The 57,671-nt window shown below is 62.3% G+C and carries 46 protein-coding genes and 1 tRNA gene (1 of these 47 running past the window's edge); 40 read left to right on the forward strand and 7 right to left on the reverse strand.

Annotated features, from left to right (window positions below; genetic code table 11):
• The coding region (locus BMZ46_RS12080) for a retention module-containing protein (protein WP_134334013.1) at positions 1–5,549 on the reverse strand (5,549 nt) is incomplete at its 3' end.
• A 359-nt stretch (positions 5,550–5,908) separates the two neighbouring features.
• Between BMZ46_RS12080 and BMZ46_RS12085 the strand changes: the two genes are divergently transcribed.
• The 12 genes from BMZ46_RS12085 (at position 5,909) to BMZ46_RS12140 (ending at position 21,715) form a co-directional block, all read left to right on the forward strand.
• Complete coding sequence (locus BMZ46_RS12085; RefSeq protein WP_011331849.1) at positions 5,909–7,261, forward strand: TolC family outer membrane protein; 1,353 nt, start codon at positions 5,909–5,911, stop codon at positions 7,259–7,261.
• A gap of 34 nt (positions 7,262–7,295) precedes the next feature.
• Entirely contained in the window at positions 7,296–9,452 is a 2,157-nt protein-coding gene (locus tag BMZ46_RS12090; protein WP_074689339.1) for a type I secretion system permease/ATPase, read from the forward strand.
• Positions 9,442–10,809 (forward strand): HlyD family type I secretion periplasmic adaptor subunit, encoded by a 1,368-nt coding sequence (locus BMZ46_RS12095; RefSeq protein WP_011331851.1) that lies wholly within the window; start codon positions 9,442–9,444, stop codon positions 10,807–10,809. Before BMZ46_RS12090 ends, BMZ46_RS12095 begins: the two co-directional genes overlap by 11 nt.
• Positions 10,810–11,174: 365 nt before the next feature.
• Positions 11,175–12,071 (forward strand): TauD/TfdA dioxygenase family protein, encoded by an 897-nt coding sequence (locus BMZ46_RS12100; protein ID WP_039773033.1) that lies wholly within the window; start codon positions 11,175–11,177, stop codon positions 12,069–12,071.
• 18 nt (positions 12,072–12,089) lie between these two features.
• A complete protein-coding gene (locus BMZ46_RS12105) occupies positions 12,090–13,115 on the forward strand; it encodes an ABC transporter substrate-binding protein (RefSeq protein ID WP_074689341.1) in 1,026 nt (341 codons plus the stop codon).
• A 5-nt stretch (positions 13,116–13,120) separates the two neighbouring features.
• Positions 13,121–13,981: an ABC transporter ATP-binding protein gene (locus tag BMZ46_RS12110; protein WP_007957720.1), complete on the forward strand. Its 861-nt coding sequence runs from the start codon at positions 13,121–13,123 to the stop codon at positions 13,979–13,981.
• A 20-nt stretch (positions 13,982–14,001) separates the two neighbouring features.
• Positions 14,002–14,868: an ABC transporter permease gene (locus BMZ46_RS12115; protein ID WP_011331855.1), complete on the forward strand. Its 867-nt coding sequence runs from the start codon at positions 14,002–14,004 to the stop codon at positions 14,866–14,868.
• A 58-nt stretch (positions 14,869–14,926) separates the two neighbouring features.
• Positions 14,927–15,844 (forward strand): LysR family transcriptional regulator, encoded by a 918-nt coding sequence (locus BMZ46_RS12120; protein WP_074689343.1) that lies wholly within the window; start codon positions 14,927–14,929, stop codon positions 15,842–15,844.
• A gap of 102 nt (positions 15,845–15,946) precedes the next feature.
• Positions 15,947–17,482: an MFS transporter gene (locus BMZ46_RS12125; RefSeq protein WP_039773028.1), complete on the forward strand. Its 1,536-nt coding sequence runs from the start codon at positions 15,947–15,949 to the stop codon at positions 17,480–17,482.
• An 18-nt stretch (positions 17,483–17,500) separates the two neighbouring features.
• Positions 17,501–18,571 (forward strand): HlyD family secretion protein, encoded by a 1,071-nt coding sequence (locus tag BMZ46_RS12130; RefSeq protein ID WP_074689345.1) that lies wholly within the window; start codon positions 17,501–17,503, stop codon positions 18,569–18,571.
• Positions 18,568–20,079 (forward strand): efflux transporter outer membrane subunit, encoded by a 1,512-nt coding sequence (locus tag BMZ46_RS12135; protein ID WP_254778413.1) that lies wholly within the window; start codon positions 18,568–18,570, stop codon positions 20,077–20,079. Before BMZ46_RS12130 ends, BMZ46_RS12135 begins: the two co-directional genes overlap by 4 nt.
• 55 nt (positions 20,080–20,134) lie before the next feature.
• Complete coding sequence (locus tag BMZ46_RS12140; protein WP_074689347.1) at positions 20,135–21,715, forward strand: glycosyltransferase family 39 protein; 1,581 nt, start codon at positions 20,135–20,137, stop codon at positions 21,713–21,715.
• 44 nt (positions 21,716–21,759) lie between these two features.
• Here BMZ46_RS12140 and BMZ46_RS12145 read toward each other — a convergent pair whose 3' ends face one another.
• Positions 21,760–22,518 carry a slipin family protein gene (locus BMZ46_RS12145; RefSeq protein WP_039773021.1) on the reverse strand — a complete coding sequence of 253 codons (759 nt, stop codon included), beginning with the start codon at positions 22,516–22,518 and terminating at the stop codon, positions 21,760–21,762.
• 2 nt (positions 22,519–22,520) lie between these two features.
• Positions 22,521–23,048 carry an NfeD family protein gene (locus BMZ46_RS12150; RefSeq protein ID WP_039773018.1) on the reverse strand — a complete coding sequence of 176 codons (528 nt, stop codon included), beginning with the start codon at positions 23,046–23,048 and terminating at the stop codon, positions 22,521–22,523.
• 197 nt (positions 23,049–23,245) lie between these two features.
• Between BMZ46_RS12150 and BMZ46_RS12155 the strand changes: the two genes are divergently transcribed.
• From BMZ46_RS12155 to pgaD, 14 genes are all read left to right on the forward strand, one after another.
• Entirely contained in the window at positions 23,246–23,707 is a 462-nt protein-coding gene (locus tag BMZ46_RS12155; protein WP_007957669.1) for an aminoacyl-tRNA deacylase, read from the forward strand.
• A 127-nt stretch (positions 23,708–23,834) separates the two neighbouring features.
• Positions 23,835–24,080: a DUF2789 domain-containing protein gene (locus BMZ46_RS12160; protein ID WP_074689349.1), complete on the forward strand. Its 246-nt coding sequence runs from the start codon at positions 23,835–23,837 to the stop codon at positions 24,078–24,080.
• An 88-nt stretch (positions 24,081–24,168) separates the two neighbouring features.
• Positions 24,169–24,414, forward strand: coding sequence for a type II toxin-antitoxin system Phd/YefM family antitoxin (locus tag BMZ46_RS12165; RefSeq protein ID WP_081353107.1), 246 nt, complete (start codon positions 24,169–24,171; stop codon positions 24,412–24,414).
• A gap of 121 nt (positions 24,415–24,535) precedes the next feature.
• Complete coding sequence (locus BMZ46_RS12170) at positions 24,536–24,964, forward strand: MarR family winged helix-turn-helix transcriptional regulator (protein ID WP_039773010.1); 429 nt, start codon at positions 24,536–24,538, stop codon at positions 24,962–24,964.
• A complete protein-coding gene (locus tag BMZ46_RS12175; RefSeq protein WP_074689351.1) occupies positions 24,961–27,024 on the forward strand; it encodes an FUSC family protein in 2,064 nt (687 codons plus the stop codon). The genes BMZ46_RS12170 and BMZ46_RS12175 overlap by 4 nt, the downstream gene beginning before the upstream one ends.
• Positions 27,021–27,230: a DUF1656 domain-containing protein gene (locus BMZ46_RS12180; protein WP_007957657.1), complete on the forward strand. Its 210-nt coding sequence runs from the start codon at positions 27,021–27,023 to the stop codon at positions 27,228–27,230. Before BMZ46_RS12175 ends, BMZ46_RS12180 begins: the two co-directional genes overlap by 4 nt.
• Entirely contained in the window at positions 27,227–28,114 is an 888-nt protein-coding gene (locus BMZ46_RS12185) for an efflux RND transporter periplasmic adaptor subunit (protein ID WP_074689353.1), read from the forward strand. The genes BMZ46_RS12180 and BMZ46_RS12185 overlap by 4 nt, the downstream gene beginning before the upstream one ends.
• Entirely contained in the window at positions 28,111–29,553 is a 1,443-nt protein-coding gene (locus tag BMZ46_RS12190; protein WP_074689355.1) for an efflux transporter outer membrane subunit, read from the forward strand. Before BMZ46_RS12185 ends, BMZ46_RS12190 begins: the two co-directional genes overlap by 4 nt.
• 93 nt (positions 29,554–29,646) lie before the next feature.
• Positions 29,647–30,282 (forward strand): hypothetical protein, encoded by a 636-nt coding sequence (locus BMZ46_RS12195; RefSeq protein ID WP_011331886.1) that lies wholly within the window; start codon positions 29,647–29,649, stop codon positions 30,280–30,282.
• 199 nt (positions 30,283–30,481) lie between these two features.
• On the forward strand, positions 30,482–31,987 hold the full coding sequence (locus BMZ46_RS12200) for a YdgA family protein (RefSeq protein WP_039773001.1): 1,506 nt from the start codon (positions 30,482–30,484) through the stop codon (positions 31,985–31,987).
• A gap of 256 nt (positions 31,988–32,243) precedes the next feature.
• The gene (pgaA, locus tag BMZ46_RS12205) at positions 32,244–34,724 is read left to right on the forward strand and encodes a poly-beta-1,6 N-acetyl-D-glucosamine export porin PgaA (RefSeq protein WP_074689357.1); all 2,481 of its coding nucleotides are present in this window, start codon (positions 32,244–32,246) and stop codon (positions 34,722–34,724) included.
• Between the two features lie 12 nt (positions 34,725–34,736).
• A complete protein-coding gene (pgaB, locus tag BMZ46_RS12210) occupies positions 34,737–36,734 on the forward strand; it encodes a poly-beta-1,6-N-acetyl-D-glucosamine N-deacetylase PgaB (RefSeq protein ID WP_074689359.1) in 1,998 nt (665 codons plus the stop codon).
• Position 36,735: 1 nt separating this feature from the next.
• On the forward strand, positions 36,736–38,091 hold the full coding sequence (gene pgaC / locus BMZ46_RS12215) for a poly-beta-1,6-N-acetyl-D-glucosamine synthase (RefSeq protein ID WP_039772995.1): 1,356 nt from the start codon (positions 36,736–36,738) through the stop codon (positions 38,089–38,091).
• Positions 38,088–38,621, forward strand: coding sequence for a poly-beta-1,6-N-acetyl-D-glucosamine biosynthesis protein PgaD (gene pgaD / locus BMZ46_RS12220; protein WP_074689361.1), 534 nt, complete (start codon positions 38,088–38,090; stop codon positions 38,619–38,621). The genes pgaC and pgaD overlap by 4 nt, the downstream gene beginning before the upstream one ends.
• Here the strand turns inward: pgaD and BMZ46_RS12225 are convergent.
• Positions 38,614–40,143: an FAD-dependent oxidoreductase gene (locus BMZ46_RS12225; RefSeq protein WP_074689363.1), complete on the reverse strand. Its 1,530-nt coding sequence runs from the start codon at positions 40,141–40,143 to the stop codon at positions 38,614–38,616. The genes pgaD and BMZ46_RS12225 overlap by 8 nt on opposite strands.
• Before the next feature lie 139 nt (positions 40,144–40,282).
• Here BMZ46_RS12225 and BMZ46_RS12230 point away from each other — a divergent pair, with 139 nt between their 5' ends.
• From BMZ46_RS12230 to BMZ46_RS12250, 5 genes are all read left to right on the forward strand, one after another.
• Complete coding sequence (locus tag BMZ46_RS12230; RefSeq protein ID WP_074689365.1) at positions 40,283–40,843, forward strand: YbhB/YbcL family Raf kinase inhibitor-like protein; 561 nt, start codon at positions 40,283–40,285, stop codon at positions 40,841–40,843.
• Between the two features lie 88 nt (positions 40,844–40,931).
• On the forward strand, positions 40,932–42,620 hold the full coding sequence (locus tag BMZ46_RS12235) for a vWA domain-containing protein (RefSeq protein ID WP_074689367.1): 1,689 nt from the start codon (positions 40,932–40,934) through the stop codon (positions 42,618–42,620).
• A gap of 29 nt (positions 42,621–42,649) precedes the next feature.
• A complete protein-coding gene (locus BMZ46_RS12240; RefSeq protein ID WP_371855319.1) occupies positions 42,650–43,231 on the forward strand; it encodes an RNA polymerase sigma factor in 582 nt (193 codons plus the stop codon).
• Complete coding sequence (locus BMZ46_RS12245) at positions 43,228–43,830, forward strand: hypothetical protein (protein ID WP_074689372.1); 603 nt, start codon at positions 43,228–43,230, stop codon at positions 43,828–43,830. The genes BMZ46_RS12240 and BMZ46_RS12245 overlap by 4 nt, the downstream gene beginning before the upstream one ends.
• A gap of 20 nt (positions 43,831–43,850) precedes the next feature.
• Complete coding sequence (locus BMZ46_RS12250) at positions 43,851–44,120, forward strand: hypothetical protein (RefSeq protein WP_219736870.1); 270 nt, start codon at positions 43,851–43,853, stop codon at positions 44,118–44,120.
• Between the two features lie 65 nt (positions 44,121–44,185).
• Here the strand turns inward: BMZ46_RS12250 and BMZ46_RS12255 are convergent.
• Positions 44,186–44,262: transfer RNA gene (locus tag BMZ46_RS12255), tRNA-Arg, on the reverse strand.
• A gap of 443 nt (positions 44,263–44,705) precedes the next feature.
• On the opposite strand from BMZ46_RS12255, the gene gabD reads away from it, so the two are divergent.
• The 3 genes from gabD (at position 44,706) to BMZ46_RS12270 (ending at position 48,965) form a co-directional block, all read left to right on the forward strand.
• Positions 44,706–46,148, forward strand: a complete 1,443-nt coding sequence (gabD, locus tag BMZ46_RS12260) for an NADP-dependent succinate-semialdehyde dehydrogenase (RefSeq protein ID WP_039772984.1) — start codon at positions 44,706–44,708, stop codon at positions 46,146–46,148.
• A 186-nt stretch (positions 46,149–46,334) separates the two neighbouring features.
• On the forward strand, positions 46,335–47,612 hold the full coding sequence (gabT, locus tag BMZ46_RS12265) for a 4-aminobutyrate--2-oxoglutarate transaminase (protein ID WP_007957613.1): 1,278 nt from the start codon (positions 46,335–46,337) through the stop codon (positions 47,610–47,612).
• Positions 47,613–47,753: 141 nt separating this feature from the next.
• Positions 47,754–48,965 carry a response regulator gene (locus BMZ46_RS12270; protein ID WP_039772982.1) on the forward strand — a complete coding sequence of 404 codons (1,212 nt, stop codon included), beginning with the start codon at positions 47,754–47,756 and terminating at the stop codon, positions 48,963–48,965.
• Positions 48,966–48,992: 27 nt separating this feature from the next.
• Here BMZ46_RS12270 and BMZ46_RS12275 read toward each other — a convergent pair whose 3' ends face one another.
• On the reverse strand, positions 48,993–49,982 hold the full coding sequence (locus tag BMZ46_RS12275; protein ID WP_064592624.1) for a GGDEF domain-containing protein: 990 nt from the start codon (positions 49,980–49,982) through the stop codon (positions 48,993–48,995).
• A gap of 146 nt (positions 49,983–50,128) precedes the next feature.
• Positions 50,129–51,313 (reverse strand): delta-9 fatty acid desaturase DesA, encoded by a 1,185-nt coding sequence (gene desA, locus BMZ46_RS12280; RefSeq protein ID WP_039772978.1) that lies wholly within the window; start codon positions 51,311–51,313, stop codon positions 50,129–50,131.
• Positions 51,314–51,460: 147 nt separating this feature from the next.
• On the opposite strand from desA, the gene dibA reads away from it, so the two are divergent.
• From dibA to BMZ46_RS12310, 6 genes are all read left to right on the forward strand, one after another.
• Positions 51,461–53,380 carry a phosphodiesterase DibA gene (gene dibA / locus BMZ46_RS12285; RefSeq protein WP_074689374.1) on the forward strand — a complete coding sequence of 640 codons (1,920 nt, stop codon included), beginning with the start codon at positions 51,461–51,463 and terminating at the stop codon, positions 53,378–53,380.
• A gap of 190 nt (positions 53,381–53,570) precedes the next feature.
• Positions 53,571–53,753 carry a sulfur starvation response protein OscA gene (oscA, locus tag BMZ46_RS12290; RefSeq protein ID WP_039772974.1) on the forward strand — a complete coding sequence of 61 codons (183 nt, stop codon included), beginning with the start codon at positions 53,571–53,573 and terminating at the stop codon, positions 53,751–53,753.
• A gap of 139 nt (positions 53,754–53,892) precedes the next feature.
• On the forward strand, positions 53,893–54,906 hold the full coding sequence (locus BMZ46_RS12295) for a sulfate ABC transporter substrate-binding protein (protein ID WP_011331904.1): 1,014 nt from the start codon (positions 53,893–53,895) through the stop codon (positions 54,904–54,906).
• A gap of 71 nt (positions 54,907–54,977) precedes the next feature.
• Positions 54,978–55,796 (forward strand): sulfate ABC transporter permease subunit CysT, encoded by an 819-nt coding sequence (cysT, locus tag BMZ46_RS12300; RefSeq protein ID WP_007952818.1) that lies wholly within the window; start codon positions 54,978–54,980, stop codon positions 55,794–55,796.
• A gap of 13 nt (positions 55,797–55,809) precedes the next feature.
• A complete protein-coding gene (gene cysW, locus BMZ46_RS12305) occupies positions 55,810–56,682 on the forward strand; it encodes a sulfate ABC transporter permease subunit CysW (RefSeq protein ID WP_074689376.1) in 873 nt (290 codons plus the stop codon).
• A 3-nt stretch (positions 56,683–56,685) separates the two neighbouring features.
• Positions 56,686–57,671, forward strand: the 5' portion of a protein-coding gene (locus BMZ46_RS12310; RefSeq protein WP_074689378.1) for a sulfate/molybdate ABC transporter ATP-binding protein. 4 nt of this gene lie beyond the right edge of the window; only the first 986 of its 990 coding nucleotides appear in the window; its start codon is at positions 56,686–56,688; the stop codon falls past the right edge of the window.

Here is a 57,671-nt window from a genome sequence, read left to right on the forward strand (position 1 = left end):
GTTGCATCCTTGATGGTGACTTCGACCTTGCCGGCGTCTTTGTAGACATCGTCTTTCGGTGCATCGACAGTCACGGTGCCGGTGGTTTTACCGGCCTCGATGGTGATGACGGAGCCGTTGCTCAACGTCACGGTGACCGGAGTACCGGCCGGATTGGTCAGGGTGGCGGTGTAGGTGATCGAGCCACCTTCGGCCACGGTGCCGGTCGCGGTCAGTGTCAGGTCGGTGGTGTCGACGGTGTCGGTTACCGTGGTGCTGACGGGAGTCTTGTCGGCCACCAGGTTTTCGTAGTTGCCGCCGCTCACGCCAGTGATCGAGTTGCTCAGCGGTGTGTGACCGTTGAGTGCATCGTTCGGCGCGGTGGTAGTGATGGTACCGGAGGTTTTGCCCACTTCGATGGTGATCGACTGACCGTTGGCCAGAGTCACGGTGACCGGCGAGCCAGTCACCGGAGCGCCAACAGTGGCGGTGTAGGTGACGGTGCCACCCTCGGCCACCGACGTATCGGCGCTCAGTTTCACGGTCGACGTATCGATGGTGTCAGTCACTTCAGTGACGGCCGGAACGGTGCTCGGAACCAGATTCTCGAAGTTGCCGCCGGACGCATCCTTGATGGTCACTTCGACTTTGCCGGCGTCTTTGTAAACGTCATCGGCCGGAGCCGGAACGGTCACGGTGCCAGTGGTTTTACCCGCTTCGATGGTGATCACCGAGCCGTTGCTCAGGGTCACGGTCACTGGCGTGCCAGCCGGATTGGTCAGCGTGGCGGTGTAAACGATCGAACCGCCTTCGGCCACGGAACCTGTAGCGCTCAAGGTCAGGTTGGTGGTGTCGACGGTGTCGGTGACTGACGTCACGGCCGGCGTCTTGTCGGCGACCAGGTTTTCGTAATTGCCGCCGCTGGTGCCGTCGATTTTCACGCTCAGCGTGTTGCCGCCGGCCAGTGCATCGTTCGGCGCGGTGTAGTTGACGCTGGCGCTGCTGGCGCCGACCGGGATGGTGATGGTCTGGCCGTTGGACAGGGTCACGACCACTGGCGAGCCGGTCACCGGTGCGGTGACGGAGGCGGTGTAAACCACCACGCCGCCTTCAACGGTGCTGGCCGTGGCGCTCAGGGAAACGGTACTGGTATCGATGGTGTCGGTGACGTCGGTCACCGCCGGGGTCTTGTCGACCACCAGGTTTTCAAAGTTGCCGCCGGTGGTCTTGGTGATGCTGGCGTCGACTTTGCCGGCGTCCTTGTACACGTCGTCGCTCGGTGCGGCGACGGTGATGGTGCCGGTGCTCGCGCCTTTGGCGATGTTGATCACCGCGCCGTTGCTCAGGGTCACGGTCATGGCCGTGCCGGCCGGGTTGGTCAGGGTCGCGGTGTAGACGATCGAACCGCCCTCGGCGATCGAACCGGTGGCGCTCAGGCTGATGTTGGTGGTGTCGACGGTGTCGGTGACTTTGGTCACCACAGCCGTACGGTTGGCATCGACCTGTTCGAAGTTGCCGCCGCTGTGGCTGGCAATCGCGGTCTGCACCTTGCCGCCATCAATGTAAGGCGTATTGGCCGGCGCAGGGAAATTCACCGAACCGCTGGTGGCACCGGCAGCGATGTTGATCACCGCGCCGTTGGCCAGGGTCACGGTCATGGCAGTGCCGGCCGGGTTGCTCAGGGTCGCGGTGTAGGTGATCTGGCCACCTTCGCTGACGGTGTCGCTGGCGCTCAGGGTCAGCGTGGTCTTGTCGATGGTGTCGTTGACCGTGGTGCTGACCGGCGTCTTGCTGACGTCGAGCTTCTCGAAGTTGCCGCCGCTGGCATCGGTCATGGTCACGGTGAGCTTGCTGACATCCTTGTAGACGTCATCGCTCGGCGCCGGGATGGTCACCGAACCGCTGGTCTTGCCGGCCTCGATAACGATGGTCTGGCCGTTGCTCAGGTTGACGGTCACCGGCGTCTGCGCGGCGTTGGTCAGCGTTGCGGTGTAAGTGATCGACGTGCCTTCGAGCACATAGCTTTCGGCGCTGAGGGTCAGGTGCGTGGTGTTGATGGTGTCGGCGACGTTGGTCACCGCTGGCGTCGGGTTGGCCACCAGGTTTTCGAAGTTGCCGCCGGAAGTGTCCTTGATGGTCACTTCGACTTTGCCGGCGTCTTTGTAGACGTCATCGGCTGGTGCGGGAACGGTCACGGTGCCAGTGGTTTTGCCGGCTTCGATGGTGATGACGGAGCCGTTGCTCAACGTCACGGTCACCGGGGTGCCGGCCGGATTGGTCAGGGTCGCGGTGTAGACGATCTGCCCGCCCTCGTTGACGTTGCCGGTGGCGGTCAGCGATACGGTGGTGGTGTCGACGGTGTCGGTGATGGTGGTGCTGACCGGCGTTTTGTCGGCCACGAGGTTTTCGTAGTTACCGCCGCTCACACCGGTGATCGAGTTGGTCAGCGGTTCATGGCCGGCCAGTACGTCGTTCGGCGCCGTGGTAGTCACGGTGCCGGTGGTTTTGCCGACTTCGATGGTGATCGCCTGACCGTTGGCCAGGGTCACAACCACAGGCGAGCCGGTTACCGGGGCGCCCACCGTCGCGGTGTAAGTAACGGTACCGCCTTCCGCCGCCGACTCGGTCGCGGTCAGTTTGACGGTCGACGTGTCGATGGTATCGGTGACCTGGGTCACGGCCGGCACAGTGCTTGGCACCAGGTTTTCGAAGTTGCCACCGGTTGCGCCGGTGATGGTCGCTTCGACTTTGCCGGCATCCTTGTAGACGTCATCGGCAGGCGCTGGAACGGTCACGGTGCCGGTGGTCTTGCCGGCTTCGATGGTGATGACCGCGCCGTTGCTCAAGGTCACGGTCACCGGCGTGCCGGCCGGATTTGTCAGCGTCGCGGTGTAGATGATCGAGCCGCCCTCGGCCACGGAATCGGTGGCGCTCAGGGTCAGGTTGGTGGTGTCGACGGTGTCGGTCACGGTGGTGCTGACCGGGGTTTTGTCGGCGACCAGATTCTCGTAGTTGCCGCCGCTCACGCCGGTGATCGCGTTGGTCAGCGGTGCGTTGCCGGCCAATGCGTCGTTCGGTGCTGTGGTGGTCACGGTGCCGGTGGTCTTGCCCACTTCAATCGTGATGCTTTGGCCGTTAGCCAGGGTTACGGTGACCGGCGAGCCAGTTACGGGCGCTCCAACTGTCGCGGTATAAGTGACGGTGCCGCCCTCGGCCGCTGACTCTGTCGCGGTCAGTTTGACCGTGGTGGTGTCGATGGTGTCGGTGACTTCAGTGACAGCCGGAACAGTGCTTGGCACCAGGTTCTCGAAGTTGCCGCCGGTGGCGTCCTTGATGGTCACTTCGACTTTGCCGGCGTCTTTATAGACGTCATCGGCAGGCGCCGGAACGGTCACGGTGCCAGTGGTTTTACCCGCTTCGATGGTGATGACGGAGCCGTTGCTCAACGTCACGGTCACCGGGGTGCCCGCAGGATTGGTCAGCGTCGCGGTGTAAACAATCGAACCGCCCTCGGCGACAGTGCCGGTGGCGCTCAGGGTCAGGTTGGTGGTGTCGGCAACGTCGGTAACCGTGGTCGAGACCGGGGTCTTGTCGGCCACCAGATTTTCGTAATTGCCGCCGGAAACGCCGGTGATCGAGTTGGTCAGCGGTGCGTTGCCAGCCAATGCGTCGTTCGGCGCGGTGGTGGTCACGGTGCCGGTGGTTTTACCCACTTCGATGGTGATGGTCTGACCGTTGGACAAAGTGACAGTCACCGGCGAACCGGTGACTGGTGCGCCAACCGTAGCGGTATAAGTAACGGTGCCGCCTTCTGCAACCGAAGTATCAGCCGTCAGTTTGACCGTCGACGTGTCGATGGTGTCAGTCACTTCGGTGACAGCGGGAACAGTGCTTGGCACCAGATTCTCGAAGTTGCCGCCGGTGGCGTCCTTGATGGTGACTTCGACCTTGCCCGCGTCTTTGTAGACGTCATCGGCAGGCGCCGGAACGGTCACGGTGCCGATGGTTTTACCGGCGTCAATGGTGATGACGGCGCCGTTGCTCAACGTCACGGTCACCGGCGTACCCGCAGGATTGCTCAGCGTCGCGGTGTAGACGATCGAACCGCCTTCCGCCACGGAACCGGTGGCGCTCAGCGACAGGTTGGTGGTGTCGATGGAGTCGGTGACGGTAGTAGTCGCTGGCGTCGTGTTTGGCACCAGATTCTCGAAATTGCCGCCGGTAGCGCCGGTAATCGTGGTGCTGACGGTGCCGCCGTTGTTGTAGACGTCATTCGGTGCGGTCGGCACGTTGACGCTGCCGGTGGTCTGGCCGGCGCCGATGGTGATGGTCGAACCGTTCGACAGGGTGACGGTCACCGGCGTCTGCGCCGGGTTGGTCAGGGTCGCGGTGTAGGTGATCTGGCCACCTTCGACCACAGTGCCGGTAGCGGTCAGGGTCAGGCCGGTATTGTCGATCGAGTCGGTGATGGTGGTCACCACCGGTGTCGGGTTCGGCACCAGGTTTTCGAAGTTGCCGCCCGTGGCACCGGTGATGGTGGTGGTGACGGTGCTGCCGTTGTTATAGACGTCATTCGGTGCGGTCGGCACGTTGACGGTGCCGGTGGTCTGGCCGGCGCCGATGGTGATGGTCGAGCCGTTGGACAACGTGACGGTCACCGGCGTCTGCGCCGGGTTGGTCAGGGTCGCGGTGTAGGTGATCTGACCGCCTTCGGTCACGCTTGGGCCGGCCGTCAGGGTGACGGTGGTGGTGTCGATGGTGTCGGTGACCTGGGTCGTGGCCGGGGTGGTCGGCGGGGTCACGGTGATGCCGTTGCCGCCGGTGGTACCGGTGACGGTCACGTCGATCTGGGTCGGGTCGTTATAAACAGTGTCGTTCGGCGCCAGGGGCACGTTGACGGTGCCGGTGGTGGAACCGGCCGGAATCACGATCACCGCACCGTTGGACAGGGTGATGGTCAGGTCGGTCAGCGGCGCCTGGGTCAGCGTTGCGGTGTACACCAGCACGCCGCCGGCTTCGGTGATGCTCGGCGTGGCGCTGAGGTTCAGGGTCGATTCGCGCAGGGCATTGGCGTTGGTGTCGGTGGTCTGGCCGCCGGGGATGTTCTGCGCGGCCTGGCCTGCAGCGTTGATGCCCGCAGTCGGGAAACCGATGGTTGGGTCGACGCGGCCGGCGGTCGCATCGAGCATCACGAAGCTGTGACCACCGCCGGCGGCACCGCCAGTCCCCGCGGCACTCGGGCCGGCAGCGGTGGCATCAAGAGCGGTGGTCGGGTCGACACCGGCGGCGATGGCTTGTTGCAGCTCTTCTACCGACGGCGCGGCTTGCGCGGTGGCTTCGGCCAGGTCGGTGCTGGAATCCGGGGTATCGGCGCTCCACTGAGTGTCACGGCCCAGATCGATCGTGCGGCCATCGGCCAGTTCCAGGGACACGGCGCCGGAAACGCCGGTGTCGACCTGATCGCCGGCAAACAGCCGGTCGCCTTCAACGAGTACGCGACGGACGCCCTCTGGGGACACCACGAAAACCTGACCGACAATGCTTTTGACGATGGCAACAACACTGCTCATTGAAGACTCTCCGGGTGTCACGTTCAGTTGACTTCCATAGACCTGATGGCTGTCTGCGCCGATTCAGTCTGGACGTACTTTTAAAAAAAGATAAAGCAAAGTTGACGCTGCTGTTCGTCAATATTTTGGCTAGATTCTTTCGCTATTAACTTTATGCCAAACTATTGACCTTCTGGGTGCCATCCTAAACAATCGTCCCAGTAATGTCACATTGATATTTATGCGGCGACCTGCCCTTCAGCGTGTGATCCAGTTCCGGTTTTAAACTTTCCGACATACGGTCATTCCGGTTGCCATCTTCCGACGCAGCTCACCAATTTGCTGTGATTCAAGACAAGAAGTTCTGGGAAATCTTTACCATGCGTTCGCACCTGTTCAAGGCTCTACCCTTCGCTCTCGCCGCCTCTTTCGTACAAGCACAATCCTTACCAGAAGCCATGCAGCAGGCGCTGGATGTCCATCCGGAAATCCAGGCAGGGGTCAACAGTCGGCTGGCCGCGGATTATCAATTAAAGGCTGCAAAAGGTGGATACCTGCCCAAGGTCGATCTGCTGGGCGGTTATGGTCGTGAAGGCACCGACAGCGTAACCACCCGCGCCAATGGTGGCGGCAATCACTGGGAAACCCTGAACCGCAGCGAGTCAAGTTTACGTCTGTCGCAAATGGTTTTTGACGGTTTTGCGACGTCCAGTGAAGTCGGGCGTCAACAAGCCACCGTCAACTCCCGCGCGTATTCCCTGCTCGGCACTTCCGAACGCACCGCGCTGACCGTGGCCCAGGTTTATCTGGATGTGCTGACCCGTCGCGAATTCGTGCGTCTGGCCGAAGAAAACCTCAAAAGTCACCAACGCATCTACGACCAGATCCAGCTGCGCACCCAGCGCGGCGTCGGCAGCGGTGCCGACCTCGATCAGGCCGAAGCGCGGATGGCCCAGGCCCGCAACAACCTGATCACCGAGCAGACCAACCTCGCCGACTCGGAAACCAATTTCCTCAGCGCCGTCGGCCAGATGCCCGATCAGCTGGAGCGTCCGGCGCCGTTCATGGCGATGATGCCGGCCAACCTGAATGAAGCGCGCCAGCAGATGCTGGAAAACAGCCCGATCCTGCGTTCGGCCGAGTCCGATATCGCCGCGGCTGAAAAGCAATACGAGACTGCCAAGTCGACCTTCTACCCGCGCTTCGACGCCGAGCTGGGCCGCACTGCCGACAACGATCTCGACGGCCAGAACGGTCACAACAACGAATGGCAGGCCATGTTGCGCATGCGCTTCAACCTGTATTCGGGCGGCAGCAACAAGGCGGATCTGGAATCCAAGTCCTACCTGTCGAACCAGGCGCTGGATATCCGCAACAACGCCTTGCGCCAATTGAATGAAGAACTGGGCCTGGCCTGGAACGCCCTGAACAACGCCAACGCCCAGGTGCCGATCGCTCAGCAGTACGTTGATCACAGCACCTCGGTGCGCACTGCTTACCAGCGCCAGTTCAGCCTCGGCGAACGGACCCTGCTGGATTTGCTCGACAGCGAAAACGAGCTGTTCACCGCTTCGCGGCGTCTGGCTGAAATCAAAAACATTCAGTTATTTACTCAGTATCGAATCAAGGCGACCATGGGCGAATTGCTCAAGAGCCAGGGAGTGGTCGCACCCTTGGCATCCGTTGTGCAGAACGACGTGAAGCCCAAGGTTCAGCTGCCTGGGATGAATTGAGTTGTCCCTTTTCAACTGCTAAAGAGTGTCGAGCGTGGAATCAGAAGTCAGTCGAGTTCATCTCAGTCATGATCCACGCGCGTTGCACGACGATCCTTTACTGGATGGTCTGCTCGCTCTTTGCATGCTCCACCAGAAACCTGCCAGCGCGGCGATGCTGACCACCGGCCTGCCGCTGCCCAAACAACGCCTGAGTGTCGAGCTGCTGCCCCGTGCAGCGGCGCGCGCCGGGCTGCAAGGGCGGGTGCTGCAGCGCAAGCTCGAAGAAATTCCGGCGATTGCCATGCCGGCGCTGTTGCTGCTCAAGGATGGCCGCAGTGCCGTCCTGCTCGGCTGGCAGGGTGAGAACGAAGCACGGGTGCTGCTCAGCGAAAGCGACGGCGGCGAATCCCTGGTCAGCCGCGAGCTGCTGGCCGACGACTACATCGGCAAAGTGTTCTTCGCCCAGCCCCAGCACAAATTCGACGTCAACCACGGCACGCTGATCCCGCGTGCGCGCTCGTGGTTTCGCGACACCCTCAAGCGTTCGCGCTGGCTGTACGCCGACGCCATCGCCGCCAGTTTCCTGATCAACATCATCGCCATGGCCGCGCCGCTGTTCGTGATGAATGTCTACGACCGCGTGGTGCCGAACCAGGCCGAAGCGACCCTGTGGGTGCTCGCGCTGGGCATCACCGGCGCCTATCTGTTCGACCTGATCCTCAAGAGCCTGCGCAGCCTGTGCCTGGATCTGGCCGGCAAGAAAACCGACCTGATCATCTCCGCCACGCTGTTTGAACGCATCGTCGGCATGGCCATGAAATACCGCCCGGCGCGGGTCGGCAGCTTTGCCCAGAACATTCATGAGTTCCAGAGTCTGCGCGACTTCCTCGCCTCGCTGACCCTGACCAGCCTGATCGACCTGCCGTTCACCATCCTGATCTTCATTGTCATCGCGATTCTCGGCGGGCATCTGGTGTGGATTCCGGTGCTGGCCTTCCCGATTGCGCTGCTGATCGGCTATGCCTTGCAGAAACCGCTGGTGGCAACCATGGAACGCACCATGGCCCTCGGCGCCGAGCGTCAGTCGAGCCTGATCGAAACCCTCGCCGGCCTCGACGCGGTGAAGGTCAACAACGCCGAAAGCGAACGCCAGTACCAGTGGGAACAGACCATCGGCACCCTCAGCCGTCTCGAGCTGCGGGTGAAAATGCTCTCCGGTCTGGCGATGAACATCACCCTGCTGATCCAGCAATTGGCCGGGGTGATCATGATCGTCTTCGGCGTGTACCAGATCATCGCCGGCAACCTGAGCATGGGCGGCCTGATCGCCTGCTACATGCTCAGTGGCCGTGCCCTCAGCCCGCTGGCGTCGCTGTCCGGTCTGCTGACCCGCTACCAGCAGGCGCGGGTGACAATGACTTCGGTCGACCAGATGATGGAGTTGCCTCAAGAGCGCAATTTCGAAGAGCGCCCGCTGAGCCGCAAGGTGCTGCAAGGCGCGATCGAATGCCGCCAGCTCAGCTTCACCTACCCGGAACAACAGAACCCGGCCCTGAAGAACATCAACCTGGTGATCCGTCCCGGCGAGAAGATCGGCATCATCGGCCGCAGCGGCTCGGGCAAAAGTTCGTTGGCGAAATTGCTGGTCGGCCTCTATCAGCCGGACGATGGTGCGTTGCTGGTGGATGGCGTCGACATCCGCCAGATCGACGTCAGCGAGCTGCGCTACAACATCGGCTACGTGCCGCAGGACATCCAGCTGCTGGCCGGCACCCTGCGCGACAACCTGATTTCCGGCGCTCGTTACGTCGAAGACGAACTTGTCTTGCAGGCCGCTGAACTGGCCGGCGTCCACGAATTCGCCCGATTGCACCCGCAGGGTTATGAGCTGCAAGTCGGCGAGCGCGGGCAGAACCTGTCCGGTGGCCAGCGCCAGAACGTCGCCCTGGCCCGGGCGCTGTTGCTCAATCCGCCGATTCTGTTGCTCGACGAACCGACCAGCGCCATGGACAACACCGGCGAAGAACGCCTCAAGCAACGCCTCGCGGCGGTGGTGGAAAACAAGACCGTGGTGCTGGTGACGCACCGGGCATCGCTGCTGTCGCTGGTCGATCGCCTGCTGGTGGTCGACCGTGGGCAGATTCTCGCCGACGGCCCGAAAGCGGCCGTCATGGAAGCGTTGAAGAAGGGGCAGATCAGTGTTGCTTAAGTCGGGTTTCAAGGATTCGATCCGCCGCTACTTCAAGGGCTCGGCATCGCTGCAGGGCCAGCCGCTGCCAGAGGTCAACAAGGCCTTGATCGAGGACGCGCCGCGCGTGGTGCGGCTGACGATCTGGGCGATCATCGGTTTCTTCGTGTTCCTGATGCTGTGGGCCAACTTCGCCGTCATCGACGAAGTGACCAAGGGCGACGGCAAGGCGATTCCCTCGTCGAAGATCCAGAAAATCCAGAACCTCGAGGGCGGTATCGTCTCCGAGCTGTTCGTCAAGGAAGGCCAGATCGTCGAAGCCGGCGCACCGTTGGTACGCCTGGATGACACGCGTTTCGCCTCCAACGTCGGTGAAACCGAGGCTGATCGCCTGTCGATGCTGCTGCGGGTCGAGCGCCTGAGCGCCGAGGTCGATGACCGGCCGCTGAACTTCCCCGAGGACGTGCTCAAAGCCGTGCCGGGTCAGGCCAAGAGCGAAGAGTCGTTGTACATCAGCCGTCGCCAGCAACTGCACGACGAGGTCGGTGGCCTGCAGGAACAGTTGATTCAGCGCCAGCAGGAGCTGCGCGAATTCACCTCGAAGCAGGCGCAATACCGTCAGCAACTGGGTCTGCAACGCCAGGAAATCAACATGTCCGAGCCGCTGGTGGCTCAGGGCGCGGTATCGCCGGTGGAAGTGCTGCGACTCAAGCGTGCCGAAGTGGAAACCCGTGGTCAGCTCGACGCCACCACCCTGGCGATCCCGCGCGCCGAATCGGCGATCAAGGAAGTACAGCGCAAGATCGACGAGACCCGCGGCAAATTCCGCAGCGAAGCCCTGACTCAGTTGAACGAGGCGCGCACCGACCTGAACAAGGCCCAGGCCACCGGCAAGGCGCTGGAAGACCGGGTCAGCCGTACGCTCGTCACCTCGCCGGTGCGGGGTATCGTTAACAAGATGCTGGTCAACACCATCGGCGGCGTGATCCAGCCGGGCAGCGACCTGTTGGAAATCGTGCCGTTGGACGACACGCTGCTGGTCGAAGCGAAGATCCGCCCGCAGGACATCGCGTTCCTCCATCCGGGCCAGGAAGCCACGGTGAAATTCACCGCGTATGACTACACCATCTACGGCGGTTTGAAGGCGAAGCTTGAGCAGATCGGCGCCGACACCATCACCGACGAAGACAAGAAAACCACCTACTACGTCATCAAACTGCGCACCGAACGCAGCCATCTCGGCACCGACGAGAAGCCGTTGCTGATCATTCCGGGGATGGTAGCGTCGGTGGACATCATCACCGGCAAGAAGACCGTGCTGAGCTATCTGCTCAAGCCGATCATCCGGGCGCGGGCCGAGGCGTTGCACGAACGCTGATTCGAGGCTGATGGCCTCATCGCGAGCAGGCTCGCTCCCACATTCGATCTGAGTCGAACACAAATTTTGCGTTCACTGGAGATCAAGTGTGGGAGCGAGCCTGCTCGCGAGGCGTCTGTCGGAACAACACATTCCGTCCAGAAGTGACACAAACGGTCACTCACCAACCAGTCCATTCCTAAGCATTCGCCATATCGTTATTCGTTAACAGTATTTAAATTCCGCTTCTTATAGCTATAAAGTCAGCCTCCTGCGTACCTGCCGACCAATCGGCGCGCCGCACGACACGAACCAACACGCAATCCAGCGTGAGTTTCTGATCGACGCGCGCGCCATCGAGCGCGCCGTGCGTGGGAGATTGATTGATGTCCGCAGCTACTGCTACCCCAAGCGCCGCGACTGCCGCGCCGCAAACCTTCGAAGTCCGCCCGTTCAGCGGTGCCGTCGGCGCCGAGATCATCGGCCTCGACCTGACCCGTCCGGTCAACGACGAAGACTTCGCCCGCATCCACCGCGCGCACCTCGATCACCACGTCGTGGTGTTCCGCGACCAGCGCATCACCCCGCAACAGCAGATCGACTTCAGCCGCCGCTTCGGCGTGTTGCAGATCCACGTGCTCAAGCAGTTCCTGCTGGCCAATCACCCGGAAATCCTCATCGTTTCCAACATCGTCGAAAACGGCCAGAACATCGGCCTCGGCGATGCCGGCAAGTTCTGGCACTCGGACCTTTCCTATAAAGAGCTGCCGAGCCTTGGCTCGATGCTGCACGCCCAAGAGCTGCCGTCCGAAGGCGGCGACACCCTGTTCGCCGACATGCACAAAGCCTGGGACAGCCTGCCCGACGCGCTGCGCAAAGCCGTTGAAGGCCGCTCGGCTGCGCATTCCTACACCGCGCGCTACAGCGAAACCAAATTCGAAGGCAACTGGCGCCCGACCCTGACCCCGGAGCAACTGGCCCAGGTCGCCGAGGTCGTGCACCCGGTGGTCCGCACCCATCCGGAAAACGGCCGCAAGGCGTTGTTCGTCAGCGAAGGCTTCACCACCCGCATCGTCGGTCTGCCGGAGGACGAGAGCAAACAACTGCTCGACGAGCTCTACGCCCACAGCGTGCTGCCGCAGAACATCTATCGCCATCAATGGCAGCCCCACGACCTGGTGTTCTGGGACAACCGCTCGCTGATCCACCTTGCCGCCGGTTGCCCTGCGCACCTGCGCCGCAAGCTGTATCGCACGACCATCCAGGGCGACGCGCCTTTCTGATTCGCCGGAGATCCGATCATGTCCAAACGTCTTCCATTCGCACCGCTGGCAGCGGCCATCGGCCTCGGGTTCAGCCTGATCGCCGGCAGCCTGGTGGCGCCGACCGCGGCCCACGCCGAAGGTGAAATCCGTATCGCCGAACAGTTCGGTATTGTCTATTTATTGCTCAATGTGGTGCGCGATCAGGGACTGATCGAGAAGTACGGCAAGCAGGAAGGCCTCGACATCAAGGTCGACTGGACCCAGTTGTCCGGCGGCGCGGCGGTCAACGATGCACTGCTCTCCGGTTCCATCGACATTGCCGGCGCCGGTGTCGGGCCGTTGCTGACGATCTGGGATCGCACCCACGGCAAACAAAACGTCAAAGCCGTGGCCTCACTGGGCAACTTCCCGTACTACCTGGTCAGCAACAATCCCAAGGTCAAAACCATCGCCGACTTCACCGAGAAGGACCGCATCGCGGTGCCGGCGGTGGGCGTTTCGGTGCAGTCGCGCTTCCTGCAATACGCGGCGGCCAAACAGTGGGGCGACAAGGAATTCAACCGCCTCGACAAGTACACCATCGCCGTTCCGCACCCGGACGCCACTGCTGCGTTGATCGCCGGCGGCACCGAGCTGACCGGGCACTTCTCCAACCCGCCGTTCCAGGATCAGGCGTTGGAAAATCCGAACGTGCATGTGGTGCTCAACTCCTATGACGTGCTCGGCCCGAACTCGCCGACCGTGCTGTTCGCCACCGAGAAATTCCGCAACGAGAACCCGAAAACCTACAAGGCGTTCGTCGAAGCGCTGACCGAAGCCGCGCAATTTGCGCAGAACGATAAAGGCGCGGCGGCGGACACTTATATCCGCGTGACCAAGGCCAAGATCGACCGCGCCGCGTTGCTGAAAATCATCGACAACCCGCAGTTTGAATTCAGCGTCACGCCGAAAAACACCTACCCGCTCGCCGAATTCCTCTACCGCGTCGGCGCGATCAAGAACAAACCCGAATCGTGGAAGGACTACTTCTTCCAGGACGCCAAACCGTTGCAGGGGAGCTGATCGACATGAACGCCCCTTTGCAAGGCCACGCGGCCAGCAACCCGATCGCCACTGCGCAAGCGCTGTTGGCGGTCGATCAGGTCAGCCTCGAATACCGCACGCCGCAGCGCGTCGTGCGGGCCACCCATCAGGTCAGTTTCGAAGTCGATCAACAGGATCGCTTCGTGCTGCTCGGTCCGTCCGGCTGCGGTAAATCCACCTTGCTCAAAGCCGTCGCCGGGTTCATTGCACCGTGCGAGGGCGAGATCCGTCTGCAGGGCCAGCGAGTCGACGCGCCGGGACCGGACCGGATCGTGGTGTTTCAGGAGTTCGATCAACTGCCACCGTGGAAAACCGTCAAACAGAACGTGATGTTTCCGCTGCTGGCTTCGCGCACGCTGAAGAAAAAGGAAGCTGAAGAGCGTGCGCTGCATTACCTGGAGAAAGTCGGTCTGGCGGCGTTCGCCGATGCCTATCCGCACACCTTGTCCGGCGGCATGAAGGCGCGGGTGGCGATTGCCCGGGCGCTGGCGATGCAGCCGAAAATCCTGCTGATGGACGAGCCGTTCGCCGCGCTGGATGCCCTGACCCGGCGCAAGATGCAGGAGGAATTGCTGCTGCTCTGGGAGGAGGTGCGTTTCACTTTGTTGTTCGTCACCCACTCGATTGAAGAAGCGCTGGTGGTCGGCAATCGGATCCTGCTGTTGTCGCCGCATCCAGGGCGGGTGAGGGCGGAAGTGCACAGTCATCAATACGATTTGCACAGCCTCGGCGGTGTAGCGTTTCAGGAATCGGCGCGGCGCATTCACCGATTGCTGTTCGATGAAGGCCAGTCGCCGGAAACCGAGCGCGAACTGGATTTCACTGATATCCGCATCGCTTATTGAGCCGCCTGGAGGATTGCCCGATGAGCCATTCATCATCCGTACGTCAAGAATTCGAAAACGATCTGCAACCGCTGACCAGCGTTCCGGTGGAGCGCGAGCTGCCGCTGGGCCAGCGCCTGTGGCAACAGGGCTGGCTGCGCAAAAGCGTGATCCTGATTTTGCTCGCCGTGCTCTGGGAGGTGGTCGCCCGGGTGCAAAACAACGACCTGTTGCTGCCGAGCTTTTTGCAGACCAGTCATGCGCTGTACGACGGCCTGCTCAGCGGCGAACTGCTGGGCAAGGTGTGGATTTCGCTGGTGGTGCTGATCAAGGGTTACCTGATCGGCATCGTCCTGGCCTTCGCCCTGACCACGCTGGCGGTTTCGACCCAGGTTGGCCGGGACTTGCTCAGCACCCTGACCTCGATGTTCAACCCGCTGCCGGCGATTGCGCTGTTGCCGCTGGCGTTGCTGTGGTTCGGCCTGGGGCAGAACAGCCTGATTTTCGTGCTGGTGCATTCGGTGCTGTGGGCGCTGGCGCTGAACACTTACGCCGGGTTTCTCGGCGTCTCGGAAACCCTGCGCATGGCCGGGCGCAACTACGGTTTGAAGGGCATGCGCTTCGTGCTGTTCATCCTGATTCCGGCGGCGCTGCCATCAATCCTCGCCGGACTGAAAATCGGCTGGGCATTCGCCTGGCGTACCCTGATCGCCGCCGAACTGGTGTTCGGTGCCACCAGCGGTAAGGGTGGTTTGGGCTGGTACATCTTCCAGAACCGCAATGAGTTGTACACCGACAAGGTGTTTGCCGGTCTGGCGGTGGTGATCCTCATCGGTTTGCTGGTGGAGAACCTGGTGTTCGACACGCTGGAGCGGGTGACGGTGAAGCGCTGGGGGATGCAGCGCTGATTTTCTGATCTGCTAGCATTGCGTGCGAATCAATCCTGATCGGTCATGAGTGCTCAGTATGCAACTCCCGGACATGAACCTGTTGGTCGCCCTCGACGCTTTGCTCGACGAGGGCAGCGTGGTCGGCGCCGCGCGGCGGATGAACCTCAGCCCGGCGGCCATGAGCCGCACGCTGACGCGGATCCGCGAAGCCATTGGCGATCCGATTCTGGTGCGTGCCGGTCGCGGTCTGGTGCCAACGCCCAAGGCGATGGAGCTGCGCGAGCAGGTGCGGGATGTGGTCGAGCAGGCGGCGTTGCTTTTCCGCTCGGCGGACGCCGTGGAACTGGGCACGTTGCGCCGGCGCTTCAGCATTCGTGCCAACGATTTTTTCGTCGGGGTGTACGGCGGCAAGCTGTTCGACACCCTCGATCAACTGGCGCCGCACTGTGAACTGCGCTTCGTGCCCGAAGGTGACGGTGACGATGAAGCCCTGCGCGAAGGGCGGATCGATCTGAGCGTGAGCAACACCCGCCCGGTGACGCCGGAAGTCAAAGTGCAGAACCTGTTTTCCACCCACTTTGTCGGTCTGGTGCGCGAGGATCATCCGCTGCTGGATGGCGAGATCACGGCCGAACGTTACGCCGGTTTTTCCCACATCAGCATGTCCCGCCGGGGCATCGCCCGTGGGCCCATCGACACCGCTTTGAATGCCCTGGGGCTGGAGCGGCGGGTGGCAGTGATTGCGCCGAGTTTCCACGCGGCGATGTTCGCCCTGCCGGACTCTGACCTGATCCTGCCGGTGCCCAAGGAAGCGCTACTCAGCGTGCGGCGGCTGGGCTTGAAGCTGCGCTCGTTCAATCTGCCGGTCCCGTTGCCGACCCTGATGCTGACCCAGGCCTGGCACCCGCGTTTCGACAAGGATCCGGCCCACCGCTGGCTGCGGGAAACCCTCAAGACCTGCTGCGACGAAACCTGGCTGGCGGCACAGCCCTGACAATTGCGTCTGGTGCACTTATAAACTGCCAAGAAGTCAATTTTCGTCAGCACTAAGCCCTACTACCATGCTCCGGTATTTTTCCCTCCGGAGTTTGCTTGCATGACATCCCTGACGGTCACGGCGCCGATCGCCGCAACCGCTCCGATGGCAGCCGCGCCACCGGTGTTCGGGGCGCGGATCATCATCGGTCTGGTCGGCGTGCTGCTGGCGGTGCTGGTGTCGGGTCTCAACGAGATGGTGACCAAGGTCGCCCTGGCCGACATTCGCGGCGCCCTGAGCATCGGTTACGACGAAGGCACCTGGCTGGTCGCCAGCTACACCGCGACCTCGGTGGCGGCCATGGCATTCGCGCCGTGGTGCTCGGTGACCTTTTCCCTGCGTCGCTTCACCCTCTGCGCCATCGGTGTGTTCACCCTGCTTGGGGTGCTCTGTCCGTTCGCCCCGAACTATGAAAGCCTGCTGCTGATGCGCATCCTGCAAGGCCTGGCTGGCGGCGCGTTGCCGCCGATGCTGATGACCGTTGCGCTGCGATTCCTGCCGGCCAACATCAAGCTTTACGGCCTCGCCGGTTACGCCCTGACCGCGACGTTCGGCCCCGGTCTCGGCACGCCGCTGGCGGGGTTGTGGACCGAATATGTCGGCTGGCAATGGACGTTCTGGCAAATCATCGTGCCGTGCCTGATCGCCATGGCCGCTGTCGCCTATGGCTTGCCGCAGGATCCGCTGCGTCTGGAACGCCTCAAAACATTTAACTGGAAAGGCCTGCTGCTGGGCTTTCCGGCGATCTGCATGCTGGTGATCGGTCTGTTGCAGGGCAATCGCCTGGATTGGTTCGAGTCGAACCTGATCTGCGCTTTGCTCGGCGCCGGTTCGTTGTTGCTGGTGGCGTTTCTGATCAATGAATGGTCGCAACCGATTCCGTTTTTCAAGTTACAGATGCTCGGCATCCGCAACCTGTCGTTCGCACTGATGACGTTGGCCGGCGTGCTGGTGGTGCTGCTGGCGGTGGTGCTGATTCCATCGAGTTATCTGGCTCAGGTGCAGGGTTACCGGCCGGTACAGACTGCGCCGATCATGCTGATCGCGGCGTTGCCGCAGTTGATCGCGCTGCCGCTGGTGGCGGCGCTGTGCAACCTGCGCTGGGTCGATTGCCGCTGGGTGCTCGGCGTGGGTTTAAGCATGTTGACCCTGTCGTGTCTGGGCGGCTCGCAACTGACCTCGGAATGGATTCGCGACGATTTCTACGTCCTGCAATGGCTGCAGATTTTCGGCCAGCCGATGGCGGTGCTGCCGTTGTTGATGTTGTCGACCGGCAGCATCCAGCCCCAGGACGGGCCGTTCGCCTCGGCCTGGTTCAACACCGTGAAAGGCTTGGCGGCGGTGGTCGCCACCGGCGTGATCGAGGCGCTGACCACTTCGCGCCTGCATTTTCACTCGACGATGCTGGTCGATCGTCTCGGCAATTCGCCGCTGGCCGCGAGCAACGACCCCGGCCTCGCCCATCGCTTGCACGAACAGGCGGTGGTGCTGACTTCTTCGGATCTTTATCTGTGCATGGCTGGCGTCGCGGTGGCGCTGATCCTGCTGATTTTCTGGCTGCCGACGCGGATCTTTCCGCCGCGCGCGCCGACCTGACTGAAACAGAAGGTTTTTATGACGACTCAAGCAAAGCAAAAACTCGCGGTGGCCGTAGCCGCTGCGCTGGCGGTTGGTGTGCTGGTGTATCTGGCGATGCCCGGCCTGTTCGGCAAACGCACCCAGCAGAACACCAACGATGCATTCGTTTCTGCCGACTTCACCCTGGTGGTGCCGCGTGTGGCCGGATTCATCAAAGAGGTGCTGGTGGAAGACAACCAGCAGGTCAAGGCCGGGCAGTTGCTGGCGCTGATCGATGACCGCGACCTGCGCGCCGCCGCCGAAGCCGCCGATGCGCAAACCCTGGTGGCCCGCGCGCAGTTGCAGAACGCCAAGGCCACTCTGGAGCGCCAAACTTCGGTGATCGCACAGGCGCAGGCGTCGGTGGTATCGGCCAAGGCTGAAATGGCCTTCGCCCAGCAGGAATTGAACCGCTACAACCACTTGGCCGGCGTCGGTGCCGGCACCGTGCAGAACGCGCAGCAGGCGCGCACCCGGATCGATCAGGCTTCTGCGCGGCTGGACACGGCCACCGCGAAACTGGCAGCGGAACGTAAGCAGGTCGAGATTCTGACGGCGCAGCGCGATGCTGCCGAAGGCAGTTTGAAGCACGCTCAGGCCGCGCTGGAAATCGCCAGTTTCGAGCTGTCCTACACGCGCATCACCGCGCCCCAAGACGGCATGATCGGCGAGCGCGCCGTACGGGTCGGCGCCTATGTGACGCCGGGCAGCAAACTGCTGGCGGTGGTGCCGCTGAAACAGGCCTATGTGGTCGCCAACTTCCAGGAAACCCAGCTCACCGACGTGCAGCCGGGGCAGGATGTGGTCGTGCGGGTCGACAGCCTCGGCGGCGAAGCCCTCACCGGCCGTGTCGAAAGCATCGCCCCGGCTACCGGCGTGACCTTCGCGGCGGTCAAACCGGACAACGCCACCGGCAACTTCACCAAAGTCGTGCAGCGGATTCCGGTGAAGGTTTTGCTGGATCCGGGGCAGCCGCTGGCCGAACGCTTGCGGGTCGGGATGTCGGTGGAAGCGAGCATCGATACCGAAAGCTCGATGACATCGGTGCGTGAGGTGACGCAGCGATGAAGCGCTTTCAGTCCATGACGGTTGTCCTGAGTCTGTCGGCGTTGGCGGCGTGCACCGTCGGCCCGGACTTCCAGAAACCCGAAACCACCCGGATTGCCGAGTGGGCAAAACCGTCAAAAAGTGCCCCCAGCCAGGCCGTCAGCGAACCGTTGAACGAGCGCTGGTGGGAAGTCTTTCACGACGCACAGCTCTCGGCCCTGACTCAGCGCGCCTTGCGCAGCAACCTCGATCTGCAATTGGCCAGCAGCCGTCTGCAACAAAGCCGCGCTGCCCGTCAGGTGATCAGCGCCGACCGCTATCCGACGACCGCCGCCACCGGCAGCTACGCGCGCAAACGCAACAGCGGTGAAGGCTTGAACGACCCGTCCGGGCACAACGGCGATTCCGCGTTCAACCTGTGGGACGCCGGTTTCTCCGCCTCCTGGGAACTGGATTTCTGGGGCCGTGTGCGCCGGGAAACCGAAGCGGCCGATGCCAACCTCGAAGTCGCGGAAAACGACCGTCGCGGTGTGCTGCTGGCGGTGCTCGCGGACACCGCGCAGAACTACATCCAGCTGCGCGGCGTGCAGAACACCCGCGCGGTCACCGAGCAGAACCTCGAGGTGGCGCGGCACAGCCTGAAGCTCTCGCAACTGCGCCTCAACGATGGCGTGGCCACCGATCTCGACGTCGCCGAAGCCGCCGCGCAGGTGGCGGCCATCGAATCGCGCCTGCCGGCGCTGGAGCAACGTCAGGCGCAACTGATCAACGCCATCAGCCTGTTGATGGGCGAACCGCCACAGGCCTTGGCTCAAGAGTTATCCACAGACGCGCCGGTGCCGCAGTCGCCATTGACCGTCGCCATCGGCCTGCCGTCGCAACTGGCCGAACGCCGCCCGGACATTCGCCAGGCCGAAGCCCGTCTGCATGCCGCCACCGCCAACATCGGCGTGGCCAAGGGCGATTTCTATCCGCGCATCACCCTGTCCGGCAATCTCGGCTCGCAAGCCATGCAGCTCAGCGATTTCGGTTCCTGGGGCTCACGCGCCTTCGGCATCGGCCCGCAATTCAGCCTGCCGCTGTTCGACGGCGGCCGCTTGCGCGGCGTGCTGCAACTGCGCGAAGCCCAGCAGCAGGAAGCGGCGATCGGTTATCAACAGACCGTCCTGCGCGCCTGGCACGAAATCGACGACCAACTGACCGCCTACAACGCCAGCCAGCGCCGCCGCGACAGCCTCGCCGAAGCCGTGCGCCAGAACCAGATCGCCCTGCGCACCGCGCAACAGCAATACGTCGAGGGCGTGGTCGACTTCGTCAACGTCCTCACTGTGCAAGGCGCACTGCTCGCCACCCAGGAACAATGGGTGGAAAGCTCCACCGGCGTTTCATTGGCGATGGTCGGGCTGTACCGGGCGCTGGGTGGGGGATGGGAGTCGGTGTACCCAGACGAGAACCGGGCCGCCGTGTTGCCGAGTGTCGCGAAAGCGCCAGCCGGCGTCGACGGTTCTGCTGTGGCTGACCTAAAGTGATGAGCAGGTTGGCGCGTCATACTCTCGTGGCGCAACGGCGCGGCAAGAGGAAGCAATGGCGGTTAACAGAGTCACGCCAATGGGCGACACGCAAGATCCCTTTGCCGCACCCGGCTCCTGGTTCGGCAGCCTGCGCTGGGTGCGCTGGGTAAAACATCATTGGCTGTGGCCGATCCTCGCGCTGGCGGCGTTCGTGCGTTTTTATGACCTGACGGCGGCGGCGATCTGGGGCGATGAAGGGTCCAGTCTGCTGTTGGCGCGCTATCCGTTGAGCGAAATCTGGAAGCACGCGGCCTTCGATGTGCATCCGCCGCTGTACTTCATACTGCTGCATGGCTGGATCGAGCTGTTCGGTGACGGCATCTTCGCGATCCGCTGCCTGAGTGCGCTGGCCGGCATCGCGGCGGTCGGGTTGGGCGTCTGGCTGGTGGATCGCCTGGCCACACGCCGGGCAGCCTTCATCGCCGGTCTGTTGCTGGCGCTGCTGCCGACAGCGGTGCGCTACAGCCAGGAAGTGCGCATGTACGCGTTGCTCGGAGGGCTGTTGCTCGCCGCGAGCCTGGCGCTGGTTTACTGGATCAGGCGCCCCCAGCGAAACCGCTATCTGGTGATTTACGCGTTGTTGATGAGCGCGGCCTTCTACACCCACTACTTCGCCGTTCTCGCGGTTTTGTGTCACTGGCTCTACCTGATCGCGATCCGCGTACAGCGCGGTTATCGATTCCGCCATATCCAGCGCTGGAACTGGTGGCTGGCGAACCTGGCCATCATCGTGCTGTACCTGCCCTGGCTGCCCAATCTGCTCGACTTGATGCAGCACATGGAACAGCTCAGGGCCGGCGGCGATGTCGGCTGGGAGCCGGCCGTCACCTTGAGTTCGCTGCCGTCGATGATCTGGTCGTGGTTGATGCAGGACGATGGCGATACGTTACCGCTGCTGACGTTCGCAGCGTTGCCCCTGGCATTGCTGGCACTGGCGGCTGTCGCGGTGATGCGCGATCGCAGCGTGTCGCGCGGCAGTATGCTGTTGGCGCTGTACACCGGACTGCCGCTGCTGCTGGTATTTGCGGTGTCGTTCATCACGCCGGTCTTCGTCGAGCGCTATTTGACGGCGTACGCCCTGGGGTTGCCGATGCTGGCGGCGTTAGCCATTGACCGTTTGTACAGCCACGCACGGTTGCTCGCTTTGGCGGTGTTGGTCTCACTGATCGGCGTGGAACTGCTCGGCGTGAACAACAACGCCAACGTCGACAGCGATGATCAGTTCGATCGCGTGGTGAATTACGTCAATCAGCATTTCCTGCCAGGCGATCGTATCGTCACCAGCGACATGCTCTGGTACTTGAGCTACGTCTATTACGACCGCAGCGGTGCGCAGGTGCGCCTCTTTACTCCGCCGACAGCGGACGGCCGTTCGACACAACCGAATGAGTACGGCTTCGGCACACTGGTGAGCCGCGACATCTATCTGGACAGCCTCGCGCAATTGCCGGGGCATGGACGGGTCTGGCTGGTCGGGACGTTCGACGCTGCGGAAGAATTCTCACCCTTACCCGCCACCTGGCAGCCCGGCGCCGAAATCCATGCCGGCGGCGCCAAGGCACGCCTGTTCATCCCCCAGCCACCACTCGACTAAAGCCGCCCCTCTATAGACGCCGCTGCCGACTGCGAGCTTTTGCCTCAGGATTTACCTGACAAATCTGCCATGCCCTTGAGCAGTTCGATCGGCAACGGAAAGACGATGGTCGAGCTCTTGTCCCCGGCAATCGAACTCAAGGTCTGCATGTAGCGCAGTTGCATGGCGCCGGGCTGGCGACCGAGCATTTCGGCGGCCTGCATGAGTTTTTCCGAGGCCTGCAATTCGCCTTCGGCGTGGATCACCTTGGCGCGCCGTTCGCGCTCGGCTTCGGCCTGTTTGGCGATGGCGCGCACCATCGACTCGTTGAGGTCGACGTGCTTGATTTCGACGTTGGCGACCTTGATGCCCCAGGCGTCGGTCTGGGCGTCGAGCACTTGCTGGATGTCGATGTTCAGGCGTTCGCGTTCGGCCAGCAGTTCGTCCAGCTCATGTTTGCCGAGGACCGCGCGCAGGGTGGTCTGGGCCAGTTGGCTGGTGGCCATGAGGAAGTCTTCGACCTGGATGATCGCTTTCTGTGGGTCAAGCACGCGGAAGTACAGCACCGCGTTGACCTTCACCGAGACGTTGTCGCGGGTGATCACGTCTTGCGGCGGCACGTCGAGGACGATGGTGCGCAGATCGACCCGGACCATTTGCTGCACCACCGGAATCAGCAGGATCAGCCCCGGCCCCTTGACCTGCCAGAAGCGTCCGAGCTGGAACACCACCCCGCGTTCGTATTCGCGCAGGATGCGGAACGTCGAGCCAGCCAGGGCGATCAGCAACAGCAGCAGCGCGACAAAACCGATTTGCAGACCCATGATCACTCTCCGAGCGGTGCCGCGTCAGTCGCGGCCACTTGCAGCAACAGACCCTTGCGTCCGACCACCCGCACCGGTTGCCCGGTGTGCAGCGGCGTGGCGCTCAGCACCTGCCAGCGTTCTCCTTGTAACTGCACCCAGCCGTTGCGGCTGTCTTCCGGTTGCACCACGGTAACCGCCGTGACACTGCCGAGCAGGCCGGCATCGCCGCTGACCGGGTGGCGCGGTCGGGTTTTCAGGGCGCGGACCAGCAGCGCGATCAGCAACAGGGCACTGACCAGACCGAGGCCGATCATCATCGGTACCGGCAGTTCGGCGTTGCTCAGGATCAGCGCGCCGATCACGAACATGACGATACCGCCGAGGCCGATCAGCCCGTAGTTGGGCAGCGCGGCTTCGGCGATCAGAAATGTGATGCCCAAGGTAATCAGCCACAGGCCGACCGGACTGACGGCGGTAAACGGACCGTCCGCCGCAACCACCGTTCCACTCAGCAGCACCAGGGCAAACGCACAGCAACGGATGTTCACGTGACCCTCCGCGAGAGTCAGGGGTTGTTCTTACAGTCTAGTTGAGGCTGTGGCTGGATGAATTTTGATCAATTCTCCCCGCCCCGCCAGTGGGCGGATTTCCCTGTGTGCGCGGCCGACGGGACTAGACTTTGAAGGACAGCCACAGCGTTTCATTACCGTCCGCCGCGCAGCGTCGGCGGGCACCGAGGTGCATCATGCGTATGGCCAAGAAAGTGCAGAGCAGCCTCAACCGGGCGCAATGCGAATATGACATCGTCACCCACCCGCACTCGTCCAGCAGCCTGGAAACGGCGCGGGTCTCCGGGATTGCCGCAGAACGGGTGGCCAAATCGGTGATTCTGGACGACCGCCACGGGCACTACCTGATGGCGGTGCTGCCCGCCAGCCGCCACCTGGACTTGAGCAAGGTGCGCAGCAGCGGCGAATGGCAGATCACCCGCGAAAGCAATCTGGCGCACATTTTCGACGACTGCGAACGCGGCGCCGTACCGCCACTGGGGGATTCCTACGGACTGGACATGGTCATCGACCCGCTGCTGACCCGGCAGAAAGACATCTACCTGGAAGCCGGCAACCACAACAACCTGCTGCACATGAGCATGCCCGAATTCCTGAAAATGGTGCCGCATGCGCAGGTGCGGGAGTTGAGTCAGTAGCTTTTCAGCGTCTGTGCCGACGCCAATCGCGAGCAAGCCCGCTCCCACAGGTTCTGCGCTAAACCTGTGGAGCGGGCTTGCTCGCGAAAAATCTTTCATACCCTATAAATCTCGCAGGAGTTCCGACATGGAAAACCCGACGCACAGCCTCCCATCCCTGTTCAAGCAACTCGGCCTGGACAACGACCCGGTCAGCATCGACCAGTTCATCGCCACCCATTCCCCGCTCAAACCCGAACTGCACCTGTGCGATGCGTTTTTCTGGAGCAAGAGCCAGGCGGATTTCCTGCGGGACGAGATTCTCGATGATGCGGATTGGGCGGAGGTGGTGGATCAGCTGGATGTGATGTTGAGGAAGGGGCGGGGCGCTTAGTCAGCGTAAAATTTCGTCACAGGATATCCTCAATCGCCCTCTCTATCTGGGGTAGCTTCCGATTTCAAAGAAGACTGGAAGCTGAAAAATGCAAAGATTCCCCCCGGTAAAAATGATCAGTGTCGAGGCTTTTAAAGAAAATTTTGATGCGGTAATCAAGGATGTCAAATATGAGCCAGTCGTTTTACAAAAGCACAGTCAAGTTTTAGCTGTCCTGCTTTCCGCATCATTGTATGAGGCGGTTATTGAACGGCTGGACGATCAGTATTTGGCGTTGATCATTCACTCGCGACGCAATGAAATTGGAAAACCCATCGAGCTGGATCAACTGTAAAAAACCTTCGAGGAGATTTGTTTCAAAACTTGACTGAATTTCCCCTCCAATGCGATATTGATAGTTAGCAAACTAACAGTGTGTGCATTCCCTCGTGCCGAATAACCTCGACGCTCTCCAGATGAACATCAGCAGTGCCATGGTGGTGGCCGCCAGGCATTGGCGGAAGATCTGCCAGACCACGCTGGTCAACTATGGAATTTCCGAAGCCTGCGCCGTCCCGTTGTTGATGATCGGGCGGTTGGGCGAGGGTGTGCGCCAGGTGCAGGTGGCGCAGGCGGCGGGGATGGAGTCGCCGTCGCTGGTGCGCCTGCTCGATCAGTTGTGTCACGCCGGGTTTGTCTGCCGCACCGAAGATGCCCAGGACCGTCGCGCCAAATGCCTGAGCCTGACCGACGCCGGCCGTGAGCTGGTGCAAGCGGTGGAGGCGCAACTGGTGCGTCTGCGTCATGAAGTGCTCGAAGGCATCGACCAGCGCGATCTGGAGGCTACGCTTCGAGTACTGAGAGCTTTTGAGGCGGCCACTCCGCCAACGGTGATCAATCCGTGAACGGGTTCTTTTCCGGCATGCCCCCGGCGCGGGACTGGTTCTACGGGATCCGCACGTTTGCGGCTTCGATGACCGCGCTGTATATCGCCTTGCTCATGCAGATGCCGCGTCCGTACTGGGCGATGGCCACGGTGTACATCGTTTCCAGCCCGTTCCTCGGCCCGACCAGTTCCAAGGCGCTGTATCGGGCGATCGGCACGTTTCTCGGTGCAGCGGCGGCGGTGCTGTTCGTGCCGATGTTCGTCCAGAGCCCTTATGTGCTGGTGGTGGTCATCGCCTTGTGGACGGGGATTCTGCTGTTCCTGTCCCTGCATTTGCGCACCGCCAACAACTACGCGCTGATGCTGGCCGGCTACACCTTGCCGTTGATCGCCCTGCCGGTGGTGGATAACCCGTTGGCGGTGTGGGACGTGGCCGAGTCGCGGACTGAAGAGATCTTTCTCGGCATCGCCGTGGCGGCGGTGGTCGGCGCGATGTTCTGGCCACGACGCCTGGCACCGGTGTTCAACGATGCCGTGGGCAAATGGTTCGCCGACGCCACGACTTACAGCCTGAAATTCCTCAGCCGCGACGTCCAGCCTGAAGAAGTCACCGCCCTGCGCATGGCGATGGTCGGCAGTTTCAACAGCCTGGAATTGATGATCGGCCAGTTGCCGCACGAAGGTGCGCGGCCGCAAACCGTACGCAACACCAAGGAACTGCGCGGCCGGATGATTCACCTGCTGCCGGTGATCGATGCCCTTGAAGATTCGCTGTACGCCCTCGAACGGCGCACGCCCGAGCTAGTGGAAAAGTTCGCACCACTGCTCACCGCGACCCGCGAATGGCTCGGCCACAAAGACGCCGATCTGGAACGCTGGCAAGCGCTGCGGGATCAGCTCGAAGCACTGCAACCGAGCGCCGAAGCCCTGGAAGATCGCAAGCAGTTGCTGTTTTCCAACGCGCTGTATCGCCTCGGCGAATTCATCGATCTGTGGCAGGACTGCCGCAGTCTGCAGGACGCAATCCTGTGCGAGCGCCAGGACAGCTGGCGCGCGGTGTATCGTCACTGGCGCCTCGGTCGCCTGACGCCATTCATCGACCGCGGGCTGATGCTGTATTCGGTGGCCTCGACCATTCTGGCGATCATCGTTGCCTCGGTGTTGTGGATCCTGCTGGGCTGGACCGACGGTGGCAGCGCGGTGATTCTGGCGGCGGTGTCGTGCAGCTTCTTCGCCTCGATGGACGACCCGGCGCCGCAGATTTACCGGTTCTTTTTCTGGACCGGAATGTCGGTGCTGTTTGCCAGTCTGTACCTGTTTCTGGTGCTGCCAAACCTGCATGACTTTCCGATGCTGGTGCTGGCGTTCGCGGTGCCGTTCATCTGTGTCGGCACCCTGACGGTGCAGCCACGCTTCTACCTCGGCATGCTGCTGACGCTGGTCAACACCTCGTCGTTCATCAGCATTTCCGGTGCTTACGACGCGGACTTCTTTGCCTTCGTCAATTCCAACCTGGCGGGCCCGATTGGGTTGTTGTTCGCGTTTATCTGGACCCTGATCGCCCGGCCGTTCGGCGCCGAACTGGCGGCCAAGCGTCTGACCCGTTTCAGCTGGAAAGACATCGTCAGCATGACCGAGCCAGCGAACCTTGCCGAACATCGACAGCTGGGCGTGCAACTGCTCGACCGCCTGATGCAGCACCTGCCGCGTCTGGCGCTGACCGGCCAGGACACTGGCATCGCCATGCGCGAAGTGCGCGTGGGGCTGAACCTGCTCGACCTGCTCGCCTACACACCGCGAGTGACGGGCGCGCCGAACGCGCTGCTCAAGCAAGTGGTGGCAGAGGTCGGCGAATATTTCCGGGCCTGCCTCAAGGCTGGCGAACGCCTGCCGGCGCCAAGCGCCTTGCTGATGACCATGGATCGCACCCGCCGTGCGCTCAACGGCCACGGCGATGAAGAAACCCGGCTCAACCTGTTGCACGCCTTGAGCGGTTTGCGCCTGGCGCTGTTGCCCGGCGTGGAATTCGTTTCCAACGCAGAGCCCGAAGAACCGCTGCCCGAAGGAGCGCCCCTATGATCGGTGATCTGGATATCAGCGGCATTTTCCTGCCGACCCTGTTGGTGTTGATGGGCATCACTTATGTGCTGTTTGTGTTGGTACACGGCGTGCTCACACGCCTGCATTTCTACCGTCTGGTCTGGCACCGGGCATTGTTCAACGTGGCTCTCTACGCCGTGATGCTGTACGGCGTGGATTCACTCAGTCGATACCTGATGACATGAAAAAACCGTTTCTGACCCTCGGTCGCGTCGTCCTGACGCTGCTGATCGTGACTTTCGCCGTCGTCGTGGTCTGGCGCATGGTGATGTATTACATGTTCGCGCCCTGGACCCGCGACGGCCACATTCGCGCCGACATCGTGCAGATCGCCCCGGACGTGTCCGGGCTGATCCAGCAGGTCGAAGTGAAGGACAACCAGTTGGTGAAGCGCGGCCAGGTGCTGTTCAGCATCGACCAGGACCGTTTCAAACTGGCGTTGCGCCAGGCCAGGGCGGCGGTTGCTGATCGCGAAGAAACCCTGGCTCAGGCGCAGCGTGAAGCCAAGCGTAACCGTGGTCTGGGCAATCTGGTGCCAGCCGAACAGCTGGAAGAAAGCCTGTCGAAAGTGGCCCGCGCGCAATCGGCCCTGGCCGAAGCGCTGGTGACGGTGGACAGCGCTCAGCTCAATCTCGACCGCTCGGTGATCCGCAGTCCGGTGGACGGCTACGTCAACGACCGTGCACCGCGCTCGCAGGAATTCGTTACTGCCGGGCGTCCGGTGTTGTCGGTGGTCGACAGCAATTCGTTCCACATCGACGGCTATTTCGAAGAGACCAAACTCGACGGCATCCATGTCGGGCAGTCGGTGGATATCCGCGTGATCGGCGACCGCGCCCGCCTGCGCGGGCATGTCGAAAGCATCGTCGCCGGTATCGAAGACCGCGACCGTTCGAGCGGCAGCAACCTGCTGCCCAACGTCAACCCGGCGTTCAGCTGGGTGCGTCTGGCGCAACGGATTCCGGTGCGCATTGCCTTCGACGACGTGCCGGATGACTTCCGCATGATCGCCGGGCGTACCGCCACCGTGTCGATCATCGACGATCAACCGCAGGAGCCCGCGCAATGAACAGGGCCCTGATGGTCGCCGGGCTGGGCGTGATGCTGTCGGCCTGCTCGATGGTCGGGCCGGACTACCACGTGCCCGAAGACGCGGCGATCCAGCGCAAGGATTTCCAGGGCGACCTGGCGGTGGCCGGCAAACCGGTGGTGTCGGCCCCGGTGCCGGCGGACTGGTGGCGGCTGTATCAGGATCCGCGTCTGGATCAACTGGTGCAGCAGGCCATGGCATCCAACACCGATCTGAGGGTGGCGGCGGCGAACCTGTCGCGGGCCCGTGCCCAGGTCGATGAAGCCGAGGCGGCCGGTGGCTGGAGCGGCGGCGTGAAAATGGGCGCGCAACGCTTGCAGGAATCCGGCGAGGCGTTCCTGCTGCCGGAGAAAGTGCCGGTGGCCAACATCGGCGATATCGGCATCAGCGCGTCCTATCAGTTCGACCTGTGGGGCACGCTGCAACGCGGGATAGAAGCGGCGAAGGCCAATGCCGACGCAACCCAGGCCGCTGCCGACACCGCACGTATCACCCTGGTCGCCGACGTGGTGCGGGCCTACACCCAGGTCTGCGCGGCGAACGAGGAGCGGGAAATCGCCCAGCATTCCCTCGATCTGCAATCCCAGAGCACCACGCTGATCCAGCGTCTGCGCGACGCCGGGCGCGGCGATGAAACCCAGGTCACCCGTTCGCAGACCCAGTTCAAATCCCTGCGCGCCGACATGCCGCGCTATGAGGCGGCGCGGCAGGCCGGGTTGTTCCGTCTGTCGATGCTGCTGGCCAAGCCTGTCGATCAACTGCCGGCCGGCACCGCGACCTGCGCCGAACTGCCGAAAATCGCTCAACTGGTGCCGGTGGGCGATGGCGCCGCGCTGCTCAAGCGCCGGCCGGACATCCGCCAGGCCGAGCGGCGTCTGGCGGCCGCGACCGCCGGGATCGGTATCGCCACCGGCGAGCTGTACCCGGACATCAGTTTCGGCGCGACAATCGGCACCGTCGGCATTCTCGACAACCTGGGCAAACCGTCCACCAATCGCTGGGGCTTCGGCCCGTCGCTGAGCTGGAGCGTGCCGACCAACGGCGCCCGGGCCCGCATCCGTGAAGCCGAAGCCACCACCCAAGGCGCGCTGGCGCATTTCGACGGCGTGGTGCTCAACGCCATCCGCGAAACCCAGACCGGCCTGTCCCAGTACTCCGCGCTGCTGCAACGCCGCGATGCACTGGCCGATGCCGAACAGTCGGCAAAACTGGCGGCGGACCAGACGCACCGCTTTTTCCAGGCCGGCCGCGAGTCGTTCCTCGCCGATCTCCAGGCCACCCGCACCTACACCGACGTCACCGCGCAACTGGCCGCCGCCAACACCCAGGTTGCCATGAGCCAGATCGATTTGTTCCTCGCCCTGGGCGGCGGTTGGGAAAGCGGACGAACGCAAGCCTCGAGCGCCAGCAAACCCTGAGGCCGTTGCTATGCTTTGAGGTATTGAAAGGGCGCCCCGAACCAGGCGCCTTTTCAGTGCACATCGCTAGCGCAGGTCTAGGGGAAACCAATAATGAAAAACCCTTACGCTCTTGGCTTCTGGTGCGCCCTGGTAGCCTTGGTGCTGCTGTCGGCCACCTATTTCTACGGCATCATGCTGGCCCACCAGATCGACAAGGCAATGGTCTTTCTCGACAGCACCGTGGCGCTGATCGCGGTCATGGCGATCGTGGTCGTGGCGTCGGCGCTGGTACAGACCCAGCGACTCAAAAAACGCCAGCTTGAGCAAAGCAAGACGCTGCTGCTGATCTGGGACACCAAGGTCGCGCTGCGCAAAGTCGAAACCGTATTCGACCGCTACTTCTGGGGCGGCTACTGGCAGCCGGGGCGTACCTTCGCCGAAGTCATGGGCGAGCTCACCGGCACGCCGCTGGAAAAAAGCCTCGAAGCCCTGAAAAAACAATGTCTGGCCCTCGACCGGCAAGTCGCCGGCGACGGCTGGCACTGGCTCAACAACGCCCGCGAACTGTCGGACGTCGCCACGGCCATGGCCCGCGAGCGTTATCAACTGGATTTCTGCGACCCGCGCAGCGACGGGCCGGGCGGAGCGGTGATCGACCGGGATTTCGAAGTGCTGGTGTACACCTGGACCGCGAGGCTGAAAAGCTTCGACCATCAGCTCGACGAGATCGAGGTTCAATACTCCTGAGCCCGAAAAGATCGCCGAACCCGGCGATCTTTTTGTTTGTCCATGTCTTGTCGACACTCTTTAACCTTTAAACATTGGGCTGCCAGGCGCGCCCGGTGCTAATCTCCACCGCTAAATTCAGCGGAGTCGCGCCACGGCCCGGTCACGGGTTCAGGGAAGACGACCACACTTTCAGCCACGGAAATCGATCAGGTCATTCATGAATAAATCAGCAGGCGTGCTTCTCGGAATTGTTGTGGCCATTGGCGCCATCAGCGTAGGCGGGGCCTGGTACACCGGCACCAAAATCGAAGGCGTGTTGAACAATGCCGTCGCCAATGCCAACAGCGAGTTGCAGACCGCCATGGCCGGCTCCAACGGCAGTGCGTCGCTGGAACTGGTGTCGCTGGAGCGCAACACCTTCAGCAGCACCGCGCACTATCGCCTCAAGGGCGAGGGTGAAATGTTCGGCGAAGCGCCGGTCGAGCTGCTGTTCGTCGACCGCATCGAACATGGCCCGCTGCCGTTCTCGCGTCTGGTTTCGCTGAAATGGCTGCCGGTCATGGCCACCAGTCACTTTGAGCTGGAAAAGACCCCGATCACCGAAAAATGGTTTGCCGCCACCAAGGGCGCGGCGCCGCTCAAAGGTGTGGTCAATATCGGCTACGACCAGTCCACCACCGGCAACCTCGAACTGCTGCCACTGGAAGCTGCGCTGGATGACAAGTCGAACCTGAAGTTTTCCGGCTTGAACATGGATATTTCCGCCAGCGCCCAGGCCCAGAAAGTCAAGGCCGACGGCTACATGGACAGCCTGCGCCTGACCACGGTCGCCGAAGACCAGACGCCGGTGCAGATCGAACTCAATGGCCTGACCCTGGCCAGCAATCTCGCCAAGAGCACCTACGGCTACTACACCGGCGAGAACACCCTGGAGCTGACCAGCAGCAAGACTACCTTCGGCGCCAAGCAGTCGGTGCTGGGCGTGAAGAACTTCGAAATGAAGAACCGTACCGAAGAGAACGGCAGCAACGCCTCCGGCCGTGCCGACTACAAGGTCGCTGAAGTGACCCTCAACGACAAGAAGATCGGTTCGGCCAACCTGGCCATGAGCCTGAAAAACCTCGACATCCCGTCGGCAATGTCGCTGATGCAGATCTACCAGACCAAGCTGCAGCCATACGAAAAAGCCGCTGCCGAAGCCACCGCCGCCGGCCTGCCGGCACCGGAGCTGAACCTGACCGAGGCCGAGTCGACTCAGGTCAAGGCCGACCTGCAGAAACTGCTGGCGGCCGGGCCGCAACTGGCGCTGGAAGACCTGTCGCTGAAAACCGCCAACGGCGAAAGCCGGGCGAATCTGGTGCTTGATCTGACCAAGCCTGCGTCGATGGACCTGCCACCGGATCAACTGGGCAAACAGTTGATCGCGCTGCTGGACATCAATGTGTTGGTGTCCAAGCCGATGCTGGTCGACCTGCTCAGCGTGCAGGCGCAAATCGATGGCCAGACCGATGCCAAGGCCATCGTCGACCAGGCCAGCGCTGGCGCTGACATGTTCGCCGGCATGGCCGTTGGTTCGCAGTTGGCGACCCTGGATGGCACCAACGTTGTCACCAAGCTGCATTACGCCGCCAATCAGGTTGAATTCAACGGCCAGAAGATGACCGTCGAGCAGTTCGTGGGCTTCCTGATGAGCAAGTTCGGCAGTATCGAACAGCCTCAGTAAACGCCCCGCGCTTCACCGAAACGCCCGGCCTCTGCACCCGCAGACGCCGGGCGTTTTGCTGTCTGGCATCCGGGTCAACGGTTAGCCGGGGCCAGTCATCGTCACGAATCTGAACAATTATTGTGTTCTGAATATTGATCTACGCTTGCGTGCAAGACTGCTTGGATAGCTTGGCCAGGTGATCTACCTGGCCTCCGTTACGAATTGGGCAAGGGGGGGCACTGCTACCCGGCTGGCCATGTAAGGATGCTGACGAATGCCGCGTATTGATGGTCCTGTATTACATCGTGGTTTACGCCCTTTGTTTCGAGTCGCGCTGTGCAGCCAGTTGCTCTGGCCGGCGTTCGCGTTCGCCGCCACGGCCTACGATCAAATGGTGCTCGACGCCCGGGCCGGGCATTACACGCCCGCGCTGACCGTTTTGCGTCAGGTGCCGCCGGCCCAGGCCACCACCGGCCAGGTCAGCGATCACCTGCAAATCGCCGGTTGGGCCGGGCTCGACGCCGAAGTGGTGCAGGTCTACGAGACCCAGGGTCGTGGCCGCGTGCTGCCGATCCAGGCACTGACCGCCACCGCCCGGGCCTATCGCAACCTCAAGCGCTGGGATCAGGCGATCCAGGTCTACAACAAGGCCCTGACGCTGGAGCCGGACAACGCCGACCTGCAACTCGGTCTGGCGCTGACCCAGGCCGACTCCGGCAAGCCCGACGAAGGGGTGATCCGCGCCCGTTCGCTGGTCGCCGCCAAACCCGATGATCCCTCCCGCCGACTGGCGCTGGGCTACGCCCTGAATCGCGCCGGCAAGCCGTACGACGCGCTGTTCGAATACGACCAGGCCTTCATGCGCGCCGGCAATAAACCGGAGGTCGCCCGCGAATACGTGGTCGCCCTGCAAAAGGCGCGTCTGCCGGAACCGGCGCTGCGGCTTGCCAGGCAGCGTCCGGGGTTGATCGATCCCGTCACCTTGCGTCGCCTGGAAGGTGATCTGGCCGCCGAACGCGTGCGCCTCGCCGAACTGGCCACCCGCAGCGAAAAAGAACGCTACGTGATCGCCGACCGCGCCCTGGCCGACTACGACCAGCTCCTCGCCACCTGGACTCCGGACGCCACTGCTCACGACGACGTGACCCGCTGGCGCATCGACCGCATGGGCGCACTCAAGGCCCGGGCGCGCACCGCCGAAGTCATCAGCGAATATCAAAAGCTGCAAGCCGAAGGCGTGAAGATCCCGACCTACGCCCTGCGCTGGGTGGCGGCGTCCTATCTGGATCAGCGCCAGCCGGAAATCGCCACCGATCTTTACCGTCAGGTGCTGGCAGCGCCGGACGCCGATGTCGGCGACCGACTCGAAGACACCACGGCGCTGTATTACTCGCTGCTGGAAAGCGACCGCGCCGATGAGGCGCGCAAGGTCGCTGAGGATCAGGCCAAGGCGCAGAAGCCGCGTGTCGAACTCAAGGGCTTGCCGATCGGCAACCCCAACGACGAATGGATGGACGCCCAGCAACTGGCGGCGCAGGCCGGCACTTACGGTTCCGACCTGCCTCACGGTGAAGAGCGCTTGCAGACCCTGGTGGATCAGGCGCCGGGCAATATCGGCCTGCGCCTGGCCCAGGCCGACCTGTACCTGGCCCGCAACTGGCCGCGCCGCGCGGAAAACCAGCTCAAGGAAACCGAGAGCATCGCGCCGCGCGACATGGGCCTGGAAGTCGCGCAGGCCCGCACCGCCATGGACCTGCAGGAATGGCGGCAGATGGATGCGCTGACCGATGACGTGGTGGCGCGTTTCCCCGACAACCGTCAGGTCCAGCGTCTGGCCCGTGAACGTGAAGTGCACGACATGTCCGAGCTGCGCGTCGAGGCCTATGGCGGCAAGGCCAACGGTGGCAGCGGTGGCGATGCCGGCGCGGTCTCCGGCAGCCGGGATTTCGGTATCCAGACCACCCTTTACAGCCCGCCGATCGATGAGGACTGGCGGGTGTTCGCCGGGGCCGGATACGCCACCGGCGATTTTGCCGAAGGCACCGGCCACCACCACTTCCAGCGTGTCGGCCTGGAGCGTCGCACCCGCGACATGACCCTCGAAGCCGAAGTGTCGAATCATTCCTACGGTTTCGGCGACAAGCAGGGCGCGCGTCTGGCGATTGCCCGGGATATCAACGATCACTGGCAATACGGCGGCAGCCTTGAATACCTCTCGGCCGAAACCCCGCTGCGGGCATTGAACAGCGACATCAAGGCCAACGGCGGCAGCGGTTTCATCCGCTGGCGCGCCAATGAGAGCCGTGAGTGGCGGCTGGCGGTCAGCCCGTCGCACTTCAGTGACGGCAACAACCGTGTCGAAGCCTTGCTGACCGGAAAAGAGGGCGTCTACAGCGCGCCGAACCTGCAAGTCGATGCGGGCCTGGAAGTGGGCACCAGCCACAACTCCAAGTCCGATGACGTGCCGTACTTCAACCCGAAGTCGGACTTCAGCGTCATGCCGCTGCTCAACGTCAATCACGTGCTGTACCACCGCTACGAAACCGTCTGGAGCCAGCAGTTCCAGGCCGGAGCGGGCACTTACAGCCAGCGTGATCACGGCACCGGCGGCATGGCATTGCTCGGTTACGGCCAGCGCTACGCCTGGAACGACGTGTTCGAGGTGGGCGGTTTGTTCAGCGTGATCAACCGGCCCTACGACGGTGACCGGGAAACCGATCTGCGTCTGCTCGTCGACCTCACTTTCCGCTTCTAGAAGAGTTTGAAGATGCCTTTGATTTCGCGTTTCTTCCTTCTGCTGGGAGTGCTGCTGGTCAGCGCCTGCGCCCAGCAAGCCCCGGCCTTCGTGCCGCCGTCCGAGCGACCGCTGGCAGCCAATGAAAAGCCCTGGCCGAAAAACCACGTGCTGGGCATTGCCTACCATGACGTCGAAGATCGTGACCCCGATCAGGCGGTGGTGGCGGTGCGCACCGAGCGCCTGCTTGAGCAACTCGCCTGGCTGCGGGAAAACAACTACCAACCGGTGACGGTCGACCAGATCATGGCCGCGCGCAAAGGCGGGCCGGAACTGCCGCCCAAGGCGATCCTGCTCAGTTTCGACGACGGTTATTCAAGCTTTTACACTCGCGTGTTGCCGGTGTTGCGCGCTTATAACTGGCATGCGCTGCTGGCGCCGGTCGGCACCTGGATCGACACGCCGCTGAACCAGCCGGTGGATTTCGCCGGTACACCGCGTGCGCGCTCCGACTTCCTGACCTGGGCTCAGGTGCGGGAAATCTCGCAATCGGGTCTGGTGGAAATCGCCGCTCACACCGATGCCAATCACAAAGGCATTCTCGCCAACCCGCAAGGCAACCTGCAGCCGGCGGCCGCGACCCGCCGCTACGATCCGGTGAGCAAACGCTACGAATCCGAAGCCGATTTCCAGGCGCGGATCCGCGCCGACGTGCAGGCGATCTCGGAGAAAATCCGCAAGAACACCGGTAAGAAACCGCGCGTCTGGGTCTGGCCTTACGGCACGGCGGACGGCACGTCGCTGACCGTGGTCAGCGAGGAAGGCTATGAAATGGCCCTGACCCTCGATGACGGCCTCGATGCCCTCGACAACCTGATGAGCGGGCCGCGTTTCCTGGTGGCTTCCGACCCTGACGGCGAGCACTTCGCCAACAGCGTGGTCGGCGTGCAATCGGATTTCACCATGCGCGTGGTCCACGTCGATCTGGACAACGTCTACGACCCGGATCCGGCGCAGCAGGAAATCAACCTCGGCAAACTGATCCAGCGCATGGCTGACATGGGCGCCAACACCGTGTTCCTGCAAGCCTTCGCCGATCCGAAGGGCGATGGGCTGGTGCATTCGCTGTACTTCCCCAACCGTCATCTGCCGATGCGCGCCGACCTGTTCGACCGCGTCGCCTGGCAATTGCGCACCCGGGCTCACGTGAAGGTCTTCGCGTGGATGCCGGTGCTGAGTTTCGAGCTGGATTCGAAGTTGCCACGGGTGACGCGCTGGGATCCGAAGACTGGCACGACCGCGGTCGACCCGGATCAATACAAACGCCTGTCGCCGTTCGATCCCGAAGTGCGACGGATCATCGGCGAGATCTACGAAGACGTGGCACGCCTGACTTCGGTCGACGGCATTCTCTACCACGACGACGCGGTGCTTTCGGACTTCGAAGACGCCGGCCCTCAGGCACTGAAGGCTTACGCCGCCCAAGGCTTGCCGGGCTCGATCGCCGCTCTGCGTGACGATCCGGCAGCGATGCAGCGCTGGACGCGCTTCAAGAGCCGTTACCTGATCGACTTCACCAACGAACTCACCGCCAAGGTGCGCGCGATTCGTGGCCCGCAAGTGCTCACCGCGCGCAACATCTTCGCCGAGCCGGTGCTCAATCCGCACAGCGAAGCGTGGTTCGCGCAGAACCTCGATGACTTCCTCGGGACCTACGACTGGACGGCGCCGATGGCCATGCCGCTCATGGAAAAACAGACGTATGCGCAGTCCGGCCCGTGGCTCGAAGAACTGGTGGCGAAGATCAAACAGCGCCCCGGTGCGCTGAATCGCACGGTGTTCGAATTGCAGGCCCGGGACTGGACGAAAAAGGACCAGACCGACATTGACGGCGCACAACTGGCCGACTGGATGAGCCGCCTCAAGCGTCAGGGCGCCACCAGTTTCGGCTACTACCCGGACAACTTTCTCGAGAACCTGCCGGACCTGAAAACCGTGCGGCCTGCGCTCTCCAACAAATGGAACCCATGACATGCTGGATAGACTGCTGGCCCTGCTTGTTCTGGCGATCGTCCTCGGCGTCCCGCTGGGGCTGATCTTCCTGGTCACCGGGCAATTCCTGATGGACTTCGTGTTCTTCTACCCGCTGTTCATGTCCGGGTTGTGGATTTCCGGTGGCCTGTATTTCTGGCTGCACTGGGAGCGGCACTGGCCGTGGAAGGACGACACCCTGCCGCCACCGCTGGAAGGCGAACCGCTGATTTCGATCCTGATCCCTTGCTACAACGAGGGCGACAACGCCGCCGACACCATCCACGCGGCGCTGGCGCAGCACTACCCGAACATCGAAGTCATCGCGATCAACGACGGCTCCAAGGACAACACCGCCGAAGTGCTGGATGCACTGGCCAAGGAAGATCCACGGCTGCGGGTGCTGCACCTGGCGGAAAACCAGGGCAAGGCCGTGGCCCTGCGCATGGGCGCCATCGCTGCGCGCAGTGAATATCTGGTGTGCATCGACGGTGACGCGCTGCTGGCGCCGAACACTGCTGCTTATCTGGTGGCGCCGATGCTCGACAACGCACGACTGGGCGCGGTGACCGGCAACCCACGGATCCGCACGCGTTCGACATTGGTCGGGCGGGTTCAGGTCGGTGAGTTCTCGTCGATCATCGGGCTGATCAAGCGCACTCAGCGGGTGTTCGGGCGGATCTTCACCGTGTCCGGTGTGATCGTCGCGTTCCGCCGCACGGCGCTGAACCGGGTTGGCTACTGGAGCCCGGACATGATCACCGAAGACATCGACATCAGCTGGAAGCTGCAACTGGACCACTGGAGCATCTTTTACGAGCCCCGTGCCCTGTGCTGGATCCTGATGCCGGAAACCCTGCGTGGTCTGTGGAAGCAGCGTCTGCGCTGGGCCCAGGGCGGCGCCGAAGTGCTGTTCAAGAACATTCGCGGAATCTGGCAGTACCGCCATCGTTACCTGTGGCCGCTGCTGTTCGAATACTGCCTGTCGACCGGTTGGGCGTTCACCTTCCTGTTGTCGGTGATTTTCTGGGCCGTCGGCAAGTTTGTGGTCATGCCTGAAGCGATTGCGGTCGATCACCTGATGCCGCCGGCGTTCACCGGTCTGCTGCTGGCGTTTGTCTGTCTGGTGCAGTTCGCGGTCAGCATCATCATTGACCGGCGCTACGAACCGGGCCTGGGCAAGACCATGTTCTGGGTGGTCTGGTATCCGATCGCGTTCTGGTTCGTCAGCCTGCTGACCACGCTGGTCAGTTTCCCCAAAGTCTTGTTCGGCCAACACCAGAAGCGTGCGCGCTGGGTCAGTCCCGACCGGGGTATCAAGCCGCTCGGGAACGATGAAGAGGAGGTTATCAAATGAAAATCATCCGGACCCGCCAACGGCCGTTTCTGGTGGTGGTCGATGCGTTCTTCACCGTGCTGGCCTGGATCGGCCTGCTGTATCTGCTGGCGCGCGGTTTATGGCCGCTGATCGAGACCCACGAAGGCGGGCCACGCATCGACAACTCGGCATTCGAAGCCCTCGGCACCTTGCAGATTTACCTGTGGGTGGCTTTAGTCAACGCGGTGATCCTGATCGGCTGGGCGCGCTATCAGCAACGCAAGAGCCGAAGTTTCGCCCAGCGCCGCTTGCCGTCCCCGGTGGTCGACGATGAGGGGCTGAGCCGCAGCTTCAAGCTGTGCGACGAGCGCTTTCAGAAACTGCGCGGGCCGGGCGTGATGACCATCCACAACGATCAGGACGGCGACGTCAGTCATGTGGTGCCGCATCTGTGGCCGGTTCAGCCGCAGGAGCTCCCGCCACCGCTGGCGCCACTCGAGCATCCTCGGGTGATATTTCTGCACGCCGAGGACGACGACAACCGCGAGCCGCTGAACCGGATCACCTGACGGCGCGAATCAGCCGCCAGGCTTCATCCATCGGCAGCGGTCGTTTCATGCGTTCGGCCAGCAGCGCCATCGCTCGCTCCTCTTCGCAGGCCACCGCCGCCACCACCACGCCCTTGCTCCCGAACAGCCCGATAAATGGCGGCTGTTCGGGTTCGCCGATGAATTCCACTGCGTCCCACTGCTCGGCGTGACCGAGATAGTCGTAGTTGCGGCCGAAATGCCAGGTCCAGAAATACGGCACGTCGAGATAATGCTCGTCGCCACCGAGCAGGTTGGCGGCGGCGATTCGCGCGTGCTGCTGGGCCAGGCGCCAGTGTTCGATGCGTTGTGGTTTGCCGTTCAGCGGGAAGGTGGCGATATCGCCAATCGCCCACAGGTTGTCGGTGACGCGCAGGCTGGCATCGACCAACAGTGATTGATCGTCCTCGCGCGGCAAGTCGCCGAACGCTTCGGTGGCTGGATGTACGCTAATTCCCGCCAACACCAGATCCGCCGACAGGCGCAGGCCATTGTCGAGCAACACCGCCTCGACCTTGCCATCTCCGGTGATCTCCCTGGCTTCGTGATCGGTGATGAATTTCACGCCGTTTTCTTCGTGCAGTGCCCGGATCGCCTTGCCGACGGCTTCACCGAATTGCGCCGCGAAGGGAATCGCGTGACGGGCCAGCACCGTCACCTCGAGACCGTGTTGGCGCAAGGCTGAAGCACATTCAAGGGCAATGAAGCTGTCACCAATGATCACCGCGCGCTGGCCCGGTTGGGCGGCGTCCATGATGGATTGCGCCTGGGTTCTTGAGCGCAGGACAAACACCTGGGGCAGGTCGGCCCCGGGTAACTCCAATGCGTTGGGCGTCGCGCCGGTGGCCAGCACCGCCGCGCTGTAATGCAGTGTGCGGCCATCGCTCAGGTGAAGGGTTTTGGTATCGGCATCGAGCCCGGTGACCTCGCCTGAAACCCGGTTGATGTGCTGTTCGCGGTAAAAATCGTCTTCGCGCAGGGGCGGGGTTTCCGGCGGCGGCATTTCCCCGGACAGCACGAATTTGCTCAGCACTGTGCGGTCGTAGCCGGCGTCCGGCTCGCGGTCGATCAGCACGATTCGCCCGCCGAAGCCTTTTTCCCGCAGGGCGGCGGCGCAGGCCGTTCCCCCGGCACCGGCGCCGACGATGACAAAGGTGCGCGGATCGTCCTGCGGCGGGGTGTGCGGATCCGGCAGTGGTTGGTCATCGACCCACACCTCGTCGCCGCGCAGTTCCAGCGGATAACGCTTGAGGCTGTCCAGCGCCGGTGGCTCGCACAACGCGCCATCTTCGGCACGAAAAGCTGCCTTGTGCCACGGGCAGATCAGCCGGCCGTGGCACAACGCACCTTCCGCCAGCGGCGCGCCGGCGTGCGGGCATTGCCCCTGAAAGGCGCGCAACTGGCCGGCGGCGCGCAGCAGGACGATCTTGCAGTCGCCGATCTGCACCTCCAGCCCACGGTCTTCAGGCACATCGGCGAAACGGGCGACACGGTGCAGGGTCATGGTCGTGCTCCTCACAGGCATTTCTCTTACGAGTTTGGGCTGCATTGCGAGGTTCAGCCATTTCCCACTGCCACGGCACGAACGGTACGGCTATAGTTTGCAGGCCGACGAAGGCCCAACTGCACAAGGTGCTCCCGGAATGACCCGATTGACCTCTCTCAACCCTTGGCTGGCGGCCGTTGCCGTCGCCCTTTGCGTGCAGTTTCCGGCGCAGGCCCAGGAGCGTTTCACCCTCAGCATTCCCGGCGTGTCGGATAACCGCCTGTTCACCTCGGCGGCGGCCAGCGATGCAGCCGGTTGCGGCGGCAAGAACCAGTCGCCGGCCCTGAGCTGGAATGCCGGCCCGGCCGGAACCCTGAGCTACGCCATCGTCATGCACGATCCGGACGGCCAGAAAGGCGCAGGCGTCGATCACTGGGTTCACTACGGCATCAAGGCCACAACCCGGCAGATTCCCGCCGGCGTTGGAGCGAAATCGGCACTTGAAGGCGTCGGTGGCACCAACAGCAAAGGCACCACCAGCTACATCGGCCCGTGCCCGCCGGTGGGCGACAGCGCGCACCATTACATCATCCAGATCTATGCCCTGGATCTGGCCCCGGACGCCTTGCCTGCCGGCCTGACCCGCGCCCAGTTGATGGAAAAAATCAAAGGCCACGTGCTGCGCAACAGCAGTGCGGTGCGGCGCTATCACCGCTGAAAAAAATTTCGGCGAGGTTTAACCCGAACGCAAAGGGCTGCCCGTCTCAGGGGATGAATGGATCAATTCTTCCCCGAGGTCAGCCCCCATGTCCCTCCCTTCCACGTTTCTGCGCCCCCTTGCTGCCAGTGTGTTGCTGGTGGTTGCCGGTTGCGGCGTTTCCTCCAGCCCGGAAACCACCGTCGCGCCGCCGGCGCAGACCGAACTGAAATCCTCCGTGCAGCCTGAAGCGGTGATGGCCGACAGCGCGATGGCCAAACGCAGTGTACGGGCAGCGCCGATCGCCAGTTTTGCACCGATGCCGGCCAGTGAAAGTTATCCACAAGGCTATCGTGACGAACAACGCGAGCAGTACGCCAAGCTGGCCGACAACCCGATCCACAGCGTCGCCGAAACCCCGGTCTCGACCTTCAGTGCCGACGTCGACACCGGCGCCTACGCCAATGTTCGGCGACTGCTCAATCAGGGTCGACTGCCGCCGGAAGGCGCGGTGCGGCTGGAGGAGATGGTCAATTACTTTCCCTACGACTACGCGCTGCCGAGCGATGGCTCGCCCTTCGGCGTGACCACCGAACTGGCCGCTTCACCGTGGAACCCGCACACCCGCTTGCTGCGCATCGGCATCAAGGCCTCCGATCGCGCGGTGGCGGAACTGGCCCCGGCCAATCTGGTATTTCTGGTGGATGTGTCCGGCTCGATGGACCGCCCCGAAGGCTTGCCGCGGGTCAAAAGCACCCTGAAGTTGCTGGTCGATCAATTGCGCGAGCAGGATCGGGTTTCGCTGGTGGTGTATGCCGGCGAATCCAGAGTGGTGCTGGAGCCGACTTCCGGACGGGAAAGGGCGAAAATTCGCACAGCCATCGAGCAATTGACCGCCGGCGGCTCGACTGCGGGCGCTTCAGGCATCGAGCTCGCTTACCAGATGGCGCAGCAGGCGTTCATCCCCAACGGCATCAACCGCATCCTGTTGGCCACCGACGGTGACTTCAACGTTGGCATCAGCGATTTCGACAGCCTGAAACAAATGGCTGTGGATAAACGCAAGACCGGGATTTCCCTGACCACCCTGGGTTTCGGTGTGGATAACTACAATGAACACCTGATGGAACAACTGGCCGATGCCGGTGACGGCAACTACGCCTACATCGACAACCTGCGAGAAGCGCGCAAGGTGCTGGTGGATCAACTCGATTCGACCCTCGCCGTGGTGGCGAAAAACGTCAAGTTGCAGGTCGAGTTCAACCCGGCGCAGGTCAGCGAATACCGGCTGCTCGGCTACGAAAACCGCGCGTTGAAGCGTGAGGATTTCAGTAATGACAAGGTCGATGCCGGTGAAATCGGTGCAGGCCATACGGTGACGGCGCTGTATGAAATTGTCCCGGCAGGCGAGAAGGGCTGGCTGGAACCGCTGCGTTACGGAAAAACCGATGCAGTGGTTTCCGAGAAGAAAGGAGAATTAGCCATGCTGCGTGTGCGATATCAAAAGCCTGAGGGTGGGAAAAGTCTGCTGATCGAGCGGCCGATTGCCAGTCAGGTTGTATCGGCCAGTGAGGACCTGCGTTTCGCCTCCGCCGTCGCTGCGTTTTCCCAGCAACTCAAGGACAGCCGCTACACCGGCGAATTCAGCCTCAAGGACACCGAAGCCCTGGCCCGAGGTGCCCGTGGCGATGACCGCTTCGGCCTGCGCAGCGAGTTCGTGCAGTTGGTGGAGCTGGCGCAGAGCTTGCGTACGTCCACGGCCTCCAACGCAATCTCCACCGAGCGACGGATTGAATAGTGAGCCGCCTCAAAGGCTTCATCACCCAGCTGTTTACCTCCGCCGACAGCCTTGAGGCCAGCAGCGACGAATCGCTGCTGGCCCGTTATCGCGAGGGTGACGGCAGGGCGTTCGAGATCCTGTACGCCCGTCATCGGCAGAGTCTTTACCGGTTTCTGCTCGGTTTGAGCGGCAAACCTGAACTGGCCGACGAGGTGTTCCAGGAGACCTGGCTGAGCCTGATCCGCAGCGCCAGTCAGCCACAAGGCCGGGCGACCTTTCGTACATGGTTGTTCCAGATTGCCCGCAATCGCCTGATCGACCACTGGCGCAAACACGGCGCCCGGCAACCGCTGCATGACAGCTATGACGAGCAATTCCACGCCGTCAGCGACGACGCCTCCGATCCCGAACAATTGCTCAACCTCAGCCGCGACAGCCAGCGCCTGGAGAGCGCCCTGCAATCCTTGCCCGCCGACCAGCGCGAAGTGTTCCTGCTGCGCGCCCATGGCGACCTCGACCTGGCGCAAATCGCCAGCCTCACCGAAACACCGCTGGAAACCGTCAAGAGCCGCTTGCGCTACGCCCAGCAAAAACTGCGTCGGCTGCTGGCCGAGGAGGTACTGACATGACGGATACCCGCCTGACACCCGAAGAGCAAGTGCTCAAGCATGTGCGCGAACAGCACAACGCCGAGCCGCCGGCGCATCTCGATGCGCTGATCCTAAACGCCGCCCACCGTGAAACCCCGGCGCCAAGGCAGAGCCTGTGGCAACGCTGGCTCAAGGCCTGCCAGACACCGCGCTACCAGGTGGTTTTCGCCAGCCTGGTCGGCATCGCGCTGATGCTGTCGCTGGTGCAGCGCGCGCCGGAGCCCGCCGCTCAATACGATTTCGCCCCCGCCGCGAAACCGGCCGCGCCCGTGGCCCGCCAGGAGGCCCGATCGTTGTCGGCCCCCGCTGGCGGGCTTTCCGCGCCAGCTCCCGCGCCGATGGCGGAAATGGCCGCGCCGATGCAGAGCGAATCGATCAGCGCCGACACGGCGGACGAAGCCAAGGTCAGTAAGCGCGCCGCCGCCCCAGTCAACGGTCTCGACGCGCAACTGCGCGAGGTCCTGCGCCTGCGCGAGTCCGGCCAGTCGCAAGCGGCTGACACCCTGTTCAACAACTTGCACAAGCGCTACCCGAACGTGAATCTCGACCTGCGGCTGGAAAAAATCCGCAAGAACTGACCGTATCAGCCATCCGCCATTTGGCATTGACCCGCAAAAACGCGCACTATCGGGTCATTGCCGATGCGCTGGAGGATGCCGTGGCCCAAAAAATCGACCGCATCGCCCAAATGCTCAACTGCCCGGTAAAGGGTGAGGAACTGCGGCGGGCAGTGACAGAGAGTCGCAAGGAGTTTCTTCTGGCCAAGCAGGCCGAAGAGGATCTGGAGGAAGACGTTCTCGATGATGACTTGATCGAGGACGATGAAGACGATGATGAATACGACGAGTTTGACTGGACGACGGAGTGAGTCGCCAGCCAGCAGGCACAAAAAAGCCCCGGACCTTGCAGTCCGGGGCTTTTTCGTTTTGTTCATGGCGCACCAGGCGGGATTCGAACCCACGACCCCTGCCTTCGGAGGGCAGTACTCTATCCAGCTGAGCTACTGGTGCAGCGGGCGACATCATACCTAGGTCGGCTCGGGGCGTCCATGCCGGGTTTTGGCGTGGATTGTCAGTGCAAGTGTCGGTTGGAAAACCCTGCATTCCATAAAGCTGTAACGTCCTGCAAAAGGCTCGCTTGGCGCTTTGGGGAGGCTGTTCTATGGTTTCCCTGCGATCGGGGCTGTTGGTACGTTGATCTGAAATGTTCAGCAATTGCGGCGTTTTTGTTCTTTTTTTCGAACGCCCTATTGTCCTTCAACCCCTTTGAACCTAGGATTCGTTTGAGATTTCAAACGCTCCTGATCCAGGTGCTGAGCCGCACGCGTTTCGAGTCGTGCGCTATTAATGTGCCAGCCCGGTGAATGATTTCCCTGACGGCAGCCTTGCGAGGCGCCTTTCTACAATCATAATTTTGCTCCGCGCCTTGCGCGGTGCTGTTAAGGAAAGCCGACATGCAGCTTAAAGACACCCAGTTGTTCCGCCAGCAAGCCTTCATCGATGGCGCATGGGTCGACGCGGACAACGGTCAGACGATCAAGGTCAACAACCCGGCCACTGGCGAGATTCTGGGCACCGTGCCGAAGATGGGCGCTGCCGAAACCCGCCGCGCCATCGAAGCCGCCGACAAGGCGCTTCCGGCCTGGCGTGCACTGACCGCCAAGGAGCGTGCAGGCAAACTGCGTCGCTGGTTCGAACTGATGATCGAGAACCAGGATGACCTCGCTCGCCTGATGACCCTCGAACAAGGCAAACCACTGGCCGAAGCCAAGGGCGAAATCGTTTACGCCGCTTCGTTCATCGAGTGGTTCGCCGAAGAAGCCAAGCGCATTTACGGCGACGTGATTCCGGGCCACCAGCCGGACAAGCGCCTGATCGTGATCAAACAACCGATCGGCGTGACCGCTGCCATCACCCCGTGGAACTTCCCGGCGGCGATGATCACTCGTAAGGCAGGTCCTGCGCTGGCCGCCGGTTGCACCATGGTGCTCAAGCCGGCTTCGCAAACTCCGTTCTCCGCATTCGCTCTGGCCGAACTGGCCCAGCGCGCCGGCATCCCCAAAGGTGTGTTCAGCGTGGTCTCCGGCAGCGCCGGCGATATCGGCAGCGAGCTGACCAGCAACCCGATCGTGCGCAAACTGTCCTTCACCGGCTCGACCGAAATCGGTCGTCAACTGATGTCGGAATGCGCCAAGGACATCAAGAAAGTCTCCCTGGAACTGGGCGGCAACGCGCCGTTCATCGTGTTCGACGACGCGGACCTGGATAAGGCCGTCGAAGGCGCGATCATTTCCAAGTACCGCAACAACGGCCAGACCTGCGTCTGCGCCAACCGTCTGTACATTCAGGATTCGGTCTACGACGCGTTCGCCGAGAAGCTGAAAGTGGCAGTCGCCAAGCTGAAGATCGGCAACGGTCTGGAAGAAGGCACCACCACCGGCCCGCTGATCGACGAGAAAGCCGTGGCCAAGGTGCAAGAGCACATCGCTGACGCGGTGAGCAAAGGCGCAACCGTTCTGGCCGGTGGCAAGCCGATGGAAGGCAACTTCTTCGAGCCGACCATCCTGACCAACGTGCCGAAAGACGCGGCGGTGGCCAAGGAAGAAACCTTCGGTCCGCTGGCGCCGCTGTTCCGCTTCAAAGACGAAGCCGAAGTGATCGCGATGTCGAACGACACCGAGTTCGGTCTGGCCTCGTACTTCTACGCTCGCGACCTGGGCCGTGTGTTCCGTGTGGCTGAAGCCCTGGAATACGGCATGGTCGGCGTCAACACCGGGCTGATCTCCAACGAAGTCGCGCCGTTCGGCGGCATCAAGGCCTCGGGCCTGGGTCGTGAAGGCTCCAAGTACGGCATCGAAGATTACCTGGAAATCAAATACCTCTGCCTGGGCATCTAAGCCTCGGTAGAAGATCGCTGTAAACGCAAAGGGCACGAGAGCGCTGTCCCTTTGCGTCGTTTCAAACCGGAATTTTCTCTGCGGCCGGGAACGCCGTGGCAGTCGATCATCGCATGCTGCCGCCGCCGATTCCTCCCGCTTTATCCTTGAACCACGCCGCCCGATGAGCGGCGAATGAGGACTGCAATGAGCAAGACTAACGCTGAACTGATGGCCCGTCGTACCGCAGCTGTTCCACGTGGTGTTGGCCAGATTCACCCGATCTTCGCCGAGTCCGCGAAGAACGCGACCGTGACCGACGTTGAAGGTCGTGAATTCATCGACTTCGCCGGCGGCATCGCCGTACTGAACACCGGCCACGTGCACCCGAAAATCATCGCCGCCGTGACCGAGCAGCTGAACAAGCTGACCCACACCTGCTTCCAGGTGCTGGCTTACGAGCCGTACGTCGAGCTGTGCGAGAAAATCAACGCTCGCGTACCGGGCGACTTCGCCAAGAAAACCCTGCTGGTGACCACTGGTTCCGAAGCCGTTGAAAACGCCGTCAAGATCGCCCGTGCCGCCACTGGCCGCGCTGGCGTGATCGCCTTCACCGGCGCTTACCACGGTCGCACCATGATGACCCTGGGCCTGACCGGTAAAGTCGTGCCTTACTCGGCCGGCATGGGCCTGATGCCAGGCGGCATCTTCCGCGCGCTGTACCCGAACGAACTGCACGGCGTGAGCATCGACGACTCGATCGCTTCCATCGAACGCATCTTCAAGAACGACGCCGAGCCGAAAGACATCGCCGCGATCATCATCGAGCCTGTGCAGGGTGAAGGTGGTTTCTACGTCGCACCGAAAGAGTTCATGAAGCGTCTGCGTGCCCTGTGCGACCAGCACGGCATCCTGCTGATCGCTGACGAAGTGCAGACCGGCGCTGGCCGTACCGGCACCTTCTTCGCCATGGAACAGATGGGCGTTGCTGCCGATCTGACCACCTTCGCCAAATCCATCGCTGGCGGCTTCCCGCTGGCCGGTGTGTGCGGCAAGGCCGAATACATGGACGCCATCGCACCAGGCGGCCTGGGCGGCACCTACGCCGGTAGCCCGATCGCTTGCGCCGCGGCCCTGGCCGTGATGGAAGTGTTCGAAGAAGAAAAACTGCTGGACCGCTGCAAGGCTGTCGGCGAGCGTCTGGTCACCGGCCTGAAAGCCATCCAGGCCAAGTACCCGGTGATCGGCGAAGTCCGTGCCCTGGGCGCCATGATCGCGGTCGAGCTGTTCGAAAACGGCGACAGCCACAAGCCAAACCCGACCGCCGTCGCGGCTGTCGTGGCCAAGGCGCGTGACAAGGGCCTGATCCTGCTGTCCTGCGGCACCTACGGCAACGTGCTGCGCGTCCTGGTACCGCTGACCTCGCCGGACGAGCAACTGGACAAAGGCCTGGCGATCATCGAAGAGTGCTTCTCGGAGCTGTAATCCGCAGCACCGTGTGATCGGATCGACAAAAAACCCGCTTCGGCGGGTTTTTTCATGCCGGGAGAAACACCTGCGCGGTTTTCAGGTTGTACCGAAACGCCAGCATTGGCTAAGGTTCAAGCATTGCAAGGGAGGGCGAGCATGACGGCCGTCGATTTACCCGCTGTACCAAGAGTCCTGATTGCCGAGGCCGACCCGTGGTCTCGTGACCTGCTCAAACAAGTGTTGCTGAATGTGCGTTGCGACGCGCGGCTGGATCTGTGCGCCGATGGCCAGGAGGCAATGACGCTGCTCAGCGAAGTGCCCTATGACCTGGCGATCGTCGACTGGGAGTTGCCCGGCGTCGATGGCTTGAACGTATTGCGCAGCGTGCGCCAGCGCAAACGCAACCCGCCGCTGCCGTTCATTCTGATGAGCAGTCGCAACGACAGCGCCAGCGTGCGCGAAGCCTTGCCGCTGGCGCCGACCGCCTACCTGGCCAAACCCCTGAACATGGAAAGCCTGACCGAGCGTTTGCAGGGACTGCTGCTGAACGCCGGTGAGGAAGTGTTCTGCGAAGTACCGGCGCTGGCGCCGGGCATGACATTGTCGGTGTTCCTCGAACGCCGCCGCGAGCAGGCCGACGGCGCGCCGCTGATGACCGACGTGCAGGTGGCGGTCAAGCGCAGCCTCAATCCCAACGGGCTGGATCTGAAGCTGCTGGAAGAGGAAATTCGCACCGACCCGCAGATCACCGCCGTGTTGATCGCCGCCGCCAACAGCGCCGCCCAGCACCACGGTGCGCCAGTACAGACCCTGGCGCAGGCGCTGCATCGCCTGGGCACCGGCCAAAGCATGAACCTGATCCTTGGCCTGGCACTCAAGCGCAGCGCCCGGCTCAGCGACCCGTGTCTGGCCGACTACGCCGAGCGCTATTGGGGCCTGTCGCTGCACACCGCCGAGTACGCCCGCACGCTGGCGCGGTTGCTCGATCTGGATCAGGAGCGCTGCTACTGCGCCGGGATGCTCCATCGTCTCGGCGATCTGGCGTTGCTGCGTTGTCTTCAAGAGTGGAAGCAGGCCGGCGGCGAGCTGGATGAGCTGGAGGAAGTCGGCGATGCGCTGGCCGAATTCGGTGCGGCCTATGGTTCGGCGCTGCGCACTCGCTGGCGTTTGCCGCTGGAGTTGCGCGAGCTGATTGCCTCGGTCTACCAGCTCGGTGGCGGGGTGTATTCCCGCGAGGCATTGGTGATGAACATGGCGGCGCAGATGGCGCGGCTGACCGAGCATGAGGGCGTTGAGGAGCTGGCGAAGAGCCGCACGGCGCGCTTGCTCAAAATCGGCTTGCCGGAGCTGATGCGGATGCGCAAATAGCGGCTTGATTGCGCATCCGCTCTTGAATCAGGCGGAAATGATCCGGTTCTTGCCCTGCCGTTTGGCCTCGTACATCGCCGCGTCTGCGCGGGCGAACAGGGTGTCGAGGCTTTCATCTTCCGGGGTGAGGCTGGTCAGGCCCTGGCTGACGGTGATACCGAACGTCTGTTCACCGTGATTGAAACTCAGCCGCTGGATTTCCCGTTGCAGCCGTTCGGCCACCTGCATCGCCATGTCCGGCGCACAGCCCGGGAAAACCGCAGCGAATTCCTCACCGCCAATCCGCCCGAACAGGTCTCCCCGGCGTAACGAGGCACGACCGCATTCGGCGATTCGTTGCAGCACGTTGTCGCCTTCCGGGTGGCCGTAGGTGTCGTTGATCACTTTGAAGTCATCGATGTCCAGCAGCAGGAATGCCATTTGCGCGCCTTGCAGGCGGGCTTGTTCAAATTCCCGGTGGGCGCATTCGAAGAAGTGCCGGCGATTGCTGCTCTGGGTCAGCACGTCGGTGGTGGCCAGGCGTTGCAGTTCGGTTTCCATCTGCTTCTTGTCGGTGATGTCTTCGGCGATGCCGACGATGATCACCGGTTGCCCCGGTTCGTCCTGACGATTGATGAAGCACTTGTCGCTGACCCAGCGAACCTGGCCGTCGGCGGCGATGATCCGGTATTCACGGTCTTCCACGGCGCCTTTGTGCAGTACTTCGGCGAGGCTGCGTTCGGCGTATTCAAGATCATCCGGGTAGATGCTGTCGCGCCACTGGTTGTAGTCGGCCAGCAACAGGCCGGCGGAACGACCGAAGATCCGCTCGTAAGCGGGGCTGACGTACAACACCTGACGGGTTTCCCAGTTGAAGGCCCAAAGCACGGCGTTGACGCTGACCAGCAGCGAACTGAACAGCTGCTCGCGTTCGCTGAGCCGGGCGACTTCGCCCTGGGCGTGCATCAATGCCATCAGGGTTTGCGCGGCCTCGGGCCACTGGGGAGGGGATGAGTCTTTTTGATTGTTGTTGACCATCGACACGAATCTCAAAGGGCGTGCCGATCAATCGACAACGGCCACGGGAAAACCCGCCGGGGGTGGCGAAGTGTCTTTGAGATAGGGGATCGAGGGTGAAGTTCCGAAGGGTGCGCACGGGAACCGGGCGCACCGATCAACGGCACTCAGGCGGCGACAGGGCGCAGCGAGTAGGTTTTCAACTGGTCAGCGAATTCGCGCAGGGACTGGATGCCGCTGGCCTCGGCCTCGTGTACCCATTCCTTGATGGCGGCGAGCATGTCGTGGCCATTTGCGCTGGTCTTGACCCAGATCTGCTGCAGGGCCAGGCGTTTCTCGTAGATTACCTTCAGCGCCTGGCTGTGCTCGAGCATGTTCTGGATGCGCGCGTGGTGGCGATCTTCCAGCAGACTGGTTTCCCGCGAGAGCAGGCGTTTGGCCCGGTGGAACTGGTGGCGTACCGAATGATCGACCTTGGCCAGTTCCTGCTTGACCAGCGGGCCGATCACCAGCTTGCGGTACTGGGCCATGATCTGGAAGCGGTTGTTGAGGATCGCCATGGCGGTGTCCATGTCCAGGCTGCCCTTGCCTTCGACGCGGTGGGCGATCGGCGCGACCCGCTGGACCTTGGCCAGACGCAGGAAGCTGAAGACCTGGATCCAGGCCCAGCCGAGGTCGAACTCCCACTTCTTGACCGACAGCTTGGCCGAGTTGGGGTAGGTGTGATGGTTGTTGTGCAGTTCTTCGCCGCCGATCAGGATGCCCCAAGGCACCAGATTGGTCGCCGCGTCGCGGCATTCGAAGTTGCGGTAGCCGACGGCATGGCCGAGACCGTTGACCACGCCGGCCGCCCAGACCGGGATCCACATCATCTGGATCGCCCAGATGGTGATGCCGATGGTGCCGAACAGCAGCAGGTCGACGACGGCCATGATCGCCACGCCCAGCAGCCGGTAGCGGCTGTAGAGGTTGCGCTCGATCCAGTCTTCGGGGCAGTTCTTGCCGTAGATGCGCAGGGTTTCCGGGTTCTGCGCTTCTTCGCGGTACAGCTCGGCACCTTTGCGCAGGACGGTGGAAAGACCCTTGACGACCGGGCTGTGCGGGTCGTCTTCGGTTTCGCATTTGGCGTGGTGTTTGCGGTGGATGGCAGTCCACTCACGGGTGTTCTGCGCCGTGGTCAGCCACAGCCAGAAACGGAAGAAATGCTTCAGCCCGGCATTCAGCTCCAGGGAGCGATGGGCCGAGTAGCGGTGCAAGTAGACCGTGACGGCAACGATCGTCACGTGGGTCATCACCAGGGTGACGGCGACCAGCGACCAGGCCGACAAGCCAAGAAAACCTTCGTACCACATAGGCTATAGGGCCCTCGATAAAGAAAAAAACAGCCGTTGCATTATCACCAAGCACACAGATAAAACCAGTCGCCCTTTCAGATAAGAGATGGCTGGATGTTTCTTGACCTATAATCCCGACATTTTTGTAGGGACATGGACGGCCGAATGTCTGCCACATACCGCGATGCCTTGCGTGCAGCGCTGCTTTACCTGGTCCTTGCCGTGGTCTGGCTGCAAGGTACTGGTTATTTATTGAACAGTTTCTTCGATAGCTCTGACGAGTTGCTGCGCTGGCAACTGATCAACGGCTACCTGTTCGTGGCGCTCAGCGCCGGGTTGATCTTCCTGGCCCGGGCGCGGCTGTTCGAATGCCTGGGCATCGGCGCCCGATTGCGTGAACGCCAGGCGGATCGCGAACGCCTGCGTCAGGCCGCTGCGGTATTCGATTGCACCCGCGAAGGCGTGCTGGTCACGGACCGGCAGGGGCTGATCGTGCACGTCAATCGCGCGTTCATGGAAATCACCGGTTATCAGCGCGATGAAGTCATCGGCCAGCAGCCCAGCCTGTTCAAGTCCGGGCATCATCCGCCGGGGTTCTATCAAGCGATGTTCGCTTCTTTACAGGCGCGGGACGAATGGAGCGGCGAGATCTGGAACCGGCGCAAGAGCGGTGAAATCTACCCGCAATGGCAGACGATCCGGGTCATTCGTGACGATGACAACCGGCTCAGCCATTACGTCGCGGTGTTTTCCGACATCAGCGCGATCAAGGATTCCGAGCACGAACTCAAGCACCTGGCCCACCACGATCCGCTGACCGACCTGCCCAACCGCCTGCTGTTCAGCGACCGCGCCGAACAGGCGCTGGCATCGGCGCAGACCCACAAGCGCGGCTGCGCGCTGCTGATGATCGATCTGGACCATTTCAAACTGATCAACGACAGCCTCGGCCACACCATCGGTGACCGTTTGCTCAAGGCGGTCGCGGCGCGTTTGCAGGCGTTGTTCGGGCCGGGCATCACCCTGGCGCGGCTGGGCGGCGATGAATTCGCGGTTCTGCTGGAAAGTTGTCCACAGCCGGCACAGGCGGCAGCGCTGGCTCAGCGTATTCTCGATGCGCTCAAGGAGCCGTTCTGCCTCGACGGCCATGAACTGTTCATCAACGCCAGCCTCGGCATCAGCCTGTTTCCCAGCGATGCACTGAGTGCCGAACAGCTGTTGCGCAACGCCGATGCGGCGCTGTTCAAGGCCAAGAGCAGCGGCCGCAATGGCTACGCGCTGTACACCGAAGAGCTCACGGCTCACGCCCAGCAGCGGGTCGAAATCGCCTTCGAGTTGCGCCGCGCGCTGGAGCAGCAGGAACTGCGGGTCTACTACCAACCGGTGCACGACCTGCAAACCAGTCGCCTGATCGGCGTCGAGGCGCTGGTGCGTTGGGAGCATCCGCAGCGGGGCCTGGTGTCGCCGGCGGAGTTCATCCCGATTGCCGAGCGTACCGGGCTGATCTCGGAAATCGACGCCTGGGTCATGCAGCAGGCCTGCCGGCAGATGTGCCAATGGCAGCAGGCCGGGGTGGTGCTGTCGTTTGTCGCGGTGAACGTGTCCTCGCGGTTATTCGCTCGCCGCGAGTTGTATCAGCAGGTGGCGCAGGTGCTGCACGAGACCGGCCTGGATCCGGCCTATCTGGAGCTGGAAGTCACCGAAAGCGCGGTGATGGACGATCCGGAGGTCGCACTGGAACAGATGCACCGTCTGCGCGAGCTGGGCATTCGTCTGGCCATCGATGACTTCGGTACCGGTTATTCGTCGCTGTTGCGGCTCAAGCGCCTGCCGGTGCAGAAGCTGAAGATCGATCAGGGTTTCGTCGCCGGCCTGCCGTGGGACGAGGACGATGCGGCGATCGTCCGGGTGATCATCGCCCTGGCCCGCAGCATGGGCATGCAGGTGCATGCCGAGGGCATCGAGCAGGTGGAACAGGCCGCGTTCCTGCTGGAGCAGGCCTGTGATCTGGGGCAGGGCTACTGGTTTGGGCGGCCGGTCCCGGAAGCGCAAGTCGACTGGAACCGGGCGCCCTTGATCGGTTGATGACGGCGTACGGCGGGTTTGCCGGCGGGCAAATCCGCCGCAAACCCTTGCTGCATCACATAATGTTTTCCAGTTATATAAACATTCTTAAATAGTCTTTTTAAGAATATCCAAAGCTCTCTTATATTGCTCCCACGCCGAACGCAGTGCCGCCCACTGCCAGGCATATCCCATACAAAGGAGCAGCACCATGAGCGCATCCCTGCGTAGCGTTGACGGTCAGGACGAAAGCACCATTTTGCGCGAAATCCAGAGCGCCTTGCGCGACCTGCGTTTCGGCGCGGTGGAAATCACTGTGCATAACGCCCAGGTGGTCCAGATCGAACGCAAAGAGAAATTCCGCTTGCAGCAACCGGGCAACAAACCGAGCTGAACCCAGAAAGATTCCAGCCTGCGCCCGCTCTTGCCGGGGATCAATGCAAGAGTGGGCGCAGGCGGTGATCTTTACAGGCAACCCGATTTTCGCAATCCATAAGAAAAAGCCACCACCAAGAATTCCAGGAGCTTTCACCATGTCGTCGATTCGCCGTTACGCTTTGGCCGCCCTGGCCAGTGCTGTGTTTGCCGGTTCCGCGGTTGCCAAGGATTACGAACTGCTCAACGTGTCGTATGACCCGACGCGCGAGCTGTATCAGGATTACAACGCCGAATTCGTGAAGTACTGGCAGTCGGAGCACGCCGGCGACACTGTGAAAATCCAGCAATCCCACGGCGGTTCGGGCAAGCAGGGCCGTGCGGTGATCGACGGTCTGCGCGCCGACGTCGTGACCCTGGCCCTGGCCGGCGACATCGACGAAATCGCCAAGCTCGGCAAGACCCTGCCGGCCGACTGGCAGAAGCGTCTGCCGGACGCCAGCACTCCTTACACCTCGACCATCGTGTTCCTGGTGCGCAAGGGCAACCCGAAAGGCATCAAGGACTGGGGCGATCTGATCAAGAATGACGTCTCGGTGATCACCCCGAACCCGAAAACCTCCGGCGGTGCGCGCTGGAACTTCCTCGCGGCGTGGGCCTACGGCCTGAAAGCCAACGGCGGCAACGAAGCCAAAGCCAAGGAATACGTACAAACCCTGTTCAAACACGTACCGGTTCTGGACACCGGCGCCCGTGGCTCGACCATCACCTTCGTCAACAACGGTCAGGGTGACGTGTTGCTGGCCTGGGAAAACGAAGCCTTCCTGGCGCTGAAAGAAGACGGCGGCAAGGACAAGTTCGACATCGTCGTGCCTTCGCTGTCGATCCTCGCCGAACCACCGGTGGCTGTGGTCGACAAGAACGCCGAGAAGAAGGGCAACGAGCAGATCGCCGAAGCCTACCTCAAGCACCTGTACAGCCCGGCCGGTCAGGAAATCGCGGCGAAGAACTTCTACCGCCCGCGTGACAAGGACGTGGCCGCCAAGTACGCCCAGCAGTTCCCGAAACTGGAGCTGGTGACCATCGACAAGGACTTCGGCGGCTGGAAAACCGCACAGCCGAAATTCTTCAACGACGGTGGCGTGTTCGACCAGATCTATCAGGCGCAGTAATCTGAAATAGGTCATAAACGAGCCCCGATTTAACCGTCGGGGCTTTGTGCGTTCTCAAACCAAGGACTTTTATGTCGCGTCGTATCTCCCCCGTCATACCCGGCTTCGGGCTGACGCTGGGCTACACCTTGGTGTACCTCAGCCTGATTGTGCTAATCCCGCTGGCGGCGATGTTCGTCCACGCCGCCCAACTCACCTGGGATCAGTTCTGGACGATCATCTCCGCGCCCCGCGTGCTCGCCGCATTGAAGCTGAGCTTCGGCACCGCGCTGTGCGCCGCGATCATCAACGGCATCATCGGCACGTTGCTGGCCTGGGTGCTGGTGCGTTACACGTTCCCGGGGCGCAAGGTGATCGACGCGATGATCGATCTGCCGTTCGCCTTGCCGACCGCCGTGGCCGGTATTGCGCTGACGGCGCTGTACACCCCGACCGGACTGGTCGGGCAGTTCGCCGCCGACCTCGGTTTCAAGATCGCCTACACCCCGCTCGGGATTACTTTGGCGCTGACCTTCGTGACGTTGCCGTTCGTGGTGCGCACGGTGCAACCGGTGCTGGCCGACATCCCGCGTGAAGTCGAAGAAGCGGCCGCCTGCCTCGGTGCCAAACCGTTGCAGGTGTTCCGTCACATTCTGCTGCCGGCGCTGTTGCCGGCCTGGCTGACCGGTTTTGCCCTGGCGTTTGCCCGGGGTGTCGGCGAGTACGGTTCGGTGATTTTCATCGCCGGCAACATGCCGATGAAAACCGAGATCCTGCCGCTGCTGATCATGGTCAAGCTCGACCAGTACGATTACACCGGCGCTACCTCCATCGGCGTGTTGATGCTGGTGGTTTCCTTCGTCCTGTTGCTGCTGATCAACTTGCTGCAGCGGCGCATCGAAACCCCATAAGGAGGCGCGAACCATGTCCCAATCGTCTATTGCGGCCGCTTCCTCGGCCAACGCCGCCCGCCGTGGCAGCGCCACTTCGCGGCGGATCCTGATCGGCCTCGGCTGGCTGATTTTCTTCCTGTTTCTGCTGCTGCCGCTGTTCATCGTGGTGTCGCAGGGATTGAAGAACGGCCTCGGTGCATTCTTCACTGCGATCTTTGAACCGGATGCCTTGTCGGCGCTGAAACTCACCGTGATCGCGGTGCTGGTGTCGGTGCCGCTGAACCTGGTGTTCGGTGTCAGCGCCGCGTGGTGCGTGAGCAAGTACTCGTTCCGCGGCAAGAGCATGCTGGTGACGCTGATCGACCTGCCGTTCTCGGTATCACCGGTGATCGCCGGTCTGGTCTACGTGTTGATGTTCGGCGCCCAGGGCCTGTTCGGGTCGTGGCTGCAGGATCACGACATCCAGATCGTCTTCGCCCTGCCGGGCATCGTGCTGGCGACGATCTTCGTCACCGTGCCGTTTGTGGCCCGTGAACTGATCCCGCTGATGCAGGAACAAGGCACTCAGGAAGAGGAAGCCGCGCGCCTGCTCGGCGCCAATGGCTGGCAGATGTTCTGGCATGTGACCGTCCCCAACATCAAATGGGGCCTGATCTATGGCGTGGTGCTGTGTACTGCGCGGGCCATGGGTGAGTTCGGTGCGGTGTCGGTGGTTTCCGGGCACATTCGCGGGGTGACCAACACCTTGCCGCTGCACGTCGAGATCCTCTACAACGAATACAACCACGTGGCCGCGTTCGCCGTGGCGAGCCTGTTGCTGATCCTGGCGCTCTTCATCCTGCTGCTCAAGCAGTGGAGCGAAAACCGTATCAACCGCCTGCGCGCCAGCGCCGCGGAGGAATAATTCATGTCGATCGAAGTGCGTAACGTCAGCAAGAATTTCAATGCGTTCAAGGCGCTGGACAACATCAGCCTGGACATCCACAGCGGTGAACTGGTGGCGCTGCTCGGCCCGTCCGGCTGCGGCAAGACCACCTTGCTGCGCATCATTGCCGGTCTGGAAACCCCGGATAACGGCAACATCGTGTTCCACGGCGAAGACGTGTCCGGCCATGACGTGCGGGATCGCAACGTCGGTTTCGTGTTCCAGCACTACGCCCTGTTCCGCCACATGACCGTGTTCGACAACGTCGCGTTCGGCCTGCGCATGAAACCGAAAAACCAGCGCCCGAACGAAAGCCAGATCGCGACCAAGGTCCACGAGCTGCTGAACATGGTGCAACTGGACTGGCTGTCGGATCGTTATCCGGAGCAACTGTCCGGCGGCCAGCGTCAGCGTATCGCCCTGGCCCGCGCCCTGGCGGTAGAGCCGAAAGTGCTGCTGCTCGATGAGCCGTTCGGCGCCCTCGACGCCAAGGTGCGTAAAGAGCTGCGCCGCTGGCTGGCGCGCCTGCACGAAGACATCAACCTGACCTCGGTGTTCGTGACCCACGACCAGGAAGAGGCGATGGAAGTGGCTGACCGCATCGTGGTGATGAACAAGGGTGTGATCGAGCAGATCGGCTCACCGGGCGACGTCTACGAAAACCCGGCCAGCGATTTCGTCTATCACTTCCTCGGCGACTCGAACCGTCTGCATCTGGGCGATGACAACCACGTGCTGTTCCGCCCGCACGAAGTGTCGCTGTCGCGGCATGAACTGGAGGATCACCACGCCGCTGAAGTCCGCGATATCCGGCCGCTGGGTGCGACCACGCGGGTGACGTTGAAGGTTGAGGGCCAGGCTGATCTGATCGAGGCGGAAGTGGTGAAAGACCACGACAGCCTGACCGGGTTGGCGAAAGGGGAGACATTGTTCTTCAAGCCGAAGGTCTGGCAGAAAGTCGCCAACGT

Origin of the sequence: Pseudomonas sp. NFIX49, assembly GCF_900115915.1 — a bacterium.
In the GTDB taxonomy this organism is placed as follows: domain Bacteria; phylum Pseudomonadota; class Gammaproteobacteria; order Pseudomonadales; family Pseudomonadaceae; genus Aquipseudomonas; species Aquipseudomonas pharyngis.

Coding starts and splice junctions, on each gene's coding strand:
- BMZ46_RS12085 (WP_011331849.1), top strand. CDS start 5,909: ATGCGTTCGCACCTGTTCAAGGCTCTACCCTTCGCTCTCGCCGCCTCT.
- BMZ46_RS12100 (WP_039773033.1), top strand. CDS start 11,175: ATGTCCGCAGCTACTGCTACCCCAAGCGCCGCGACTGCCGCGCCGCAA.
- BMZ46_RS12105 (WP_074689341.1), top strand. CDS start 12,090: ATGTCCAAACGTCTTCCATTCGCACCGCTGGCAGCGGCCATCGGCCTC.
- BMZ46_RS12110 (WP_007957720.1), top strand. CDS start 13,121: ATGAACGCCCCTTTGCAAGGCCACGCGGCCAGCAACCCGATCGCCACT.
- BMZ46_RS12115 (WP_011331855.1), top strand. CDS start 14,002: ATGAGCCATTCATCATCCGTACGTCAAGAATTCGAAAACGATCTGCAA.
- BMZ46_RS12120 (WP_074689343.1), top strand. CDS start 14,927: ATGCAACTCCCGGACATGAACCTGTTGGTCGCCCTCGACGCTTTGCTC.
- BMZ46_RS12125 (WP_039773028.1), top strand. CDS start 15,947: ATGACATCCCTGACGGTCACGGCGCCGATCGCCGCAACCGCTCCGATG.
- BMZ46_RS12130 (WP_074689345.1), top strand. CDS start 17,501: ATGACGACTCAAGCAAAGCAAAAACTCGCGGTGGCCGTAGCCGCTGCG.
- BMZ46_RS12135 (WP_254778413.1), top strand. CDS start 18,568: ATGAAGCGCTTTCAGTCCATGACGGTTGTCCTGAGTCTGTCGGCGTTG.
- BMZ46_RS12140 (WP_074689347.1), top strand. CDS start 20,135: ATGGCGGTTAACAGAGTCACGCCAATGGGCGACACGCAAGATCCCTTT.
- BMZ46_RS12145 (WP_039773021.1), bottom strand. CDS start 22,518: ATGGGTCTGCAAATCGGTTTTGTCGCGCTGCTGCTGTTGCTGATCGCC.
- BMZ46_RS12155 (WP_007957669.1), top strand. CDS start 23,246: ATGCGTATGGCCAAGAAAGTGCAGAGCAGCCTCAACCGGGCGCAATGC.
- BMZ46_RS12160 (WP_074689349.1), top strand. CDS start 23,835: ATGGAAAACCCGACGCACAGCCTCCCATCCCTGTTCAAGCAACTCGGC.
- BMZ46_RS12165 (WP_081353107.1), top strand. CDS start 24,169: ATGCAAAGATTCCCCCCGGTAAAAATGATCAGTGTCGAGGCTTTTAAA.
- BMZ46_RS12170 (WP_039773010.1), top strand. CDS start 24,536: ATGAACATCAGCAGTGCCATGGTGGTGGCCGCCAGGCATTGGCGGAAG.
- BMZ46_RS12180 (WP_007957657.1), top strand. CDS start 27,021: ATGATCGGTGATCTGGATATCAGCGGCATTTTCCTGCCGACCCTGTTG.
- BMZ46_RS12185 (WP_074689353.1), top strand. CDS start 27,227: ATGAAAAAACCGTTTCTGACCCTCGGTCGCGTCGTCCTGACGCTGCTG.
- BMZ46_RS12190 (WP_074689355.1), top strand. CDS start 28,111: ATGAACAGGGCCCTGATGGTCGCCGGGCTGGGCGTGATGCTGTCGGCC.
- BMZ46_RS12195 (WP_011331886.1), top strand. CDS start 29,647: ATGAAAAACCCTTACGCTCTTGGCTTCTGGTGCGCCCTGGTAGCCTTG.
- BMZ46_RS12200 (WP_039773001.1), top strand. CDS start 30,482: ATGAATAAATCAGCAGGCGTGCTTCTCGGAATTGTTGTGGCCATTGGC.
- pgaA (WP_074689357.1), top strand. CDS start 32,244: ATGCCGCGTATTGATGGTCCTGTATTACATCGTGGTTTACGCCCTTTG.
- pgaB (WP_074689359.1), top strand. CDS start 34,737: ATGCCTTTGATTTCGCGTTTCTTCCTTCTGCTGGGAGTGCTGCTGGTC.
- pgaC (WP_039772995.1), top strand. CDS start 36,736: ATGCTGGATAGACTGCTGGCCCTGCTTGTTCTGGCGATCGTCCTCGGC.
- pgaD (WP_074689361.1), top strand. CDS start 38,088: ATGAAAATCATCCGGACCCGCCAACGGCCGTTTCTGGTGGTGGTCGAT.
- BMZ46_RS12225 (WP_074689363.1), bottom strand. CDS start 40,143: ATGACCCTGCACCGTGTCGCCCGTTTCGCCGATGTGCCTGAAGACCGT.
- BMZ46_RS12230 (WP_074689365.1), top strand. CDS start 40,283: ATGACCCGATTGACCTCTCTCAACCCTTGGCTGGCGGCCGTTGCCGTC.
- BMZ46_RS12235 (WP_074689367.1), top strand. CDS start 40,932: ATGTCCCTCCCTTCCACGTTTCTGCGCCCCCTTGCTGCCAGTGTGTTG.
- BMZ46_RS12245 (WP_074689372.1), top strand. CDS start 43,228: ATGACGGATACCCGCCTGACACCCGAAGAGCAAGTGCTCAAGCATGTG.
- gabD (WP_039772984.1), top strand. CDS start 44,706: ATGCAGCTTAAAGACACCCAGTTGTTCCGCCAGCAAGCCTTCATCGAT.
- gabT (WP_007957613.1), top strand. CDS start 46,335: ATGAGCAAGACTAACGCTGAACTGATGGCCCGTCGTACCGCAGCTGTT.
- BMZ46_RS12270 (WP_039772982.1), top strand. CDS start 47,754: ATGACGGCCGTCGATTTACCCGCTGTACCAAGAGTCCTGATTGCCGAG.
- BMZ46_RS12275 (WP_064592624.1), bottom strand. CDS start 49,982: ATGGTCAACAACAATCAAAAAGACTCATCCCCTCCCCAGTGGCCCGAG.
- desA (WP_039772978.1), bottom strand. CDS start 51,313: ATGTGGTACGAAGGTTTTCTTGGCTTGTCGGCCTGGTCGCTGGTCGCC.
- dibA (WP_074689374.1), top strand. CDS start 51,461: ATGTCTGCCACATACCGCGATGCCTTGCGTGCAGCGCTGCTTTACCTG.
- oscA (WP_039772974.1), top strand. CDS start 53,571: ATGAGCGCATCCCTGCGTAGCGTTGACGGTCAGGACGAAAGCACCATT.
- BMZ46_RS12295 (WP_011331904.1), top strand. CDS start 53,893: ATGTCGTCGATTCGCCGTTACGCTTTGGCCGCCCTGGCCAGTGCTGTG.
- cysT (WP_007952818.1), top strand. CDS start 54,978: ATGTCGCGTCGTATCTCCCCCGTCATACCCGGCTTCGGGCTGACGCTG.
- cysW (WP_074689376.1), top strand. CDS start 55,810: ATGTCCCAATCGTCTATTGCGGCCGCTTCCTCGGCCAACGCCGCCCGC.